Annotated in this window: 62 protein-coding genes and 1 riboswitch (1 of these 63 running past the window's edge); of the genes, 43 read left to right on the top strand and 19 right to left on the bottom strand. The window is 35.5% G+C overall.

Translation table 11 applies throughout. The annotated features are described in order from the left end of the window. The 4 genes from GHT08_RS10330 to GHT08_RS10315 form a co-directional block, all read left to right on the top strand. Positions 1-2634, top strand: partial view of an SIR2 family NAD-dependent protein deacylase gene (locus GHT08_RS10330; RefSeq protein WP_163581327.1) — the 3' portion only. 999 nt of this gene lie to the left of the window's left edge; 2634 of the gene's 3633 nt are visible here — the last part of the coding sequence; the start codon falls outside the window, past its left edge; its stop codon occupies positions 2632-2634. Positions 2635-3068: 434 nt separating this feature from the next. Then, entirely contained in the window at positions 3069-6110 is a 3042-nt protein-coding gene (locus GHT08_RS10325; RefSeq protein WP_163581326.1) for a DEAD/DEAH box helicase, read from the top strand. 102 nt (positions 6111-6212) lie between these two features. Next, positions 6213-6602, top strand: coding sequence for a hypothetical protein (locus tag GHT08_RS10320; RefSeq protein WP_163581325.1), 390 nt, complete (start codon positions 6213-6215; stop codon positions 6600-6602). A 69-nt stretch (positions 6603-6671) separates the two neighbouring features. Continuing rightward, on the top strand, positions 6672-7478 hold the full coding sequence (locus tag GHT08_RS10315) for a DUF5677 domain-containing protein (RefSeq protein ID WP_163581324.1): 807 nt from the start codon (positions 6672-6674) through the stop codon (positions 7476-7478). Positions 7479-8162: 684 nt separating this feature from the next. On the opposite strand, the gene GHT08_RS10310 is transcribed toward GHT08_RS10315, so the two are convergent. Beyond that, the gene (locus GHT08_RS10310) at positions 8163-8537 is read right to left on the bottom strand and encodes a hypothetical protein (protein WP_163581323.1); all 375 of its coding nucleotides are present in this window, start codon (positions 8535-8537) and stop codon (positions 8163-8165) included. 751 nt (positions 8538-9288) lie between these two features. Between GHT08_RS10310 and GHT08_RS10305 the strand changes: the two genes are divergently transcribed. Beyond that, positions 9289-10170, top strand: a complete 882-nt coding sequence (locus tag GHT08_RS10305; RefSeq protein ID WP_163581322.1) for a M23 family metallopeptidase — start codon at positions 9289-9291, stop codon at positions 10168-10170. A gap of 243 nt (positions 10171-10413) precedes the next feature. Next, positions 10414-10635 carry a hypothetical protein gene (locus GHT08_RS22175; protein ID WP_238343544.1) on the top strand — a complete coding sequence of 74 codons (222 nt, stop codon included), beginning with the start codon at positions 10414-10416 and terminating at the stop codon, positions 10633-10635. Positions 10636-10791: 156 nt separating this feature from the next. Here the strand turns inward: GHT08_RS22175 and GHT08_RS10300 are convergent, their stop codons facing one another. Further along, positions 10792-11334, bottom strand: coding sequence for an NADPH-dependent FMN reductase (locus tag GHT08_RS10300; protein WP_163581321.1), 543 nt, complete (start codon positions 11332-11334; stop codon positions 10792-10794). A gap of 18 nt (positions 11335-11352) precedes the next feature. Then, on the bottom strand, positions 11353-12105 hold the full coding sequence (locus tag GHT08_RS10295) for an IclR family transcriptional regulator (RefSeq protein ID WP_163581320.1): 753 nt from the start codon (positions 12103-12105) through the stop codon (positions 11353-11355). A 152-nt stretch (positions 12106-12257) separates the two neighbouring features. Between GHT08_RS10295 and GHT08_RS10290 the strand changes: the two genes are divergently transcribed. The 4 genes from GHT08_RS10290 to GHT08_RS10275 all read left to right on the top strand — a co-directional run bounded on the left by GHT08_RS10290 (position 12258) and on the right by GHT08_RS10275 (position 15710). After that, positions 12258-13202 carry an aldo/keto reductase gene (locus tag GHT08_RS10290; protein WP_163581319.1) on the top strand — a complete coding sequence of 315 codons (945 nt, stop codon included), beginning with the start codon at positions 12258-12260 and terminating at the stop codon, positions 13200-13202. A 72-nt stretch (positions 13203-13274) separates the two neighbouring features. After that, on the top strand, positions 13275-13910 hold the full coding sequence (locus GHT08_RS10285) for an NAD(P)-dependent oxidoreductase (protein ID WP_163581318.1): 636 nt from the start codon (positions 13275-13277) through the stop codon (positions 13908-13910). 145 nt (positions 13911-14055) lie between these two features. Continuing rightward, positions 14056-14301 carry a hypothetical protein gene (locus GHT08_RS10280; protein WP_163581317.1) on the top strand — a complete coding sequence of 82 codons (246 nt, stop codon included), beginning with the start codon at positions 14056-14058 and terminating at the stop codon, positions 14299-14301. 194 nt (positions 14302-14495) lie between these two features. Continuing rightward, positions 14496-15710: an MFS transporter gene (locus GHT08_RS10275; RefSeq protein WP_163581316.1), complete on the top strand. Its 1215-nt coding sequence runs from the start codon at positions 14496-14498 to the stop codon at positions 15708-15710. Positions 15711-15830: 120 nt separating this feature from the next. Here the strand turns inward: GHT08_RS10275 and GHT08_RS10270 are convergent, their stop codons facing one another. Then, positions 15831-16376, bottom strand: a complete 546-nt coding sequence (locus GHT08_RS10270) for a helix-turn-helix domain-containing protein (RefSeq protein ID WP_163581353.1) — start codon at positions 16374-16376, stop codon at positions 15831-15833. Between the two features lie 313 nt (positions 16377-16689). On the opposite strand from GHT08_RS10270, the gene GHT08_RS10265 reads away from it, so the two are divergent. The 13 genes from GHT08_RS10265 to GHT08_RS10205 all read left to right on the top strand — a co-directional run bounded on the left by GHT08_RS10265 (position 16690) and on the right by GHT08_RS10205 (position 27984). Continuing rightward, positions 16690-17082: a DoxX family protein gene (locus tag GHT08_RS10265; protein ID WP_163581315.1), complete on the top strand. Its 393-nt coding sequence runs from the start codon at positions 16690-16692 to the stop codon at positions 17080-17082. Between the two features lie 39 nt (positions 17083-17121). Further along, positions 17122-18078: a VOC family protein gene (locus tag GHT08_RS10260; protein WP_238343543.1), complete on the top strand. Its 957-nt coding sequence runs from the start codon at positions 17122-17124 to the stop codon at positions 18076-18078. Between the two features lie 674 nt (positions 18079-18752). Next, on the top strand, positions 18753-18920 hold the full coding sequence (locus tag GHT08_RS10255; protein ID WP_163581314.1) for a hypothetical protein: 168 nt from the start codon (positions 18753-18755) through the stop codon (positions 18918-18920). Positions 18921-18972: 52 nt separating this feature from the next. Continuing rightward, positions 18973-20367: an NAD-dependent malic enzyme gene (locus tag GHT08_RS10250; protein ID WP_163581313.1), complete on the top strand. Its 1395-nt coding sequence runs from the start codon at positions 18973-18975 to the stop codon at positions 20365-20367. Between the two features lie 227 nt (positions 20368-20594). Beyond that, complete coding sequence (locus GHT08_RS10245) at positions 20595-21314, top strand: GntR family transcriptional regulator (RefSeq protein ID WP_163581312.1); 720 nt, start codon at positions 20595-20597, stop codon at positions 21312-21314. A gap of 74 nt (positions 21315-21388) precedes the next feature. Then, positions 21389-21811, top strand: coding sequence for a phosphonate C-P lyase system protein PhnG (phnG, locus tag GHT08_RS10240; protein ID WP_163581311.1), 423 nt, complete (start codon positions 21389-21391; stop codon positions 21809-21811). A 23-nt stretch (positions 21812-21834) separates the two neighbouring features. Next, the gene (gene phnH / locus GHT08_RS10235) at positions 21835-22437 is read left to right on the top strand and encodes a phosphonate C-P lyase system protein PhnH (protein WP_163581310.1); all 603 of its coding nucleotides are present in this window, start codon (positions 21835-21837) and stop codon (positions 22435-22437) included. Next, positions 22437-23546 carry a carbon-phosphorus lyase complex subunit PhnI gene (locus tag GHT08_RS10230; RefSeq protein WP_163581309.1) on the top strand — a complete coding sequence of 370 codons (1110 nt, stop codon included), beginning with the start codon at positions 22437-22439 and terminating at the stop codon, positions 23544-23546. Before phnH ends, GHT08_RS10230 begins: the two co-directional genes overlap by 1 nt. Continuing rightward, complete coding sequence (locus GHT08_RS10225) at positions 23543-24409, top strand: alpha-D-ribose 1-methylphosphonate 5-phosphate C-P-lyase PhnJ (protein WP_163581308.1); 867 nt, start codon at positions 23543-23545, stop codon at positions 24407-24409. Before GHT08_RS10230 ends, GHT08_RS10225 begins: the two co-directional genes overlap by 4 nt. Further along, a complete protein-coding gene (locus tag GHT08_RS10220) occupies positions 24402-25241 on the top strand; it encodes an ATP-binding cassette domain-containing protein (RefSeq protein WP_163581307.1) in 840 nt (279 codons plus the stop codon). The genes GHT08_RS10225 and GHT08_RS10220 overlap by 8 nt, the downstream gene beginning before the upstream one ends. Positions 25242-25254: 13 nt before the next feature. Next, positions 25255-26445 (top strand): phosphonate metabolism protein PhnM, encoded by a 1191-nt coding sequence (gene phnM, locus GHT08_RS10215; protein WP_163581306.1) that lies wholly within the window; start codon positions 25255-25257, stop codon positions 26443-26445. Between the two features lie 2 nt (positions 26446-26447). Continuing rightward, complete coding sequence (gene phnL / locus GHT08_RS10210; RefSeq protein ID WP_163581305.1) at positions 26448-27170, top strand: phosphonate C-P lyase system protein PhnL; 723 nt, start codon at positions 26448-26450, stop codon at positions 27168-27170. Continuing rightward, positions 27160-27984, top strand: a complete 825-nt coding sequence (locus tag GHT08_RS10205; protein ID WP_163581304.1) for a PHP domain-containing protein — start codon at positions 27160-27162, stop codon at positions 27982-27984. The genes phnL and GHT08_RS10205 overlap by 11 nt, the downstream gene beginning before the upstream one ends. A gap of 107 nt (positions 27985-28091) precedes the next feature. Here GHT08_RS10205 and GHT08_RS10200 read toward each other — a convergent pair whose 3' ends face one another. Further along, positions 28092-29258, bottom strand: coding sequence for a DUF4317 domain-containing protein (locus tag GHT08_RS10200; protein WP_163581303.1), 1167 nt, complete (start codon positions 29256-29258; stop codon positions 28092-28094). A gap of 532 nt (positions 29259-29790) precedes the next feature. On the opposite strand from GHT08_RS10200, the gene GHT08_RS10195 reads away from it, so the two are divergent. The 8 genes from GHT08_RS10195 to GHT08_RS10160 all read left to right on the top strand — a co-directional run bounded on the left by GHT08_RS10195 (position 29791) and on the right by GHT08_RS10160 (position 34822). Beyond that, entirely contained in the window at positions 29791-30138 is a 348-nt protein-coding gene (locus tag GHT08_RS10195) for a hypothetical protein (RefSeq protein WP_163581302.1), read from the top strand. A gap of 90 nt (positions 30139-30228) precedes the next feature. Next, complete coding sequence (locus tag GHT08_RS10190; protein ID WP_163581301.1) at positions 30229-30741, top strand: HAD-IIIA family hydrolase; 513 nt, start codon at positions 30229-30231, stop codon at positions 30739-30741. A gap of 53 nt (positions 30742-30794) precedes the next feature. Continuing rightward, positions 30795-31718 carry a hypothetical protein gene (locus tag GHT08_RS10185; protein WP_163581300.1) on the top strand — a complete coding sequence of 308 codons (924 nt, stop codon included), beginning with the start codon at positions 30795-30797 and terminating at the stop codon, positions 31716-31718. Positions 31719-31754: 36 nt separating this feature from the next. Continuing rightward, positions 31755-32345 carry a DJ-1/PfpI family protein gene (locus GHT08_RS10180; RefSeq protein ID WP_163581299.1) on the top strand — a complete coding sequence of 197 codons (591 nt, stop codon included), beginning with the start codon at positions 31755-31757 and terminating at the stop codon, positions 32343-32345. Positions 32346-32382: 37 nt separating this feature from the next. After that, positions 32383-33102, top strand: coding sequence for a class I SAM-dependent methyltransferase (locus GHT08_RS10175; protein ID WP_163581298.1), 720 nt, complete (start codon positions 32383-32385; stop codon positions 33100-33102). A 52-nt stretch (positions 33103-33154) separates the two neighbouring features. Further along, complete coding sequence (locus tag GHT08_RS10170) at positions 33155-33679, top strand: GrpB family protein (RefSeq protein ID WP_163581297.1); 525 nt, start codon at positions 33155-33157, stop codon at positions 33677-33679. 122 nt (positions 33680-33801) lie between these two features. Beyond that, the gene (locus tag GHT08_RS10165) at positions 33802-34299 is read left to right on the top strand and encodes a GNAT family N-acetyltransferase (RefSeq protein WP_163581296.1); all 498 of its coding nucleotides are present in this window, start codon (positions 33802-33804) and stop codon (positions 34297-34299) included. A gap of 37 nt (positions 34300-34336) precedes the next feature. Further along, entirely contained in the window at positions 34337-34822 is a 486-nt protein-coding gene (locus GHT08_RS10160; RefSeq protein WP_163581295.1) for a GNAT family N-acetyltransferase, read from the top strand. Positions 34823-35251: 429 nt separating this feature from the next. Here the strand turns inward: GHT08_RS10160 and GHT08_RS10155 are convergent, their stop codons facing one another. Together GHT08_RS10155 and GHT08_RS10150 are read right to left on the bottom strand one after the other, a co-directional pair. Next, complete coding sequence (locus GHT08_RS10155) at positions 35252-35470, bottom strand: hypothetical protein (protein ID WP_163581294.1); 219 nt, start codon at positions 35468-35470, stop codon at positions 35252-35254. Between the two features lie 195 nt (positions 35471-35665). Continuing rightward, positions 35666-36745, bottom strand: a complete 1080-nt coding sequence (locus GHT08_RS10150; protein WP_163581293.1) for a hypothetical protein — start codon at positions 36743-36745, stop codon at positions 35666-35668. Between the two features lie 353 nt (positions 36746-37098). On the opposite strand from GHT08_RS10150, the gene GHT08_RS10145 reads away from it, so the two are divergent. From GHT08_RS10145 to GHT08_RS10135, 3 genes are all read left to right on the top strand, one after another. Continuing rightward, complete coding sequence (locus GHT08_RS10145; RefSeq protein WP_163581292.1) at positions 37099-37200, top strand: YjcZ family sporulation protein; 102 nt, start codon at positions 37099-37101, stop codon at positions 37198-37200. Positions 37201-37311: 111 nt separating this feature from the next. Continuing rightward, positions 37312-37437, top strand: a complete 126-nt coding sequence (locus GHT08_RS10140) for a YjcZ family sporulation protein (RefSeq protein WP_163581291.1) — start codon at positions 37312-37314, stop codon at positions 37435-37437. A 63-nt stretch (positions 37438-37500) separates the two neighbouring features. Further along, the gene (locus GHT08_RS10135; RefSeq protein WP_163581351.1) at positions 37501-37581 is read left to right on the top strand and encodes a YjcZ family sporulation protein; all 81 of its coding nucleotides are present in this window, start codon (positions 37501-37503) and stop codon (positions 37579-37581) included. Between the two features lie 602 nt (positions 37582-38183). Here GHT08_RS10135 and GHT08_RS10130 read toward each other — a convergent pair. The 4 genes from GHT08_RS10130 to GHT08_RS10115 form a co-directional block, all read right to left on the bottom strand. Beyond that, positions 38184-38681, bottom strand: coding sequence for a hypothetical protein (locus tag GHT08_RS10130; protein ID WP_163581290.1), 498 nt, complete (start codon positions 38679-38681; stop codon positions 38184-38186). Positions 38682-39278: 597 nt separating this feature from the next. After that, a complete protein-coding gene (locus GHT08_RS10125) occupies positions 39279-39458 on the bottom strand; it encodes a hypothetical protein (RefSeq protein WP_163581289.1) in 180 nt (59 codons plus the stop codon). Positions 39459-39769: 311 nt separating this feature from the next. Beyond that, complete coding sequence (locus GHT08_RS10120; RefSeq protein ID WP_163581288.1) at positions 39770-40636, bottom strand: SDR family oxidoreductase; 867 nt, start codon at positions 40634-40636, stop codon at positions 39770-39772. Between the two features lie 13 nt (positions 40637-40649). Then, positions 40650-40829 carry an H-type small acid-soluble spore protein gene (locus tag GHT08_RS10115; RefSeq protein ID WP_163581287.1) on the bottom strand — a complete coding sequence of 60 codons (180 nt, stop codon included), beginning with the start codon at positions 40827-40829 and terminating at the stop codon, positions 40650-40652. 369 nt (positions 40830-41198) lie between these two features. Here GHT08_RS10115 and GHT08_RS10110 point away from each other — a divergent pair, with 369 nt between their 5' ends. Further along, on the top strand, positions 41199-42320 hold the full coding sequence (locus GHT08_RS10110; protein WP_163581286.1) for a GGDEF domain-containing protein: 1122 nt from the start codon (positions 41199-41201) through the stop codon (positions 42318-42320). 66 nt (positions 42321-42386) lie between these two features. Here the strand turns inward: GHT08_RS10110 and GHT08_RS10105 are convergent, their stop codons facing one another. Together GHT08_RS10105 and GHT08_RS10100 are read right to left on the bottom strand one after the other, a co-directional pair. Next, positions 42387-43100 carry a DUF421 domain-containing protein gene (locus GHT08_RS10105; RefSeq protein ID WP_163581285.1) on the bottom strand — a complete coding sequence of 238 codons (714 nt, stop codon included), beginning with the start codon at positions 43098-43100 and terminating at the stop codon, positions 42387-42389. A 139-nt stretch (positions 43101-43239) separates the two neighbouring features. Next, positions 43240-43968: a MerR family transcriptional regulator gene (locus tag GHT08_RS10100; RefSeq protein WP_193568288.1), complete on the bottom strand. Its 729-nt coding sequence runs from the start codon at positions 43966-43968 to the stop codon at positions 43240-43242. 120 nt (positions 43969-44088) lie between these two features. Between GHT08_RS10100 and GHT08_RS10095 the strand changes: the two genes are divergently transcribed. From GHT08_RS10095 to GHT08_RS10085, 3 genes are all read left to right on the top strand, one after another. Next, on the top strand, positions 44089-44799 hold the full coding sequence (locus GHT08_RS10095) for an EcsC family protein (protein WP_163581284.1): 711 nt from the start codon (positions 44089-44091) through the stop codon (positions 44797-44799). Positions 44800-44957: 158 nt separating this feature from the next. Continuing rightward, positions 44958-47027, top strand: a complete 2070-nt coding sequence (locus GHT08_RS10090; protein ID WP_163581283.1) for a cation:proton antiporter — start codon at positions 44958-44960, stop codon at positions 47025-47027. A gap of 181 nt (positions 47028-47208) precedes the next feature. Beyond that, on the top strand, positions 47209-47790 hold the full coding sequence (locus tag GHT08_RS10085; RefSeq protein ID WP_163581282.1) for a hypothetical protein: 582 nt from the start codon (positions 47209-47211) through the stop codon (positions 47788-47790). 193 nt (positions 47791-47983) lie between these two features. Here GHT08_RS10085 and GHT08_RS10080 read toward each other — a convergent pair whose 3' ends face one another. From GHT08_RS10080 to GHT08_RS10070, 3 genes are all read right to left on the bottom strand, one after another. Further along, positions 47984-48400, bottom strand: coding sequence for a DUF4395 domain-containing protein (locus tag GHT08_RS10080; RefSeq protein WP_163581281.1), 417 nt, complete (start codon positions 48398-48400; stop codon positions 47984-47986). A 99-nt stretch (positions 48401-48499) separates the two neighbouring features. Next, complete coding sequence (locus GHT08_RS10075) at positions 48500-49666, bottom strand: MFS transporter (RefSeq protein WP_163581280.1); 1167 nt, start codon at positions 49664-49666, stop codon at positions 48500-48502. A 157-nt stretch (positions 49667-49823) separates the two neighbouring features. Beyond that, positions 49824-50531, bottom strand: a complete 708-nt coding sequence (locus GHT08_RS10070; RefSeq protein WP_163581279.1) for an HAD family hydrolase — start codon at positions 50529-50531, stop codon at positions 49824-49826. Between the two features lie 178 nt (positions 50532-50709). Continuing rightward, a riboswitch (ZMP/ZTP riboswitch) is annotated at positions 50710-50791 on the top strand. Positions 50792-50845: 54 nt separating this feature from the next. On the opposite strand from GHT08_RS10070, the gene serC reads away from it, so the two are divergent. Together serC and queF are read left to right on the top strand one after the other, a co-directional pair. Continuing rightward, a complete protein-coding gene (serC, locus tag GHT08_RS10065) occupies positions 50846-51925 on the top strand; it encodes a 3-phosphoserine/phosphohydroxythreonine transaminase (RefSeq protein WP_163581278.1) in 1080 nt (359 codons plus the stop codon). 152 nt (positions 51926-52077) lie between these two features. Continuing rightward, positions 52078-52485: a preQ(1) synthase gene (gene queF / locus GHT08_RS10060; RefSeq protein ID WP_153833721.1), complete on the top strand. Its 408-nt coding sequence runs from the start codon at positions 52078-52080 to the stop codon at positions 52483-52485. Between the two features lie 43 nt (positions 52486-52528). On the opposite strand, the gene GHT08_RS10055 is transcribed toward queF, so the two are convergent. From GHT08_RS10055 to GHT08_RS10045, 3 genes are all read right to left on the bottom strand, one after another. Beyond that, positions 52529-53002: a DinB family protein gene (locus GHT08_RS10055; protein WP_163581277.1), complete on the bottom strand. Its 474-nt coding sequence runs from the start codon at positions 53000-53002 to the stop codon at positions 52529-52531. 77 nt (positions 53003-53079) lie between these two features. Beyond that, the gene (locus tag GHT08_RS10050) at positions 53080-54075 is read right to left on the bottom strand and encodes a FecCD family ABC transporter permease (protein ID WP_163581276.1); all 996 of its coding nucleotides are present in this window, start codon (positions 54073-54075) and stop codon (positions 53080-53082) included. Beyond that, on the bottom strand, positions 54075-55100 hold the full coding sequence (locus tag GHT08_RS10045; protein ID WP_163581275.1) for a FecCD family ABC transporter permease: 1026 nt from the start codon (positions 55098-55100) through the stop codon (positions 54075-54077). Before GHT08_RS10045 ends, GHT08_RS10050 begins: the two co-directional genes overlap by 1 nt. Before the next feature lie 176 nt (positions 55101-55276). Here GHT08_RS10045 and GHT08_RS10040 point away from each other — a divergent pair, with 176 nt between their 5' ends. The 3 genes from GHT08_RS10040 to GHT08_RS10030 all read left to right on the top strand — a co-directional run. After that, positions 55277-56269 carry an ABC transporter substrate-binding protein gene (locus GHT08_RS10040; protein WP_163581274.1) on the top strand — a complete coding sequence of 331 codons (993 nt, stop codon included), beginning with the start codon at positions 55277-55279 and terminating at the stop codon, positions 56267-56269. A 203-nt stretch (positions 56270-56472) separates the two neighbouring features. After that, complete coding sequence (locus GHT08_RS10035) at positions 56473-56910, top strand: transcriptional regulator (protein WP_163581273.1); 438 nt, start codon at positions 56473-56475, stop codon at positions 56908-56910. Positions 56911-57339: 429 nt separating this feature from the next. After that, positions 57340-57671 (top strand): helix-turn-helix domain-containing protein (locus tag GHT08_RS10030; protein ID WP_163581349.1); only part of this gene is annotated, 332 nt, incomplete at its 3' end.

Raw genomic sequence — 57671 nt, 5'->3', positions numbered from 1 at the left:
GAATTTTTATCTAGAATGAAGGATAAGACAAATGGCTACTTGGCTTTCCCAAATACCCATGAAACAGATAGATTCATCTACTCGTTAAAAGATCACTTCACTGGACTACTTAAGTTAGAACCGAGTATCCAGCAAATTAATACATTATCAAAGATTGTGTATTTATTGAGGCGAGGCTACTCAATTTTGGAGGATCCAGAAGCTAATAAAGTGAAATTCTTGATTGATGCATTTAATGAAGATAAATTGAAAACTGAAAAGTCTCTTCTTGCATCATGGGTTGACGTAGCTCTCTATTTATTGGAAATGTACCGGATAGATGGCAGGGATCAAGATTATATTCACTCGTTGTCAAAAATAGAGAAGGCATCATCGAATCTAGATGGCTATTCTAAAGAAGAACTGCTGATAGAGAAATGTAAGTTCCTTATTGCATCATTTGATTACACTCAAGCTGCTGAGGAAATTGAGAGAATCAATCATAGTATCGCCTTAGATATACAGTTGAAAAAGGTTTTTTTATATAAGCAAATTGGAGAAGATGAAAAGGGAAAAGAACTATTAAGAAAAGCTTCAGCGGCTCTGGCCCAGAAGAAGTATTCTGAGCATAAAACTGCTTCACTCAAAGGATATCTAAATTTATGTGCAAGATCTTTGATGTCTGGAAGGGAATCTTTTGATGATAGTTTCTCGGATAAAGAGTATTATTCAAATAGCTATAACGTAAGAAATATATACAATCAAATAAAAAATGATGTCAGTAATTCTCTTCTACTTGCTTACAATGAATCAAGGGGTGAAAAACCAGGTTTCAATCCGGGTACATACAAAGTAAGTTATGGAACAGCAACCAAAAAAGAACAGGATGCTGTATCTAAGCCTTTAAAATATGTAATGTTTCAGGATCTATTATGTTTACCGAATACTTTTAGTGATCATAAAGAAATCCTGGCATTGGCCTTAAAGGGGATAATTCCAACAAGCTCAATTCCAACTTGGAAATGGTCATCAATAATCCGTACCAATGATATGAAGATTATAAACGCATTCTTCACAAGGGAATTGATAGTATCATCGGATGTAAGATGGATTGAGACTATTTCCGAACAGCTATTTAAGCTTGTTGATAAATTTAATTCTGAAGAAAGTTTTAAAAGAAGGAACCGAATAATTACGCAAGAAACAATTTATGATATTCTATCAAGGTTCTCCATCGTAATGGAGGATGATAAAGTAATCAACTTGAGCGAGAAAATAATAGAACAAAGAGAACTGCTAGATGACCTTGATTCAAGAAGACTTACAGAATTCTTTAGTAGAATTCGATTTTCAATGAGTACAGATATTTTCTCACAATATCTTCCTGAATTATTGTCATCAGATAGTATTCCATTCCATTTTCTAACGGAATTTCTTAATATTGATGCTTTTATTGACCATCATATCGAATTATCAGATGGTATTTTCAACAAAGTTGTTGATGAAATTGAATCAAGTGATGGAGTAACTAGAGATAAGGGTATTGCCAAAATTATATTAATTAAATCAGTTGCTACACTTGATAAATATGAGAGTAAAATTACCGAAGCCCTTTGGGGACAAAGAAGTGATTTAGGATTCCCTAAAACTAGTAACTTCTATGCCTCGATATGGGACAATTTACCCTATCCCGATAATGTTGATCTCGAAAACCTTTATAAGAACTTTTTAGAAAATCCACGATTTATTAGATCGGTAAATGAGGGATTAATTTCGGGGATAGCGACAATTGATGACCCTATAAATGAATATATAGAATGCTTTAGAATTGTATCTGATTTTGGCAAAAAAGGAATGGTCTCATATGAGTTTACATGGACAAGTGATTTTTTTATAAAAATAATTAAGTACATCTATGAATATTTGGATAACGAAAAAAGAGTACTAACATTGAAGCTTGATATTTTCGGAACTGAAAAAGAAGGCAGAAAGAGATTTATTAAGTTAGGTGATTTTGTTGCAATGCTTGTAGCTCAAGCATATTTGTCAGAAGTATATACTAACGATGTAGTAGTTGAAGTAAAGAATGTTAGGAACCTCTTACAGGATAATAATGTTACAACTACCTCTATAGATATCATAGAAAAAGTAATTAAAGATGAAAGTGTTGAAGCAGATATTGATAACCTTATGAACAGAGCAATAATTGGCAAGAGGGATGAGTTAGGTCAGGCAATGAATGTAATTAATCTCTTATTGGTGTTTGAGAAAAAATCTGTGAATAATGTAAAAATTTCAAATCATCTTACTGAATTAATCAATTCATTGAAGTACTTCGATTTATCGAGAAGTAGCATGGTTATCTCCAAATTGATATCTGTAATTGATCATCCACTTCTTATCCAAGAGCACTATAGAAGTGGAATTATTAAAGCTTTTAGGCAAAGTATAGATAAATTGGACTTGTCTTTTAATGAATCCAACAGAGAGCTAATTGATACTATTTACAGTTTATCAATTTTAATAAGAAAATATTATTATAAATTAATTCAAAATGAGATTAGTATCTCAAGAGATTTAACTGCAATAGTTGAAGAGTTAAGCTATTCTAAATTAAAAGAAGTTAGGTATATGTGGGAAGAAGTTCAAGTATGAAAAGTGATTTTCTTAAGGATTTATAGGCTCGTTATTAAGATATTTAGGGGCTATATCGTGATCAAAAGTTGGTTTTTATCCCTTTATTGTAAGAAGTTAGATAATCAGATATTTTAGGTTAGAATATCGTCGGTAAATTGACTTTTTCAGTGGTCTCCATTTAAAATAAGATATTTTTTGGGAAAATGTAGTTGACGCAAAACAGATTGTTTATGATTGAATTAGAGGAAGTTGGAACGGGAATAATGCAATCTTTATTACGGAGTGCAACGATACTGTTTAAAAAATTACTTATCTTAAGAGGCGATTACGGTCAAAGTGATTGTCTCTTCATATTTGTTTCTTACTATTCACTAAAAAAGTTATTGAATAATCTAGCGACAATAAGCAGAATTCTTGAGTGAGATAAGAGTATTATAAGGAGATGGTTGACGTTGAGTTCAATTAAATGGAAAAAACGCTCTTTGTTAAGTTCACGATTGCGTAAGTATCAAATAGACGCTATAGAAACCTCATTAAAATATATAAAAAGTGATTCAACTGACCAGGCTTTAATAAAGATGCCGACAGGAACCGGAAAAACATTTGTAATAGGTGTCTTATCCTGCTTTATTAGTGGATGTAACAATGTGTTGGTCGTTTCACCTTCCTCTGCAATCCGAGATCATTTATATGATGAACTAAATGAAAAATTATGGAAAAAAATGAACATTGATGTTTACCACGGTAAGTCCATATATGAGCTATATCCAAATAATGTTGATGAAATCCTTAATCAGAGAGCTGAAAAAAGAGTATATGTCTCCACAATTCAAGGTTTAACAAAAATGAAAGCTGAAAAACCTGAATTGTTCAATTCACTAAAAGATTCCATTGATTTAATATTATTTGACGAGGGACACAAAGAGCCGGCAAACACGTGGAGTGATACAATTAGAAGTATAGGAACAAAAACAGTTTTATTTACTGCGACACCAATTAGAAATGATTATCAAATATTTACCATTGATGAAACTTATTATTATAACTATTCAATAAAAGAAGCCATTGACGAAGAAATGATAAGAGTTCCTTATTTTAAATTTATTGATCAAGAAAATTTCTCTTCAAATAAGGAGAAAATTCATGATTTTATTAATCAAGTCACTATACTAAGATGGAATTTTATTAATGAAAATAATTATGAGCCAAAAGTAATAATACGTTTTCAAACATTCGAGGACCTAAATATTGGAATTGAATATCTATTTGAAAAAGAAGAGAATGCCGTTGGAATACATGACCAATTTAAAGATACTAAAGATGATAAATATAGGTTCAAGACTGTCCCAAGGAATAATGATGCTATTTATTGGCTAGCTCAAGATAAATTAGTAGAAGGTATAGATGATAGCAAATTTGCAATTTTAGCAATCTATGGTTCTTTTAATAATACAAGGTCATTAATACAACAAATCGGTAGAGTGTTGCGAATAGATAATAATGCTACGTCCCTGAAAAATAGTTGGGTAGTGGCTAGGACAGAGGATTCTTCTCAAGAGGTTGAATGGAACTCTTACATTGATTTTGAAACGAATAATGCAGAAGAAAATAAGCTGCCTATAATAAATTTTAAAAATCACTTCAATGATTTCCTATCTAACCAACCTGATTACATATATGGCTCAAACAGATTTTTAAAGAAATTAAATCTCGATACTGAGTACGATTTTGATGAATCAAAATTGTACTATAAAATGCCGTTAAGAGTGAACATCTTCTCGTTAAAGGAAGGAACTACTTTTGACTATGATGTTTTATATCATCAGATAGTTAAACAAAAGGAACATTCAAATGAATTTGTTCTTAGAGAGCATAAAGATCCGAACGAGGATAAAGGAATTTATATTTACAGTAAGTATAGCAACTCATCAATATTGAGTACTGAGTCTTTTGTTGAGGTTCAACTCGGACTGTTTTTCTTATGGATTGATGAAAGTTTTTTATTTTTTTATGATACTAATAACTACATACCGAACTGCATTCTTGAAATAGCAGAGCCTGTAAGTAATAGTAAGCTACAATATTTATTTAATGACAGTACTGAATTTACTGAAGTAACCTTAAAAAATGGGCTAATAAGTCAAAATAACATCCACCGAAGAGTTATTAATGCTAGAAATATGAAAAATATGGCCCCTGATTTTACTGATAAATACAATTTTTGTACCACGATTACAGGGACTGTTGAAGAAGATAATTCTAAAAATCGAAGGTATATTGGCTTTTCAAATAGTAGGGTATCCGATAGTAGTAGTTATGTGCTACTGATAGATTATTTAGATTGGATAAAAGAGATAGCAGACAAAATTAAAATTGAAGATGGTCAGATAAATGACTTTTTTACGCGGTATGCACCCGTTGTTGATACTCCAGAAAGGACTCAGCCAATATTAATAACATTTAATCTGAGTGAGTTTGATGGATACATAGTTGACAGCAATGAGGAAAAGGTACAAGTGAAAGACGAGAATTATAGGATAGAAGATAATAAGTTTGTCTTAAAGATTGGACAGGGAGAAATCCAAACAAATCTTTTTTTTGACGGAAAAAAATATAAATTAGCTTTTGAAGACAATGCCAACGTTAACAATTATAAAATTACATATTTTGAAAATGAGGAATTTACCATAAGAAATGAAACTCTAATCAGTTTTTTAAACCGATTTCAGTATTTTCATATAGTTACAACCGATGGAGCACACATTTATTATAGGAATGAATTTTTTAAGTGTGAAATACCAACTGAAGCAAATTATTTAGATCCTATCTTTAATGAGTATCAACTAAAAGAAGATAAGATAATAAATAGTGAAAAGGGAACTTTAACAGAAGTTAGACAAGAATGGACCGAGGAATCCTTGTTTTATTTAGTTTCATCTTTAGGTGCTGAATTAGAAGATAGTGAATTGAAGAAGGCGCTAACAGATATGAAATATTTAATTTGTACTGATTTAAACACTGAAATAGCAGACTTTGTTGGTTTAGATACAGATAATAAAAGGATATATTTCATACATTGTAAGGCAAAAAAAGCAAAATATTCAGCTTCAGTCTTTCAGGATATTTGCTCTCAAATAATAAAGAATCTTGATTACGTACATCCGCAAAGTAATCGTGATCCAGATGACTTAGAAACTTGGAATAACGATTGGAAACGAGAAAAGGTAACAAGAAATCGTGTTATTAAAGGTACAGGAGATGCTACTGAAATTTGGAATTTAATAAAAGAATACCAACGAATTCCAGATTCAATCACTTATGTATGGGGACTTACTGCTAAGATGTTTTCTTTACAAGAATACAAGAGACAGAAAAACCTTGGGGTAGCACAAGCGCCTGAAATTATCCAAATAGATTATATTCTAATGAACACATGGGCAGCAGTTCAATCCGTAGGAGCAAGGTTTAAATTTTTCTTCGATAAAAAGGCATAAAAATTAGAATAAATTAAAATGAGGACCGCTGAAATAAAACAACAACAGTTTGCTAAATGTGCAAATTTAAAGTGCTAGTATTATGAAGGGGAATTTATAAATATGAAAGAATTAAATATACAAAGTCTAGAATTGACTGATAGTGTATTTAAAAACCTTGATCACTGTGTTGGAAAATTAATAATAGAGTCAAACGATAAGAACTTAATAAAAGGATATAGTCCTGATTTAAGTATAAAAAATGAAAAAGGTGATTTAGTTTATATTCTAGAGAATGAAAGAAAAATTTTTTTAGGGGATGTTGATAAGGCTGCTTATTATTGTGATATATATGGTAACACAACGGTGTTAATTATCATTATGAAGGAAACTTCAAATCAGACTACTGTTTTACAAATGTCTCAACTTCATTGTGATCTAGAAGTTTTAGAAATGGATTGGGATCAGTTGTTAAGTTCGATAAAGAGCAAAATGAGAAAAACATATAGTTAGAAATGAAGGCGAAGCTGAGTTTCATAATAAGAATTTATAATTTTAGAATTTGATGGGGGGATTATTATCATGGGTATAAATGAAGAAGGATATCTCTCAGAAGAGATGAATGATATAGAAAAGGAGATCTTACATAATCACAATAAATATTTTGATATTGCCAGAAGGCTAAATATATTAGGCCATTCAATGAAATTTAAGCTAAATATACATCATAAGGATGCTCAAGAAATTACAGCAGCCAGTTTGTATGTATCTTTGTTAGAGAGTTTTAATTCAATATACATACTGACATCTAAAGGTCTAATTGTGGACTCTAATATATTACTAAGAAGTTTGCTAGAAAAAACATTAAGGCTTAAATATATTTCAATGAGCTATGAAAATGCATTAGATTACCACAAGGCTTCTGAAAAAGAACGGTTAAAGTTATTAAATTCAATTCATAATGCTAATGAAGGTGTCTTTAGTGATGAGGTACATAGCACAATTAATAAAGAAGAGATAGATAACCTGAAAGAAATGATTGACCTCGAAGGGATAAAAGAACTTCCTTCAAATGAAGTACTGGCTAGAATGACAGGATTAGAGATGATTTACCAAAATGCTTATCGAGTTTTAAATAGTTATGTACATACTAATGCGACCTTAATAAATAAATTTGTAAAGACCAATGAAGAAGGAATGATTACAGATATAAACTGGTTTTCTCATTTTAAAAACATTTCTTCTGACGTTGAACAGGTAATGTTTTCTACCCTCTATTTAATCCTAACTGCAACGGAGACAATTATTGAGTTGTTTGAGTTAGAATATGATGAATTAATACAAAGTCTAACCGAGGAACTTGATCAGTTATTTCCGTTACGTACATAAGGAGTAGTAAATAAGAATAATAGACCACAAACACTTGAACCTTTCCATAAGTGTTATATGTTATAAAATTGAAGATTCATTTGTTATTAGGATACTTATAGAGTAAATATAATTATTCTACAATCAAGAACTAGTGTTGAAGAAGGTCAACTAAAAAAAGTCTTGCTTCGCAGTACAAATATACTAATCAATAGAAAAGGATATGGGTGGATCGTGTAATACCAAAGCCTATTCTTCGGTATAAAAAAGAGGAATAGGCTTTCTCACATCAAAATATCTGTTCTATCTCACGTGGTAAAGTTAGTGGCAATTTCTGGTAAAAAATTCTTTGTTGCTGTAATTAATAGGAAAGTATGTTTTTATGATCAGTTATTTAATTTCTCTTCTATACATGAATAAAAGAGTTATTGTAATCAAATTTTAGAAAATAGTAATACTGGACAAAGTTATAGAAAGCCATGTCATGATTATCACCCCCTTTATCATTTATTAGCTCTCATGAAATAGCTCTACGACCAATAGCTTTAATCACTTTTTCAACTTGAAACCTTCCCATATATCACGTTGTCATGTTGGTATGCTAGGTCTCGTTCTTCTGTATTATTAAAACCATAATCTCATCACCTATTTTAGAAATATCTTCATTTTTATTTGATTGCTTTACGGTAAAATATAAATACAAAATTATATTTGTTTCAAATTTTTTTTATATTCCTCCATCAACTCTCTTAACTTAATTATATTCTTTGAATAGCCAACTTCGATATATTTTAATCCTGAAAGGGCATCTAAGAAAAATCCATCTCTTATTAGATCACGAAGTGAATAAATTTCTGTAATCTTACATGGTGCTGTAAATTTTATTTTTATTATCATTCTTTTCTCATAGTAGTAAACGATCAATTTATCTTCTTTTTTATCATGTCCCAAAATGGGCCCAATTTCATTTTTTATACGCAGGTCTGGATGTTTAAAAACAACATTATTTTCTAAATACCATTTCATTACTGGTTTGTACTTTTCAATAATATTCTTTAAGATGTTTATTTGATCTTGCATGATTTTTTCATAATCCTCAGTTACTTTATGATATATATGCATTTCTTCTTCTAGTTTTTTTATGATCTTGTCGGCTTCAATGGTACTCAGTATTCTCACCTTCTTTACATTGACTTAAATTTTCGGTTTTTTAGTATCCGAAAAGTGACCGATAGTTTTTTTGATTGTATCTTCTCATGTTTCGAGTAACAATATAAATGTTGTTACAACAAGGTTTTTATTAAGTATTTTTAATTATTTTAAAGGTTAATATATGGGCGGCATGATGTAATAAGCTGTTCCAATCCTTGATACTAGGACACGGGGACAAGATCACTGTCCAAAGAGTGCAAAATAATAGAGGCTTCTCATAAGTTGATTTAACTTGTGAGAAGCCTCTTTTTCCATTTTTGTATAAGTCCTTTTCTCTTTGCTGTTCTGGTAAAATAGGGAAAGGAGGGGTTATTGGTTAAATGGATATGCAAACGAAAGATAATCTGAACTTTACGAGTCGCTGCCAAAGTAGACCAGTGGATACTATATCGGATCAATCTCTTTTTACTTGGTATGGTTGTTTTAACTACAAAAGAAGTCTCAGAGACTGAGCGGGAAATCTCAATTCTTTTATTTGGGATTGGTCTCATTTTTAGATTTTATTAGTTAGAATATTATATACGGTCTCTAGGTGTAGGAATAATGCAGAATGATTTATTAGTTTTGCTGAGCAAAGATAGGAAAGTTACTAAACAACCTTAAATTAAGGAGGAAGATTATGCTATTTAATAGAATCGTTATTTTAGTAATGACAGCCATTCTAGCATTTGTATGGATATGCCCTTTTTTCATTGGAGGTATAATGGGTGTAATAAGCTGGTGGGGGATAATGGCAGGGAGTATTTTAGGGATTATCATATCTTTTATTTTAGTGATTCTATTATTAGTGAAATTTATAAGACGTAAAAAGGTCACAAGACATTATTTCATGATGTTAGCCCTATTTTTCATAATGGCGTTACCTTTTAGTTGGTTTTTAAACATTGGACATATTGCATTCCCTGCTAAAATTGAAACTACAGAACCTGCAGTCTCCATAAATTTGCCTCTAAATGAAACGCTAGTAGTTGGATGGGGCGGAGATGATCTTGAATCAAATCAACCTCATGCTATCGTTCCAAACGAACGTTGGGCATATGACTTATTAATCGAACCATATTCAAACGGAAGTAAAAATCTTAATGACTATGGAATTTATAATAAGGAAATTGAATCTCCTGTGAAAGGAACTATTGTAGGGGTTTATGATAAAGAAAAGGATATTACTCCAGGTAGTGAAGAAAATGAAACAATGATAGGTAATTATATATACATCAAAATTGAGGAAACAGAGACATATTTAGTTCTTAGTCATATTAAGCAAAACTCGGCATTAGTAAAGAATGGTCAGAACGTTGATGAAGGTACTCCTCTTGCTAAAGTAGGGAACTCTGGCAGTTCAAGTGAACCACATTTGCATATACATCACCAAAGGCAAAATCCTGCCACCACTAATCTGTTCTTGAGTGAAGGATTACCTCTATATTTTAAAAATATAGACGGGAATAGTATGCCTAAAGGTGGTGAAAATCCTGAAATAATATCACCAAAGCGTAATTAACATTTAATCATTTCCATAAATAAAAATCATAGTTATCTTATTTTCTATATTGATAGATAAGGAGAAAAAAATACAATAGATAGTGTAAAATATATATATAGGTTGTGAATTCGGCTATCTTATAAAAGGTTTTTGTAACTTAGTGTCGAAGATTACCAATATAATCCTTATTTTAAAAAGTTTTCTCTTCCGGGGATAAACGATTATATCCAGGGAAGGGAAGGATATATCCCCGGAAGCGCGGTGAGAGAAGATTCCTCAGAAGAATGGTTGGAGGTATTATTAGTAGTTAGTTATGCTGGAATGTATGGGATTGAAATAGATGCTACTAAGCTGTATTACAGTATTCCAGTAAAAAATAAGAGGCGAATGGTATTCTTATTCGAGCAAGAGTACTTATTGAAAACTTCTACTGATAATAAAAAAATTAATAGTTTGCATGCTCTAAGAGCAAGAAAAAGGTAGATAGTAAGGAAGGAGATCTAATAAATTAAGATGTCTGAATTGGGAAATTTTTACGGCAATGTAACACCAGCATTAAGTGTTATTTCTGGAACCAACCTACTCATACTGAACTCCCCTTTTCTTAACACTTCGAATTGTGTGAAATTAATATTTATATTATACGTATTGTTTCATCCATTCCTGGAACTTTTCAATAACTCCATCTAAAAAGGCAATCGTTGATTCATCTTTTAAGTTCCCTTCAGTGTCAAATTTGTCGTGAACTGCTCCTACATATACTTCATTTCCACTAAAAACTGGAGAATTCAATCCCGTCGCAAATAAGATGTCTCGTAAATGCATCTGCGCTTTTACTGATCCTAAAATCCCCATAGAGGACCCCATAATAATAGATGGTTTACCATTCATAACTTTATCTACTCGACTTAACCAATCAATCGCATTCCCTAGAACACCCGGAATAGATGAATTGTATTCTGGTGTTACCCAAAGAACAGAATCAGCCTCTTTCACTTTTGCTTTGAAATCAAGAACTTCTTGTGGTGCATCTAATTCAATATCTTGGTTATACATTGGAAGGGGAGCCAAGTCTAAAATCTCTACTTCAAATTGTTCTGCATAATACTTTTGAATATGTTTTGCTAGTTGTAAATTATATGAATCTTTACGAATACTTCCTACAATAGCTGCTACTTTCATTTTGTTGACCTCCAAATATTATATGTTGACGAGGGTTTCAAATTCCTTTGTTATGGCTTTACTTCCTACATGTAGCTTTTTAGCAATATGCTTGATATTACTGCAAGAGATTTGATCGACAGGTGCTGCTACTGCTAAAGCAGCTATAACCTTTTGATTACGGAAAATAGGAACGGCAACACAACGAATTCCGGGAATACGCTCTTCATCATCAAATGCATAGCCTTCATCACGAATCGCCTTTAAATGATAACGAAATAGATGTGGATCTTGAAAAGTACTATGCGTTGCGGGTTCGAGTGACGGTTTACTAAGTAAAGACACTAAAGAATCTTCTTTTAAATGAGCTAAGATTACTTTCCCTATAGCAGATTGATGTAGTTTCGAACGATTTCCAATTTCATCATCAGCTGAATGTTGATATGGAGCGTGTATTGCTTGTGTCATCACAAGATCACTTCCGTCCATTTTTCCTACATAGGTACTCATCTTTAAATTTTTCGCTACTTGGTAAATAGAGTTAAAGGAAGCCCAATCCATTTCTGACCGCTTTTCAAAACTTTCGCAAAACATTTTATGATGAATAAAATATTGTGTTTGAAGTTTATATACATATTCCATTTCTTCTAGGGTTGATAAAATTCGAAAAGCCGTAGATTTACTAAGATTGATTTCATGCATTACTTCTTTTAAGGTAATGCCTTTACGCTGTTTTACCAAATCCAGAACAAGAAGTCCTTTTTTTAATGTCGATACTTCATTTTGTGCCATATGATCACCTCATCTGTTGGTAGTATAGTCGGTTACTATTTTTAAATCAAAGTATTCAGCGATAGTTTCATTATATGAAACTTTGTTTATGAATTTTGTCAACTTAAACTGAGGATACTATGATTAGGCTATTAACAAAAGGAGGTGATTTTGTGAAATTTAGCACACTAAAAAAAACAAATCTTGATGTATCCGTAATAGGACTAGGTACAAACGCTGTTGGGGGTCATAACTTATTTCAAAATTTAAATGAAGAAGAAGGTAGAGACTTCGTAAGAGAAGCCTTAAACAACGGTGTCAATTTCATTGATACAGCTGATATTTATGGGCTTGGTCGTTCAGAAGAATTAGTCGGTGAAGTAGTAAAAGAATATAAACGAGATGATATAGTAATTGCAACAAAAGGATCACAACATTGGTTTGAAGATGGCTCTGTCAAAACAGATAATCACCCTGACTATTTAAGGGAAGCGGTTGAAAAGAGCTTACAACGTTTGCAATTAGACTATGTTGACCTATATTATTTACACTTCCCAGATAATGAAACGCCTTTTGCTGATTCGATTGGAGAGTTAGTCCGATTAAAAAAGGAAGGGAAGATTCGTGAGATTGGGATTTCTAATGTGTCTCTGGAACAATTAAAAGAGGCAAATGCACATGGCGATATTTCCGTTCTGCAATCCCCATATAATATGATGGACCGTTCAGCGGAAGTGGAATTATTACCATATTGTGTAGAAAACAATATATCGTTTATTCCATACGGTCCTTTAGCTTTTGGTTTGTTAGGCGGGGAATTTAAAAAAGATTCCAAACTAGATGCTCAGGATTGGCGTAATTCGGTTCCTTTTTTCCAAGGGGAACAGTTTCCAAAAACGCTTAATACTGTTGACAAGTTAAAAGAATTTGCTGCTCAAAAAGAAACGATTCTTCCGAACCTAGCACTTGCTTGGTTATTAGCTCAGGAAGGTATTGATGCAGTTATTCCTGGGGGAAAACGTAAAGAACGCATCCGAGAAAATATACAAGCAAGTGAAATTAATTTGTCTAAGGAAGATTTAATTATTATTAACAATATTCTAAATAAAGAGGTTTAATACACGTAGAAGTTAGAGTTTTGTTGTGGATTATAAATGAGCGGTGACAATAAATCATGGGAGGCTTATAAAATGAAAATAGGAATCATTGGTGCAAATGGTAAAGCGGGAAGTCTTATTTTGAAAGAGGCAGTGAATCGAGGACATGAAGTGACAGCGATTGTAAGAGATGCGTCAAAACTTCTGGATAAAAATGTTGCGGTCATTGAAAAATCTATCTTTGACCTTAAATCAGATGATCTAAAGAAGTTTAACGTAGTGGTGAATGCGTTCGGTGCTCCTATAGGAGAAGAGCAAGCACACGTCGATGCAGGAGGTGCTTTAATTAAAGCACTAAAGGGAACGGATACTAGAGCAATTATTGTGGGCGGAGCTGGAAGTCTTTTTGTAGATGAGGACAAAACGGTCAAAGTAATCGATACACCTGACTTTCCAGATTTATTTAAGCCAACAGCTAAAGGGCAAGCCCGAAACTTACAAGAATTACAGGAATCATCCGATATTACATGGACATTTATTAGTCCTTCAGCGGAATTCGATGCAGACGGAAAAAGGACTGGATCCTATCAATCAGGAAAAGACCAACTTCTATTTAATTCAAAAGGTGAAAGCTATATAAGCTATCAAGACTACGCAATTGCTGTTTTAGATGAAATTGAGAATCCTAAGCACTTAAACGAAAGGTTTACGGTTGTTGGCGAAATGTAATTATCAATGTTACAGAACAAATTTCTAAATTAATTATAGAAAAGACATTAGCAAATGTGATTTTCAATATGAAGTTGTTAATGTCTTTTCTTTTGATTTATTACTAATTTTTAGCACAATGAGGCAATTAGAGATCTTAGCGAACATGAATTCCTCCATTTTTATTGGTGGTGTCGGGCTTACAGTAGACATAAATGATATTAATAATAAAAATTTTGATAAATATAACTCTATTTTCATCTTAACTGAGGAAGAAGGTATTCAAGGTCCATTAGTAACAATCTTTCAAAAAGGGATATATGCTAGCATTTATTACAGTGGGGTTCATAACTACTCATCGCAGTATTATAATATTTTACTAGATTATTTTAAGAAAACGATCTTCAAATAATTGGAGACTCAATTGAAAGAACCATTGTTGACCATTATATTTCAAATAACAACAAAGATCACCCTCACAGAAATACAAATTCAAGTTTCTTATTGACCTTCCCCTTACAGGAAGGCTTATTATTATTGCTGCTTGATATGGGACTTTTCATTTTTGAAGTTTCTACTAAATAATAAAAGAAAGGAAAGAATGAAATGACTAATATAAATAATAAGATTTGGTCAGTGTCGTTTATCTTTGTAACGGTCGCGAATGCATTAGTATTTATGATTTTCGAAATGTTATTACCGACCCTTCCCTTGTTTGTCACAGAACTAGGAGGAGGAGCAAGCCAGGTCGGTTTAGTAACAGGAGTGTTTATGTTATCAGCTATTTTAATCCGGCCATTTGCTGGACTTCTTGTAACGAAATTTGATAAAAAACTGCTTTTAATTTTTGGTATCTTAATCATTGCCCTATCTACTGGTGCTTATTATTTATCAAATACGATTTCTATGTTACTAGTCATACGCTTGATTCATGGGGCTGGCTTCGGATTAGCAACAACATACTTTGCAACACTTGCAGCTGAAATTGTTCCTAATGAACGTAGAGGCGAGGGAATTGGTTATTTCGGCGTTGGCGAAACGGTAGCCATCTCTGTAGGACCAATGATTGGAATTATGACATTAGAATTTTATGACTTTCAAAGATTATTCTTCGGAGGAATGGCAGTTCTATTTTTAGCTCTTATAATGGCAATTTTCATAAAGAGAGAACCTAAAGAAAAGAAATTAGATAAACAAGAGACTGTTGTTGTGAAATTCAAACTATTAGAGAAACGAGTTTTATTTCCTGCACTGCTAATCTTTCTAATTGGAATTGCGGCTGGAGGAATTATGTCTTTCTTTTCTTTATATGCGATTGAGAGAGGTTTTACTCAAGTAGGACTGTTTTTCTTATTAATTGCCGCAGCTAGCTTCATCATTCGTTTACTATCAGGAAAGTTGTTCGATGTGTACGGGCCATCGATTATTTTAATCCCAGGCTCCATTTTGTCGATTATCGGATTGATTATCTTGTACGTTGCAGGCAGTGATATTATGTTTTTCATCGCAGCAATATTTTATGGATTTGGATTTGGTGCGATCTTCCCAGCCATTCAAACATGGTGCATGAACTTAGTAGAGGAACATGAACATGAGGACGCGATGGCTTCATTCTTCAACTTTTTTGATTTAGGTATTGGAGGAGGATCCTTTATCCTTGGTTTAATCGCTACACTTGCATCCTATCAAGCAGTATATCTTGTCGCATCAATTGTGTATGGTGTGGTTCTAGGTATATATGTTGTTTACTTCGTTATAAAAAGACAACAACAAAATAAACCTATTAATGACCAAGTAGATCATCAAGGAATTTATTCATAGATTAATAGTTGGTTACAAGGGTTGAAAAGGCGATTTGGTAATGGGGATTAGCGTACAAAAATAGGTTAGTAAGAGTTATTTGCTAGCCTATTTTGTACTTATGTTTTACCTCGCTACACCTTATAGCAAATTATCTAAATTTGTATCTGTATAAATGCCGATTAGAATGACAGATTTTGTTTCACCAATATTTTTTACCATATGAGGAACACTTGCATTCCAGCTAAAAGAATCGCCTTGTTCTGCGATAATTGAGTCTTCTCCTTGTTCAGCAAGTACTCTTCCTTCTAGTACTAAATGGACCTCCTCTCCTTCGTGTACATGGGGCTCTTCTTCCCCAATAGCAAATCCGGGTGGAGATTCAACGATCATCATTCGTAATGGTCCTTTTGAGGTTATATGCTCAATGTTTAAATGGTTTAATGATGAGGTTCTTCTCTCATCTTTTCGAACGACACGCATGTGCTGTTTCTTTTCTAACAATAAGTAAGGTAAAGGCACCTTCAGAAACTCAGCTATGTTATTTAGTGTATTTATAGAAGGTGATGTATTGTTATTTTCAATGTTGCTAATAAATCCTTTTGAAAGCCCTGTGACTTCACACATTTGCGCAATCGTAATTTTTTTTCTTCTTCTAATAGCACGTATTTTAGTCCCTATATCGATCCTAATCACCTCCATAAGTTTTCCTTTATGAAACTAATAGTAGCAAAATCATTGACAGACTACAAGCCCTGTTGTTAACATATTGAAAACAAATATTCTTATAAGTAAACAAATTGGTATTTTTATTCTGTGTTTGTGTTTTCTAATACGAATATTTGTTTATTATTAGGTTGCTATTTAGTTTTTAAAGTTAAAGCTTACCGTATAGAACGTTTTAAGAAAAAGACGACATTAAGGAGGGACAACATTAAATTGTTAGGAAATATGGTATTGGTTTATGAAAAAACAAATTATTACTTTAGGAGGAATTATAATGAAAAATAAACAAGATATTGGTGCACTGTTACTTCGAGTGGTTCTAGGAGTTATTTTTATAGGACATGGTGCAGAAAAGTTTCAAGATGGAATCGAAAATATTGCTGGATGGTTCGATAGCATTGGATTGCCTGGATTCTTGGCTTATATAGTAGCAAGTATCGAGTTAATTGGTGGGATTGCAATGTTACTTGGTTTGGCCACACGTATCATAGGAGGGTTATTTGTCTTAGTGCTTTTAGTGGCGATTGTGAAAGTTCAATTCGCTACAGGTTTTATTGGCGGTTACGCATATGATCTTGCGTTAGTAGCAATGTCTGCCTATTTCTTACTAAATGGAAGTAAGCTTTATTCTTTAGATTATTATATTTCAAAAACAAGAAACAATTAATTTATTAAAAGGGGAGAGACAGCCTAAGGGTTGCAAATAATGAAAAATATGAGGATCATTGCGGTAACTATCATTTTGGTTATTGGAGTTGCACTATTTTTATTTCTGAATAAGGAAGGACATAAAGAAGATATGAGTATGAAAACTTATACTGGAGTAATGGAACCTAGAATTGGATATGTGGAACTCCAAGTCTCTGACTTAGATCAGTCTTTAACTTTCTATAAGGAATTGATAGGATTTCAAGTATTAGAAAGAGATGAAAAAACAGTAACATTGACAACAGATGGAACTGTCCCGCAACTTTTATTAAGAGAAGAGGAATCTTTTGTCGAGCGGCCGTTAAGATCAACCGGTCTTTACCACTTTGCGATCCTCGTTCCGACTAGACAAGATTTAGCTTTATCTTTAAAACATTTACTGGAAAGTGGTTATCCTGTACAAGGGGCTTCGGATCATCACTATAGTGAGGCGGTATATCTAGCAGATCCAGATAATAACGGGATTGAAATATATGTAGACAGAGATTCGAATCAGTGGACAAGAGACGAAAACGGAGGTTATGTCGGAGCAACTAACCCGTTAGATGCGGAGAGTTTATTCGCTGAAATAAAGGAAAATAATTGGAATGGTTTACGTAGCGGAACAAGAATAGGCCACATGCATTTACAGGTATCAGATATAGAGGAGTCAGAAAGATTTTATGTGGAAGCACTTGGACTTGATATTGTTGCCAAAGACACTCATATGCTATTTGTATCCAAAGACGCATACCACCACCACATTGGAATGAACATTTGGTCAGGAAAAGGGTTACCTGCCCCTCCGGAAAATGCTTTAGGATTAAAGTATTTTACCATTCATTTTACTGAAGAAGAGTATAATAGTAGTAAAGCAAATCTAGATCGGTTAGGATTTAATTATAGTGAGGACAATAAAGAAATGTCTGTCGAGGACCCTTCAGGAAACACCATTAAAATTATATTAAAAAACTGAAAGGCTGGTTTAGACTCTTTTTTAAGATCATAACAATAATTAATGTTTGAGATTTGGTAGAAGTAATTATTGCTTCAGATAATGCCCATTATAGGAATAAGCGGAAGTTATTGAATGGACTTCCATTTATTTTTTGTTCTGAGACAAGAAAGTATAAAATTTGCGCAGATGTCTAGCTCCGAACGCCCAGAAACTAGGCGACTTCACGAATCGCCCTACGATAAAGAAGACTTGCCGATTGGTGAAACCAGAGGCTTAGTCGCACTTATGCCTTTAGGTGAAAGTCATCATCGGTTCGTAAACTCACCGTGATTCCTTTATCTCAGTTGATGCTGAAGTCGCTACGTTTCTAAACGGGCGCTCTGCGCTTTTCTTAAACAAATACTACAAAGTAGACGTTTACTGCGCAATAAATTATTTCCATAACTGTGGGAAATAAGAACAATAATTCTTTATCTTCTGGTCTAAGTACATAGTGGTAGATGGAGCGCGAAAGAACTGTCATATTTCATGTGGAGCAGGGGAAAAGCTGGAGATAACTTCAAACGCGTAGCTATTGCTAACCATGATGTAATCTATTCTGCATATGAAGAAGCGTTTATTTGCTTATTTTGTCGAAAAGAATTGGTTTAAATCAAACTCAATAGGAAATACAATATACTTGAGGTGGTCAAATGGAAATAACTATCAATATATTTGTATTTGCTATTGTAATGTTTATTTTATCCTTTGTAATCGAAACAGCTGTTAGAAGAGGAATAAATTCATCGGTAATAGGTAAGTATGTAGAACAAAAGCACTCATTGGTTACGAAACCTGTTAAGAAAGATTTAGATGATTAATGGTAAGTTCTTTTTGTAATCCATACTTATAATCCTGAAGGAGGCTGTCCTTATGCGTTCTAACATGCATATCATTATCCGTTTGGAAATTGAAAAAGCAAAGGCAAATATCGGTCAAATCGCAACACTTATTCATGAAAATGATGCAGACTTGGTAGCAATTGATGTAAAAAAAGAAACACGCGAGAAAACAATCCGAGATATTACGATAAAGGTTAAGGATGAACCGGGGCAATTGAAAGTAATTAAAGCTTTAAACGATAGTGATGGAGTATATGTGAAGCACATTTCCGACCGAACGTTCCTTGTCCATTTAGGTGGGAAGATTGATATTAAACCTAAATTGGATTTGAAAAACAGAGAACAACTTTCCCATGTTTATACTCCTGAAGTAGCAAGGGTCTGTAATGCGATTAATACTAACCCTTTATTAGCCTATAACTTAACGATCAAGAGTAATTCTGTTGCGGTTGTTTCAGATGGCACAGCTGTCCTAGGATTAGGCCAAATAAGTCCAGAAGCAGCAATGCCTGTAATGGAAGGAAAAGCGATGCTGTTTAAACGATTTGCTGATATTAATGCCTATCCCCTTTGTCTTGATACGACGGATACGGATGAGATTATTCGAACCATTAAAGCGATCAGTCCAGGATTTGGTGGAATTAATTTGGAGGATATTGGATCTCCACAATGCTTTGAAATTGAAGAAACACTAAAACAGGAGTTAGATATCCCTGTTTTTCACGATGATCAGCATGGAACCGCTATTGTTGTATTAGCAGGTATTTTGAATGCCTTAAAGCTGACAAAGAAAAGCTTGAAAGAGTGTAAAATTGTCGTCTGTGGTATCGGAGCAGCAGGTATTGCCATTACCAAAATGCTCTTAGCGGCAGGTGCCGAAAATATTATTGGGGTAGATAAGGAAGGCAGTATCACCCGTGATCATCAGTATGACAATAAGGTGTGGGAATGGTATGCCAATCATACTAATCCTGAAAAAGTGGATGCATCCCTTTCTGAATCGATGACAAATGCAGATATTTTTATCGGTGTTTCTAGAGGGGATATTTTAAAAGAAGAGGATTTGAAGAATATGGCGAAAGATCCGATCGTTTTTGCGTTAGCCAATCCAATTCCAGAGATTTCACCTGACATTGCCCGTGATCATGTTAGAGTAATGGCAACAGGAAGGTCTGATTATCCGAATCAAGTCAACAACCTGCTTTGTTTCCCGGGTATTTTTAGAGGAGCATTGGATGCGAGAGCCTCTTCGATAAATGAACAGATGAAAGTGGCCGCAGCAGAAGCGATCGCAGCTACCATTGGATCAGATGAGTTAAGTGAGGATTACATTATCCCGGGTGTGTTTAATGATAAAGTCGTAGAACGTGTAAGAGAAGCAGTTGTTCAAGCAGCCATTGATAGTGGTGTGTCAAGAAAAATATAAATTCAGCCGGAAAAACTACTTATCAGCTATGAAGCGGTAAGTAGTTTTTTTGTAATTAAATAATTTTGTTGACGATATATATCAGTCCATTGATGAGATAGGTGATAATATCTCGCCATGATATCGTTGCAAACTACTTTTTAACAAAACTTAACATTTCTTTTATGGTACTAAGCTATCATTAAATGTAAGATAAAAATCACTTCTATAAGGGGAGGAATATACAATTGTCAGTAGATATCGAATCAAAAATATTGGATGATCTGATGAAAAAAATAATCGATGAAAAATTTCATGAGAACGAGAAACTTCCTTCAGAAAATGAACTAGCTGAACAATATCGAGTTCCAAGGGCTACCGTTCGCAAGTCATTGGCGAAGCTAGAAGAACGAGGGTTTATTTATTCCCAGCAAGGAGTTGGCAGATATGTGAAAAATGAGTCATTCCGAGTGGAGTTAAATTTAAATGGAAAGGCTAGTTTCACAGATAAAATGAAGCAATCAGGTCACCAACTGATTACAGAGAATCTTGGTTGTGAACAGATTCAATTTGATCAGAAAATTTATGACCGCTTATCAGCAGATCGAGAAGACAATATTTATAAAATTAAGAGATTACGAGTAATTAAAAATGAACCAATTGCAATTCATATTTCTTATATCAATCAAAAAGTGTTTCCAGATATTGAGCAAGATGGTTCATCTGTTCAATCAATATTTGCCTACTACAAAGAACGAGGGTATACCGAATTGATCAATGGATATAGCTTGCTAAGTGTTACTTTTCCCACACTTAAAGAACAACAATTACTGGCATGCAAAAGTATGGAACCATTGATTATGGTGGAGAGTAACTGTTTAGACGCCTCATCTGACAAAGTATTAGAACATACAAAGGTTTTATATCGAAGTAATAAATTTAAATATAACATTAGTTGGGATAACTGATCGATTTACAAAATCTTAACAAGACAGCAACTTGGCAACAAGATATGCTGAAGGTGTAAGGAGGTAGAAGACAAATGAAACGAAAACAGCGAACAGAAATATTAATCCAAGATGGAGGGGTTCTTGCAAAGGAATTAGCAGAGATGGTTACGCAAAACTATAAATTTCGTGAAATGGAGGAACCTCACTATGGCTTGACGATGATCAAAATGAGAGAAACGGCCAAGAAATCCTTGTTTTATCTTGGAGAGGCCTTAGTAACAGAAGCAAAGGTTGAGGTTCATCAATCGATCGGGATCGGAATAGTGATTGGAATGGAAGAGGAACTTGCTAAGCATTTAGCCATCATTGATGCAGCCTATCGTGCAGAATTACCAGAGACTATAGAATGGGAAGAGAAATTAGTAGTAGCGGCAGAAAAAATCTATCAGCAAAAAGTGAAACAACAAGCAGAAATCTTAAAGACGAAAGTAAATTTTGAAACGATGGAAGTTTAATATAAGTGCCTGAGGTGATAGGAATGGTAGTTGATCAAATTCATGATTTGCAACAAGTTTACCGAACAATTCTTCACAGTATGTCTAGACCAGGGAACATTTCAAAGTTAAATAGCATTACAGAAAAAATGAATGAAGAATTCCCGTGTAATCATGCTTTTCTTTTGTCTGCCTTAACGTTTATAGATGCCGAAGTAACCTTCCATGTTATCGCAAATCAAGAGAAAAAGGCAAGATTAACGGAGATTATTTCCTCTTATACCATGGCGAAAACAGAAGCGGTTGACAAAGCAGATTTTATTTTGATGCTACAGGATGTACCAGAATACCAAATAGAGCAAGCATTAATAGAATGTAAGACTGGTAATCTTCATGATCCACAATTATCGGCAACATGGATAGTTGAAAGTGGTCTGTTGTCTAATAGTGCTGGTCTGTCTTTGAACGGTCCAGGGATAAATGGTGTCCAACAACTACAGACCGGACTCCATCATTCATTTTGGCAAAATCGAAATCAGAAAGTAAACGAGTATCCGTTGGGTATAGATGTCATATTAGCAGACTTTTCAAGTCAGGTAGTCTGTATACCAAGAACAACATCTGTCACGATAACGGAGGTGAGCTAATGGGATATGTTGCAGTTAAAGGTGGCACAGAAGCAATCGAAGCGTCATTGGACAGGTTGAAATATGATCGATTAAAAGGCGAAGAAATAGTTGAAATCAAGACTATTTTAGGGACAATGCGACCATTAGTGGATCAGGTAATGTCTGAGGCAAGCTTGTATGCTCCTTTTTTGGCAGCTCTTGCCATCAAGCAAGCCGGCGGAAGCATGGAAGAGGCTGTATTCTTACTACGAGCTCATCGTTCCACTCTGCCACGTTATTACTATAGTGAAACAGTAGATACAGAGGATATGTTTGTTGAGAGAAGGATCTCCGCTAGTTTCAAGGATATTCCTGGAGGTCAGCTGTTAGGATCAACCAATGATTATACACATCGTTTGTTAGATTTTAATCTGGTAAACGAGAAGAAGGAAGAGAATCAAGCTTGGTTACAAGAATTTCAGGAGCAAATGCGTGATGATGTTGCAGATAAAGAGCTTCAGTTTTTTCCGAAAGTAGTTAATTATCTTCGTGAGGAAGGTTTATTTGAAAGATATCCATTAGATGATACGCCTCCGAAAGATATTACAAAGCAAAGTATTCAATTTCCAACTGGACGAAGTGAAAGATTGCAGGTTTTAACGAGAGGTCAAACTGGTGCTGTTATTTCATTAGGATATGCATCATTACGTGGCTATGGACAGGTACATCCAACGATTGGGGAAGTAAGAGTGGGTAATGTACCGATTCATGTTCAACATCCATATGAAGAAGAGAGTGATCCAGATGATTTATTTTATATCGGTGACGTGAAATTGACGGAAGTAGAATCATTTGTGCCAGTAAATGTGAAGAAACAAAATCAAAAGGAAGAGCTCGAATTTGAAATAGGTTATGGTATTAGCTTCGGGCAAAATGAAACAAAAGCAATCGCAATGAGTATATTGGATCAATGTTTAGAAAATCCTCACGGTGAATTTCCGACTCATGATGAAGAGTTTGTCTTGTTACATATTGATTCCGTTGAGTCGACTGGCTTTATTTCTCATTTGAAATTGCCACATTACGTTACATTCCAATCTAAATTGGATAGTGCGAGACAAGTGAAGAAAGGAGGAAACAACAAATGATCACTAAACCCCATTTTGCCTTCTTTGATGAAGGATCAAAGAAAGAGATTAGAAGAGCTACATTAAAAGCAGTTGCCATACCTGGTTATCAAGTTCCATTTGCATCAAGAGAGATGCCGATAGCGAGAGGCTGGGGGACGGGTGGTTTACAGTTAACCCTTTCTCTGATCGGGAAAGACGATGTGCTAAAAGTGATCGATCAAGGTGCTGATGAATCAGTCAATGCTGTTAGTATCAAAAAATTGGTCCGGCATACGACGGGTGTTTCAGTAACGGAAGACACAGCAGAAGCTAATATCATTCAATCAAGGCATCGAATCCCTGAAAAACAGTTAAGAGAAGATCAAATTCTCGTTTTACAAGTTCCGAATCCCGAACCACTCCGTAAAGTAGAGGCGAGAGAATATCTGACGAAAAGAATGCATGCGGAGGATGATTACAGCGGTGCCTGGTTGCTTCTGTTTGAGCAGATTATGAAATATGGACGGATGTCTACCGGTGCTGAACATCCTGTATATGTGAATGGAGGATACATGATGACGCCAAGTCCGATTCCGAGATTTGATAACCCTAAAATGCATCAATCCAAAGCACTTATTTTACTAGGTGCAGGAAGAGAGAAGAAAATTTTTGCTGTACCTCCTTATACGGATGTCAAATCATTGGCGTTTGATGACTATCCTTTTGCTGTTGAATCATTTGAAGGAAAGGCATGTAAGCTTTGCGGATCAACCGATGTATTTCTTGATGAAATCATTGATCCTGATACAGGAGAGAGAAGCTATCAATGCAACGATACTAGCTTTTGTATGGAGCATTTGAATGCGAGAGAGAAGGAAGAGGTGGAGAATAGTTATGTCTGAAACCCCAATATTGCAAGTGAAACATTTACAAAAGCAATTTGGAACAGGCTGTCCTCATTGTCTTGATAAAGAAAGTGTTTATGTAGAGAAGAATTATTGCACGTCTTGTGGTACCGTGCATGCTGTTCGAGATGTCTCCTTTGATTTGTATCCAGGAGAAGTACTCGGAATTGTTGGTGAGAGCGGTAGTGGCAAATCAACTATGCTTCAGGGTCTTTATTTTGATAGTGATATGACTGCTGGAGAAGTGTGTATTAATCAACCAGGACTAGCAGGTAACAATGTATTGACTCTTTCATCTCAACAAAAACGGTATATTCGTAATAATGTTTATGGAATGGTATATCAAAATCCTGTACACGGGTTAAAAATGAATTTCTCCTCAATTGGAAATATTGCTGAAAAAATGATTGCAGCGGGAAATCGTCATGTTGGTAGTATGGAAAAGCGAGGAGAAGAATTACTGAAAAATGTCCATATTCCGTTAAGAAGAAGGAAAGAAGAACCACAAAATTTTTCGGGTGGGATGCAACAGCGTGTGCAAATTGCAAAGGCACTTTCGAATAATCCACCTATTTTGTTTTTAGATGAAGTTACTACAGGCTTGGATTTATCTGTTCAAGCGAGTGTTTTAGATTTGATTAAGCAAATTCAACGTGAGCTACATATAAGTATGGTGGTTGTTTCCCATGATCTGGCTGTAATTCGCATGCTAGCTGATCGTTCCATTGTTATGTTGAATGGAGAAATTATTGAAGAAGGTTTAACAGATCAAATTCTGGAGGATCCACAACACGAGTATACGCAACAGCTTGTTTATTCATTATTATAGGAGGTCGATAAGGTTGTACATTATTCATAATGGAAAGGTCATTACAGAGGATTCTATATTAGAAAATCATGCCGTGGTAGTGATAGATGATGTTATTGATGCAATCATTCCTGAAGCAGAAGTGAGTAATTATAAGAATGCACATTTCATTAACGCGAATGGTGGTTATATTTCACCAGGATTTATTGATATTCATTCTGATTATATCGAGACAGTAGTGGCTCCGAGACCTTCTAGTATGATGGATTTTCAACTTAGTTTACGAGAAACAGAGAAGATATTGCTTGGTCACGGTATCACCACGATGTTTCATTCGCTTTCTTTTTATCAAGAAGGGAAAATTACCCGTAAACATATTCGTCATCCGGAAAACATGCAACGAATGGTTGATACGATTCATCAGGCACACAATCAACAGCATATGATTCGTCATCGATTACATGCGCGGTTTGAATTGGATAATATTCAAGGAATTGATCAACTGGTAGACAACATCAAAGAAGGGAAGGTTCATTTATTATCCTTTATGGATCATACACCTGGTCAAGGCCAGTATCGCAATTTAGAAATATACCGGAATAATATTAAAGTCCACCGTAATCTTTCAGACGAAGAAGTAAGTGTTTTGATTGCGGAAAGAACAAGTACAGAATTATTAACGATGGAAAAAATAACAGAAGTAGCAGCATTAGCACAGTCTAAAGGTATTGCCGTTGCTTCTCATGATGATGATAATGTCCAAAAGTTAGAGTTAGTTAAATCATACGGTACATCGATAAGTGAATTTCCAATTACACTTGATGTAGCACGAGAAGCTAAGCAGCATGGCCTTTATACGATTGTCGGGGCGCCAAATGTTTTAATGGGCGGTTCTCATTCTGGTAATTTATCTGCTGCAGAAGCGATAGAACATGGTTATGCGGATATTTTGTGTAGTGATTATTACCCTGCAGCATTACTGCATGCGATTTTTCAGTTGCATGACAAAGGTGAGAATTTACACCAGATGTTTAGGATGGTGACGTTGAATCCCGCTCGATCTGTTCATATGGATCACGAGATTGGCTCGATTAAGCCGGGTAAAAAAGCAGATTTGCTCGTAATAGATCGTTTGGCTGATGGCTATCCAACGCTTACTCATACAATGGTAAATGGTGAGTTAATCACAACAATGAACTATCGTATGAATGAGAAAGGGGTATAATAATGACTATGTTAGAAGTAAATGGGCTAGGTAAAGCTTTTACGATTCATCACTTAAATAAAACGATTCCTGCGGTTGACGAGATTCAATTTTCTGTTCATGCGGGTGAATTTCTTGGGATCATTGGGAAGAGTGGCAGTGGTAAATCTACTATTTTAAAAAGTATTTATCGTACTTATCTTTCCAATGCAGGTCAGATAATATATGATTCGAAACAATTTGGCAAAATCGATTTAATACAAGCATCAGAGCGTGAAATAATTTTTTTACGCAAAAATGAAATTGGTTATGTATCACAATTTTTAAATGTCATGCCTCGAACAACGTGTCGGGAGCTTGTCCAAAACGCATTATTGGAGATGGGGGAAACAAAAGAAACTGCTCGAATAGAAACAGAAAAAGCACTAAGCTATTTTGAAATGGATGAGGGATTGTGGGATAGTTATCCGAATACCTTTTCAGGTGGTGAGAAATTGCGATTGAATATTGCGATGGCCACTGTCAAAAAGCCAAGGTTACTACTACTAGATGAACCAACAGCAAGCTTGGATCCCCAATCAAAATGGAAGGTTCGTGAAATGATTGAAAAATTAAAACAACAAGGTACAACATTAGTTGGGATTTTCCATGACATTGAATTTATGGAAGGTTTGTGTGATAAGGTCTTCGACATGAAGAGTAATGAAATGTCAGTAGTGCTAGAAGGTGTACCACATGAAAGCTGATTTACATGTGCATAGTCATTATTCTGACGGTTCAGATTCTGTGGAAGAATTGATAAAGCAAGCGGTGAAGGGAAATGTCACACATATGAGTATTGTAGATCATGATACCGTTGCAGGATGGCCAGAAGTGAAGAAAATGGGAGAGCTATATGGTATAGAAGTGATTCCAGGGGTGGAAATTTCTGCTTATGATTATAAACGCAATAGGAAAGTACACGTGTTAGGCTATCATTATCGGAGAGATGCACCACATATTAAGGAGTTATGCACGCCGCTACTACAACGCAGGCAAAAAAACTCACTTTGGCAAATAGAGCAAATTCGTTCATTAGGTTATCCACTTGATCAAGGTGAAATCTTAGAGACAGCGAAACCATCACAAACAATCTATAAACAACATATTATGCGTTATATCACTAATAAACCATACAGTTCTGCTGATTATCGCCATGTATACCGATCGCTCTTTAAAGGAGATGGTGTTGCCAATAGGGACATAGCTTACGTCGATGTTTATGATGCGGTAGAAGCAATTATCTTAGATGGTGGTGTCGCAGTTGTTGCACATCCAGGTCAATTAAATTCTTATGAACTTATCCCAGAGCTAGTCGAAGTAGGATTAGGGGGGATCGAATTAGCACACCCTGATCATACAGAAGCAGACCATCAGCGAGTAAAAGAACTAGCTGATCAATATAAACTTTTTATGACAGGTGGAACAGATTATCACGGAAAGTTTGGTATAGAAATAGGATTAGGAGACTTAAAGAGTCCGGAGATACCGTTTGTTCATGATGGGCGCGTTCGGGGCTAGTAGTTTACTAGGTTATATTAGACAAATATCATTCAGAAAGAGATTTTTCATAAAAAAGAAAAACAACAAATCTAAGTTTCCTCACAGAGATTTGTTGTTTAAGCATCTTATTTAAAGGCTTCAGGGATCATCGTAAACCCATCAATTACGGTATCTTCCTCTACTTCAATCATCAGGTAACGTCTACCGTCTAATGTTACCTGTCTAACGTGACGTAATTCCTCGGGACTGACGGCAATATTAGCTACTTTAGTATTGATTTTAATCGATTTTGATGAATATTTTGGTACGATATTACGCGCTTTTAACTCATAGCTCGTATCATCGATGACGTTTTTAAAAGCAGCTTCCATTTTTTCTGTATCCACATCTTCTACGCCACTGGACTTTAACACTTGTTCGACATCTTTATAATCTAATGTTGGGGTTTCTTCTTCCTCATTATTTTCAGTCATTTGATGAATCTCTTCATATACATTTGCAAGCGTTGATGAACTGATTTGATGACCGACAGCATCGCGAACAACCTCTTCAAAAACAATTTTATCTTCCTTTGCTGTCATTGTTTCTTCTGCATTTAAGACGTCTTCAACAAATAACTCATCCGGTTCATTTGCTTTCCCTGCCGCATAAAGCACATGGTTCACATCTGCCGCATTATCGGTAAAGCAAGGGAATAAAAACCCGCCGATCGGTGCGTTTAAATTAATCACGGGATCTACCACTACATTGTATTTAAATTCCTTTTCGATATAATCAAAGTGCAATTCTTTCTTCGGATCTTGCGTTTTATTGATACTACAAAGAATAAAGGAATGAGAATATACCGAGTCCCGATCACTTTCTTCTGTTTCTTCATTGCTACGTTTCATCGGTTTCAAGTATTCACCACGGATAAAGGTAACGACAATATCCATTTCATATTGTCTATCCTGTAGCATTTTCTCAACGATTTGTAACATCTGGTCCTTCCAGTCTTCACTTTCAGCGGTTAGCAATCCTTTGTGTAGGATCAGTTGTGTTGGATTATCAACATCTGATTGAAATTTCAATTCAAAGAGCTTTTCATCCAATTGGCCAGTTAATACTTTTTTAAAGTTGGTCATAAATAACTCTTTTTCATCTTCGTCGAGCATATCGAAAATTTGACTTTGCGAATGATAGATATCACTCGATTCTTTCATAATATAAACATTAAAAATCTCATGAATTTTCATTAAGTCATTATCTATTTTAAACTGTTTACGAATATTAGCGATGTCTTTTTTGTTCATTTCTTTATCTCCCTTACATCAATTCTTCCCATACATCACTATATCACTTTTCCCTTTCTCTTGATACTCTAATAAATTTCATTTTCTGAAAGTTTATAAGGATAATTTAATATATGAAGTGACGGATCCATCTCCTGACCCGGAAGGAGAGAAATTCCCAGATACAACAACAAACCTACCTAACTTGTTGGTTAGGTATCAGTTTCTTTGATTTGGAAAGTTGCCAGTAAAATTAAAAAGTTGATAGTAAAAGAGCTAAAGTTGCCAGTAAAATCAAAAAGTTGATAGTAAAAGAGCCGAAGTTGCCAGTAAAATCGAAAAGTTGATAGTAAAAGAGCCGGAGTTGCCAGTAAAATCAAAAAAGTTGATAGTAAATATACGACAAATCTCACCGTCCCCTTCTATGAGTATAACTGGGAAAATTTTTTATCTGCCTTCAATTTTATTTTTAATAGTTTGCTCCTGCCTTTGGTTTTTTATGGTAAAATACAAATAAATTATTTTAAGCCGAAATGGAAAGGGAAGAGGCAAAATGAATTATTTCATTAGTTTTGTTTTATCGGTTGTTTTAACCGCTTTATCCTATTTTTTAGGCAGTCAGTTACTTAATAGCGATATAGCTATTTGGCAAGCCTTTATCATCGGGTTTTCAGTAGTTTCGCTAGGTGCACTTACCGAAGCTTTAGGCGCACCTATATGGTTAATTGTGCTAATACCATTTCCAGTAGGTATGCTGTTACTCTATCTATTCTTAAACCAACCATTTCTTACTTGGCTTCTTACATATGTAACGATATTAGCTCTCTATACCGTTATTCATCTCATCATGAGTTACTTTTTTCAATTTCATTCTTTAATTCCAGCCTGGAGATTATCATAAATAAAAACGAATCCTATTTTACTCTATAAACAGGTACTAGAGTTCTTAGTTCATCGATTAAAATTTTATTTGATCAGGGAGGAGACGGAGTTGAAAGTTGCATTTTTTGACAGAGACGGCACTATCATTGAAGATTATCCGGACCATGAATGGACTAAAATTAAGAATCCAGTTTTTATGGAGGGAGCGATCGATACTCTAAAAGAAGTTTCGGTAAAAGGTTACCAAATAATAATTATTACAAATCAATACATTATTCATGAAGGGCATATTACGATTGATCAGTATCACGATATAACCAATCAAATGATAAATGAATTAAAACATCAAAATATAGAGATACTTGATATTTTCTATTGCCCACATAGTAAAAGAGAGGGTTGCGATTGTATTAAACCGAATACTGGAATGATTGAGCAGGCAATTGAAAAATACCCGAACATTAATTTAGAGGACTCTTTTATGATCGGGGATTCAGCTGATGATGTCAATTTAGCTATTAATATCGGAATAAAAGGCTTTGGAATAGGTATTAGTTCTAATGATAACAAAGGAAATATATATCAATTAAATAATATAAAAGATTTAATATCTTATATCTAGTTAAAGTTCTTATTGTTAGCTTATCGAATCTGTAAAAATAGGAGGTTTTATAGATGGAAATATCAAAAGAATCATTCGACAAGTCGAGTGCCTGGATCAAACGAAATGCAAGACCGTTAGAGGCTGCCAGATGGAGCTATCTTTTTGAAGGTGCAACCAGAGACAATGTTATTTATTATTTATCTGCTTTTCAAAATAAAGACGGTGGATTTGGTCATGGCATTGAACCTGATTTTTGGACACCAGATTCATCTCCAATGGCTACATGGACAGCAGGTCAAATATTAATGGAAATAGAAGCAAGTGCAAATGAAAAAATTGTACAATCTATGCTTACGTATTTAGTAGACAGCTATAATGAAAATATAGGAATGTGGGCTTCCGTACTGCCTGAAAATAATCAATATCCACACGCACCATGGTGGCATTGGAAAGAGGGAGTTCAAGATAACTGGATGTTTAACCCTAGTGCTGAATTAGCAGGCTTCCTCATTCATTGGTCACTAGACAATAGTGAAGCATCACAGTTAGGGTGGAGGATGATGAAAAGGGCAATAGCCCATTTGATGAATAGTGATAAAATGGATAGCCATGAGATCAATAATTACCAGCGATTATTTCAAGTTCTCAAGGTGCATGCTGATGAGCCTTTATTAAACGATATTTCGAACAAAATAAATACACTAATTGAACAGACTGTCGATAAAAATGTGCCAGACTGGGCGACGGGATACAAACCTCTACCACTTGATTTTATTGATAGCCCTGCTCATCCACTTTATGAAAATATGAGCGATTTAGTAGAGCAAAACATAAGTTTTTATAGAGACCAATTATCTGAGGAAGGTACTTGGGATATTTCCTGGGAATGGGGGAGTTATCCAGAAGAATTTGCTGTTGCTAGAAGGTATTGGACAGGAGTTTTGCTAGTTGATAGGTATAAAATATTGAAGGGATTTGGGTTAATTAAATTTTAATAGAATAGCAATAAAATTTAAATCAGGTGGGATAAAATGAATGCTTGGAGAATAGGGATTTTTCTATTTAATGATGTAGAAGTGTTAGATTTTGCAGGTCCATTTGAAGTTTTCTCTGTTACAACATTTGAAAATGGTGATAAACCATTTAAAGTGGAGACAGTATCTGAGAATGGTGAGTTAGTTTGCGCCCGCAATGGCTTGAAGGTACATCCTGATTACAGTTTTGCAAACATGCCATCATTTGATATTTTGATTATTCCTGGTGGTTTTGGAGCGCGTGAACGGGAAATAAATAATGATACAGTAATTAATTGGATTGCAGATAAGATGCATACTGTTCAATTAATGACTTCGGTATGTACTGGAGCTCTACTGCTAGCCAAAGCGGGACTGTTAAAAGGGAAGAGAGCAACAACCCACTGGGCTAGTCTCGAACGTTTTCAATCAGAATTTCCCGAAACGGAAGTTATAGAGGGAGTTAAGTTTGTTGACGAAGGGAATATTGTGACATCTGGTGGAATATCAGCGGGAATCAATATGTCATTTCATATAATAAAGCGATTACTAGGTTCTGAGGTAGCTAAGCAAACGGCTAAAAGAATGGAATATGATCTAGTTATTTAGCAATTGGAATAATTCTGATATGTTTGGAGTAATGTAAATGAGTAGAACTGATCCGAATTTAAAGCTAGATTTAGAAAGAATAATTTTCATTGGAAGGACTTTTCAAGAGTATTTAGATATGTTCTCGTTGTCAATCGAAGAGTTACACGGAAAGAGAATATTAGATTGTCCAGCAGGAGCTTGTTCATTTACTGCCATCGGAAACCAATCAGGATTGGACGTAACAGCTTGTGATATTGCATATTATTATTCAGGTGAGGATTTGAAACATAAAGGTTTTCAAGATATCGAGTATGCAATGGAACATATGGAAAAAGCTAAAAGCAATTATAAGTGGAATTATTTTAATGATATAGAAGGTCTCAGAAAGAATCGATTAAGTGCGTTGCAAGATTGTACAAGGGATATGCAGATAGCAAATGAAAATTATATTGCTACTGAATTACCTACTCTACCTTTTGATGATGCAGAATTTGACGTTCTTCTTTCTGCACATTTTTTATTTACGTATGCAGACAAATTAGATTTCCAATTCCATATAGAAACATTAGATGAGCTATTAAGGGTAACGAAAGAGGAAATGCGTATCTTTCCTATAGTTGATTTAACAGGAAAACGTTATCAATACTTAGATAAAATAATAGATTACCTTACTGATCAGGATTGTAAAGTAGAAGAGATAACAGTTCCATATGAATTTCAGGCAAATGCTAACGCGATGTTACGAATTAAGAAAGAAAGCCCTAAAGAAAAGTAAGAAATCGGAATTGGGAGATTTCCAAAAACATTAGCGAAAGTGAGTGATTTAAATGTTAGGTGTCAATAAAGGAGAAGTAAAGCTAGTGAATCACTCGGCTGATTGGAAAAACTTATTTCTTGAAGAGAAGCAATTATTGCAATCTATTATTGGGGAAAACATAATAGATATTCAACATTTCGGAAGTACAGCTATCGAAGGTATTAGAGCAAAGCCTGTTATTGATATACTGGTTGGTGTGGAAACTTTAGGAGATGTTAGAAAATTTGATAGAAAAAGCTTAAAAGAAATAGGCTATTATCATTTATCGAAAGTGCAACTTGATGGAAAAGTAGTTTTTGCCAGATTTTCTGATCTAGAAAACCTAACTAAAACTCATAATATGCATATAGTTGAATACAATGGCAGTTGGTGGAAAGAACATATTTATTTTAGAGATTATCTGAATGGTAATCTGAAAAAGGCGAAAGAATACGATGTATTAAAACAGAACTTAGCAACGAGATACCCAAAAGATGAAAATTCTTATACACAGGAAAAGAAGAAATTTGTAGATGATATTTTAAAGAAGAGATAAGTTTAGTAATTTTCATAGAAATAAGTTTCATATTTTCTAAACAATGTTGCATGCTAGATTGATTGGATGCAACAATATATTAGCATCGCGACAGTTCATTGAAAAAAAGGGGGGATAAACTCTTGAATATCATCATTGAAAAATCAAGCGAAGAACATGCAGAAGCTATTGCTCATATCTGTTCCACAGGTTGGACACAAACGGTAGTGGGAAAGCTAAGCGAGGAATACCAAAAGAAAAATATCGCATTTTGGTATAATCATGAGCGTGTTAAAAAGGACATTACACAGGGAACTTATACTCATGTTGCATTAAATAATTCAAAAGTTATAGGTGTTATCGGTGGAGGTATGACAAAACCAGACACAGGAGAAGTATTTGTGCTTTATGTAGATGAAAGCTATCGGTATAAAGGCATCGGAAAACAACTACTTTCTGCGCTGACCAAGCAGCAAATAGAAAAAGGTGTATCGGAACAATGGGTATCAGTACAAGAAGATAATTATAGAGCTATTCCGTTTTATGAAGCGAGAGGATTTGTCGACAGGGAGAAAAGGACTACAACTACTGAAACCGGGGAAAACCAAGTATCAATTAGGTATTCAAGAAAAGTGAAGTAACAATCAGATTTCAAGGTGGAATTTATTGGGGGGTAATATGAAAATTATCGAGTTGAAAGAAAGGAATAATCTTTTTGAGAAAGCACTTCAAGTATTTTGGGAACAATGGGGAAACGAGCATAACTATACGTTCTATGAAGATGCGATGGTTCATTCTTGCACGACTAAATCAGCTATTCCAAGATTTTATGTGGCTGTGAAAGAAGGGAATATCATAGGAACTTATGCATTAATTAGAAATGATTTGAATAGTCGTCAAGATTTGTGTCCTTGGCTTGCTTGCTTATATGTTGATGAACAACATAGAGGCAACCGATTTGGATATAAGCTACTAGAACATGCCTTAGAAGAGGCTGCTAAAAAGGGTTATAAGAACCTTTATCTATCAACAGACCTTGAAGGCTATTACGAAAAATATGGTTGGATAAATAGTGGCATAGTATATGGAGTAAGCGGTGAACATATCAAGTTGTATGAAAAAGAGACAGGCCAACGAAGCAAAATAAGCTCCCCTTCCAAGTAGGTGTGAGCTTTTTAGCAAGAAGTTGTTCTAACTTTCGACTCATAAAAAACAACATTACCCCGATTATATGTCTTCAACACACTACAGGAATCAATGCCCCTCATATAAGTTGTGTTTATGTTTTGCATAATAATTATATGGTAAGACGATTGTCTCTTTATCGAAAGAAACAATCGCAAAATCAGCGTCATAACCAATGTCCATTTTCCTTTTCCATCTAATGAGAATCTTTTTGTTGGATTTAAAGCGGTTCAATCCGCGATTATTTCCAAGGAAATATTGTGTTTTTTGACAAGCTCCAACATGGAAAGGAAGGTGAATTGGCCATCGTTAATTCCTCCCCAAGCACTAAAAATATTGTGAGTGACAGGATCCTTCAGCGCAAAAGAGGCTGGGGAATGATGGGAAACAATGATGCCAAATTCGTTGTCACATAACAGTTGGATTAGCTGACTTTCGTTCTTTTTCCAAGCGTAACGGTGGTGAACATTTAGCAACAGCAGCTTTAATTTGTAAGGCCGAATGGGAATATAATAAATAATGAGGACAGGTAGCTTTAATCAGTGTTGAAAAATCAGCAGCATAAATTTCTTCGAATACCCATTCATAACCAGTTTGTGACCAATAAGGGAATTGATCAGGTAACACTTTTTCGATGTAGCTTCAACTTCTTTGAGTTTCTTTTTTAACTTTATGATAGCCTTGAGTAAAAAAATTTTGCTCTCGATATATACTATTCAATTAATTTGTTTACTTTGATAATAGAGAAATAGTTTTCGGTATCCAATATAAGTAATCCGATTACCTTTTCATTAGAATCTATCGTGGTTGGATACCACTTCATTAATCAGATACTTTGATTGTCTTTTTTGTGACATATGTTCCAAAAAGGATTAGCAGACTAGCACCTAATAAGAAAATCATATTTCCAATAAGTTTGTCAGATGACGATACATTTCCGAGAGGTTGGATAAGAAAAGCAATCCAAGTTCTCGTCAAAATTGCACCACCAGCCAAAGCAAGATGGTGCATAACATTCCACCCTTTTTGCTTTGACCAAACTAAAATCAAATAACCAAGCAGTGATAATGACATCAATCTTAAAATGACACCTGGCCACTCCATCATAAAATCCGAGGAAAATCCCAGTAAAACTGCTAATAATTCAATGATAGTGTGCATACTTAGCAGGAAGAGTGTCACCGTTCCAACAAATAAAGGTTTAGGGGCTGGTTTTTCATTACGTGTCATGTTGTGTTTTCCAATAGTAAATGAAGCAATGATCAAAACGATAACAATGATTCCAGTAACAATGAATTGCGTTACGGTAGGAAGAAAATGGTCCATTGTCACCTGATCTTGAAAAATAAATGCAGAAGCAAGTAAATATAAAATGGTGATAATAGTCAAACTTACATTACCTAACCATGGGTCTCTTTTTCGACTTGGAAAGAATATCTCCATGATCACTATGGGCACAGTAATACTCCAAATGACGTGTCCACTTATAAAATCAACAGCTTGGTATGCACTAATACCGAGAAAAGAAATATAAGTTGGATCACGCAAATCTTGCCAATAATCGATGTCCTGGAATGCAGGGTTGAATAACCCATGATCAATCATGCCTGCTTGAAATACACCAAATGCAAAAGCAAGAATAGTCATTGTTAGCCAGCCAAGACCAGCACGACGTGTAACTTCCCGTATAATTAATGCTGCTCCGCCGTACAATGGTCCAAAAAATAGTAAATATAAGAACATTAACCCGAAATTTCCTGTTACATCGAGATATCCTATAATGTACTCTGCAGTAAATGGGGCAAATAATAGTAATCCTAGTACTGGTAGGAACTGTGTCTTGTAATTACCACATCTAGGCTCCTTTTTTACTTGTGTGACCGTTTCAGCGTTTTTATTCATCATTGGTTCCTCCAAATGATTAAAAATATAATAGATGTTTGACTGACTAATCATTTTATTGATTGATCGACCAATCAATTATAATTATAAGAGAATTTTGCAGTTAATACAACAATTATTATTTAAGTAGTGAAATGGATCATTCATTTATTAGAAGTACAGGGCCAAGGACAAGCAGCCCAATCTGTGGCTATGTGTTCCATCTAAATAGGGGAATTTACATAAAGTTTTGACATCCCCGTTGCAAATTTCCACAAAATACATAATACGGTTGTCTCAATCATTTTTATTTAGCTAGAATAACGTAATAATAAGTAAGCTAAGCTTACTAATTTAGTTAAGGAGTGATTGGTATGAGTAACAATGTAGGAACTTGCGGATACGGGTATGGTGGAGGCTTTGTGTTAATCGTAGTGTTGTTTATTTTGTTAATTATTATTGGGGCAGCATGGTAGATCAATTTCCACAAAACACTTAATAAGGTTGTCTCAATCATTTTTATTTAGCTAGAATAACGTAATAATAAGTAAGCTAAGCTTACTAATTTAAGTTAAGGAGTGATTGGTATGAGTAACAATGTAGGAACTGGCGGATATGGATATGGTGGAGGCTTTGCACTAATCGTAGTTTTATTCATCTTATTAATAATTATAGGTCCTTTTTTTAGGGTAGGTTCATCCAAAAAATATTGATTTTAATAATTGAATGTTCAATGGTTGGGTGAACTGTACAACTTATTGAAAGGAGGAATTATAATGAGCTACGGACATGGTGGAGGCTTTGCGTTAATCGTAGTGTTGTTTATTTTGTTAATTATTATTGGTGCAGTGTGTTAGATTAGAAATACTAGTTCCTGTTTGTCGGAAGACAAGATAGGGAGGCGAATAGGTATTAGAAGTTGTTCTATATCTTCAATTGATGATCTTGAGCTGATGTCATCTGAAGTTAGACAGTAAAAATGGTAAAAACCTCATATTTTTTAATCTCAAAAAACTGTAGACAAATTCGACTTCTATCGACTTTGTCTACAGTCTAAGAAGCTGAGTTATATAATTCAGCTTCTTTTTTATAGGAAAAGAAAGTATAAAAAATGCGCAGATGTCTAGCTACGAGCGCTCAAAAACTAGGCGACTTCACGAATCGTCCTACGATAAGTCATCATCGGTTCGCTTTTTTCTCAATGATTCCTTTATCTCAGTTGAGTCTGAAGTCGCTACGTTTTTAATCGGCCGTTCTGCGCTTTTCTTATGTGCCGGGCATGCATCTAAACTATAGAGTTGAAGTCCCGAACTGGGAAGGCAGTAAAGTAACCGAAATTGGAGAAGCCAAGGGATAGAAAGGTAGTTTATTCGATATCAATTTTCACGTTTGACTTTCAAATATGGAATCGTAAGTTTGGTGATGTGAGAGGGGGTGGAGGTTAGTCACCACCACCTGTCTAAATTTGATCTTGATCTTCATTATTATTGGTATATAAACCTCCAATAAATGTAGCAATCTGTACAAGTTTCTCCGTATCTAGGTTAATTTTTTCTAATATACTATTAGGTGGTTGAGGTGGTACTAGACTAGTTCCCTGTAAAACCCTGTTTAATAATTCTTGTTGCTGTTGTACTTGATTGTGTAACTGTTCCAATGTTAATTCTTGTTTTTGATCTTGTTCTTCCTTACTATTCTTGGTATTTAAACTTACGATGAATGCAGCAATTTGTACAAGTTTCTCCGTATCTAGGTCAAGCTTTTCCAATATACTAAAAAGTGATTTAGATGGTTGAGGTGGTAGTGGCTCTTTTTTTATTTCCCTTAAAACCTCAATCAATAATTCTTGTTGCTGCTGTATTTGACTGTATAAATGTTCCAGTGTTAATTCTTGCTCTTGTCCCAACTGTTTAGAAGACATATTTTTTTGCGTTTCCTCCACTCTTTTAGGAGACAAATTCTTTTTCCTCCTTCTTGGATAGAATATTGTTAAAATACAACCTGAAATATGTTATGTATACTATCATTTTATGTATAGACAAACATTATGAATAGGGGATTTTTAATTAACTCATCCACAGAGTTATAGTTTCAGGATTTAAAGGAACCACTATCTTCATCAGCGCATAGTCAGAATCCATAAAAACAGTGATGACAAGAGAAGTAGCTTTGCTTATTGAAGATGGTTGTGATGGAGTAGAGCTAAAGGAAATATTTAATAAAATGAGAAAACAAGGGATTAAAATTGAGTATATAGTAATCATTTTTTAAATGTATCAGAAGGGATCGTTTTTCTTAAGAGACAAGAAAGTATAAAATTTGCGCAGATGTCTAGCTCCGAACGCCCAGAAACTAGGCGACTTCACGAATCGCCCTACGATAAGTCATCAACGGTTCGTAAACTCACCGTGATTCCTTTATCTCAGTTGATGCTGAAGTCGCTACGTTTCTAAACGGGCGCTCTGCGCTTTTCTTGTATAAAATAAAAGAGTGGAATCCATTTTTTTGATGATGGGTACCACTCTACATAAGGTTTATTTTCAGCTATTTTTTTTTATGCTTTTGATTTTAGTCTTTCAAATAAGCCTATTTTTCCATTTCCTTGACATGTTGAGCAAGCCATTTCTCCTTCACCAGCACAAGTTTCGCATTTGTGAATCCCATAATCAATTCCTTCACCTGAACATTGAGGACACCGGATTAACCCTTCACCATTGCAACTTTTACACCTCATACAGAATTCCTCCTTTTAATTTTTTGGAGCAATAACTATTTAGGCTAGTTGATACTGGTTGTGAAAAGCTTTCTTATTAAGCCCCACTCGTCTAAATAATAACATATCCAATAATACCTGTGTAAGATCTTGAGGATTCCCCCGATAGTTCATCTTACAAATTCATCTATATGAATATGTTAACTATCAAATACCACCAAATTAAAGTTTTAATCTTGAATAAGAGAAATTTAAACTATTGTAATGAAATTGTAATACAGAGTAAAGTTAGAAAGCTGAAACACCTTAATTAAGTGTTTCAGCTTTCTGATTTAAGAGGATGTCCATGAACCACCATTGATATGAATGGCTTGTCCTGTCATATAAGAGTTTTCGTCTGAAGCAAGCATGACATATGGCCAAGCATGTTCTGACGGTTGACCTGGTCGTCCCATTAACCCGTCCTGCCCGAAGTTTTCAACCTGCTCCTCATCAAAAGAAGAAGGAATTAGCGGTGTCCAAACCGGTCCTGGAGCTACTGAGTTAGCTCTTATACCTTTCTTGGCAAGGCTTTGGGCAATACTTCTTGTAAAAGCAGTAATGGCTCCTTTTGTAGCTGAGTAGTCCATTAATATGCCATTTCCTTTATAAGCATTAATAGAGGAAGTGTTTATAATACAATCTCCAGTGTTCATATGACGAACCGCTGCTTTTGTTAAATAAAATTGTGAAAAGAAGTTTGTTTTAAACACTTCTTCAAATTGTTCATTCGAAATATCTTCAACGTTTTCACTTACATATTGTATAGCAGCATTGTTTACCAGAATATTGAGTTGACCAAAGGCATCAATCGTTTCTTTTACTAATGTTTCACAATGGTCTGGCTCTTTTATATCACCAGGTAGTAGGATACATTGTACGCCTTCCTTTTCTACCAGCTTCTTTGTTTCTTGAGCATCATCATGTTCATCTAAATAGGAAATAGCTACATTTGCTCCTTCTTTTGCATAGGTGATCGAAACTGCTCTGCCAATTCCGCTGTCACCACCAGTAATCAAAGCTGATTTACCCGATAATTTACCAGATCCCGTGTAATTTACTGGCTGATGCGGTAATGGCTCCATTAAATATTCCAAACCCGGCTGCTTTGTTTGTTTTTGTCTCGGTGTGCCTTCTTTTTGCATATTACTTGGTAACATAATCTACCTCCATTTATTCTTCGGTTAAATTGGTAACATTGACTTCAAAATGTCCTTCTTCATGTTTGGTATATCTCACTAGAGCTTGCTGCGTTTCATCATTCACGTCCTCAATATAAACATATCTTCCGTTATAGACAACATTTTTCATAACTGGATCATCTTTAATTTCTTTTGCTCTCATTAAATTCATAATAAACAACCTCCTTTAATTAATATCCTCCCTATTTGGCAATAACCTGTAGAATAGTTAACTAAACATAAGTTATAAATTTGAAAAAAGATTGTAATACCAATAACAATAAATGGATAAATATGGGGATTGGTTAGGTCTTTAATCGGTGTTTTTGTTGGAAGTGTATTACGGTACTAACTGTCTGTATGCCTCTACTCCAAGCGGTCTTAAATAGTAAAGGGTGTTAAAATGAGGGGGAATCTCACTTTATGGTTAATGTTATACATTCTTCCAAAAAATCTTAACTATTTGAAAAAAAATGGGTGAATAGTCCTAAAAATCTGTGTATAATAGAATTAACTGGGGTATGACAAAGGTGGGTAAAGAATGGTAGGCACTAGACCGACACGCTTAAATAATAAGCTGTGGACAAAGAAAATCCTTTATATCTATTGGTTAATGGTGATAATCGCATTTTTAGGCCAAATAATGGGCTTATGTGTAACCATCTATTATCACCCTGATTATATCGGTTATTTTATTATATATAAAATGATCATCCCTTCCTTCATTCAAGTTGGGATTTTATGGACTACACATTATTTAATGAATCATAAACAAATATACAGTTCAAAACTATTAACTATTTCCGGAACAGTTGTAGCACTCGTAACCATTGTTAGCCATCCTGAAGTAAATGGATTACAAATTCTTTTTTTATTAACGATGGCAGTTGTGTTAATTTACTTTGACAAAAAGAAACTTCGCTTTAGTTTAATGGTTAATTTAGTCGCTTTAACCTCTCTAATTGCACTACCATCCATAAGAGAAGCAATTACGTTCTATGAGTATTTCTCCTATCATTTCGTACTATTGGCTGGCTACATGACCTATCTCATCATTATTGAAAGAGGAAATGAAGTGTTCCAATTCCTACAGCGAGCAGCAGAAAAAGAAAAAGAATTAATTGTAAAAAGTGCTATGATGGAGCGATTATCAAAGGTTGATGCACTAACAGGTCTTTATAATCATAAGACATTCCATGAATATTTAGATTTTTTGTATGAACAAAGTGTTTCCCAAGGAATGCCACTACAATTAGCTTTAATTGATATTGATAATTTCAAAATGATTAATGATTTTTATGGTCATAGTAATGGCGATTTAGTGTTGAAACGAGTGGCAGATGCAATATCAGAACAGGTGACGGAAGATGATATTGTGGCCCGTTATGGTGGGGAGGAGTTTGCCATTCTTCTTACAAATAAAGGCTTAGAACAAGCATATGAAACGGTTGAAAGTCTCCGCTTGTACATAGCTAATCAATACCATGAAGAATTAGATGAAAATATTACTGTAAGTATTGGGTTAAAAGCTTTAACAGCGGATATTTCAAAAGAGCTCTTTTTTCAACAAGCAGATGAATTACTGTACAAAGCAAAACGAAATGGCAAAAATCATGTCATGTATGAACAAGAGGAGCAGCAGTTAGTTGTACAAAAGAATTAAAATATGTCTATGTCGGTTTTGATGCCGGAACCATCAACAAAAGCCCACCAAATGTCATGTGGGCCATTAATGTTGAATGGGAGGTATCTCGTTAAATTGATCTTCATAAGTTGAAATTTCAATTTCATTTATGAGGTTAATGGTAGCAAAAAACACATCTTTTGGATTTGTTATACCTTTGTTTCGGAGTTCTGCCTGTAGCCACTCTTCATTAAGGTTTCTTGCTTCTAACATTTTACTATGAACGACTCCTTCAACGATAACGGGGTAGGAAATCTTAGAAGTTGGTTGGTTAATTTGTAAATCTTCAGCAGTTACAGGATTTTTCTCAGGTTTTTTTAATACACTTAAGGAACCATTTGCCTCGATAATCGCAATTTCAACCTCATTGACATCAAAAACCCCTTTATCTCTTAGCATTTGTAATATGTTATCTATGGAAAAGCCGGTATCCTTAAGGTTTCGGTGAAGAAATGTACCATCATATACCACAATGGTTGGGTCAAATGTTATTAATCTGCCAACCCGTCTGTTTGCAAGTTTGACATAGGATACGATTTTTTGTAAAAGGCCGATCAAAATAACAGCGATGATAGTAGGGAGATGATCAATATTTGGATCGGCAATGTCTGCTCCGACAACAGAGGCTAATGTAATGATTACAAGGAAATCAAATACGGGAAGCTCTCCAATTGCTCTTTTTCCCATGAAGAGAGTGACGATAAGCAGTAAAGGGAGAATGCTAAGCACTCTGCCAACGATAATCAGAAGATCAGACATGTACAAACACCTCAATTAAGTAAGATTTAAGGTTATCTTTTCCATGCTTTATCAATAAATACATGTGGTGGAATGTAAAAACAGAGTAAACACCAAATAAGTGTTTACTCTGTTAAAGCAGATTAGGTTGAATGTTAGCTTATTTTTGCTTTTCTGCGAATTCCTTCATTGCTTCACTCATAAATTGAGCTAGACCTTCACCAAATTGATCGATATTTTTGGTGAAACGTTCATCTTGAACATACATCTGGCCCAAACTTTCAAAAGCTTCAGGTGTATAGGTTGTGAAATGGTCATTTAAGAAATCATACCACTTCTTAATAGTTTGCTGTGCTTCTTTTGAAGTGGGGTCCTGATGACGAATGTCTGCTAAGTCTTTGTAGATCTGATTCATTTCATCTTGCAGTTCCTTCGTCATACTCTTTACTTGTTGATTTGCTTCATCTACCTTTTTATCTCCCCAGCGTTTTCTTGCCTCTTCTTCATAGGGATTATGGCCGAAATCAAAGCCTTGAAACTTTTCCTCTTGACTCATGTGATAAACTCCTTTCTCATTTTTAATCGTTTTTTCAATGGTTTCAAGCATAGTGGTAATATTTTTTTGTTTATCCAATAACATATCTCGTTGCATTTCTAGTGCTTCTAACCGGTTATAATGAGAACTAGACATGATCTCTTTGATTTTCTTCAATGGAAAATCTAATGCTCGAAAAAATAAAATTTGTTGAAGGGTTGCCAGATCTTCATCGGAATAGATTCGATAGCCATTTTCCGCGGATTTAGCAGGAGATAATAGTCCGATTTCATCATAGTGATGTAAGGTGCGCACACTTACACCAGTTAATGCAGCGACTTCTTTTACATGCATACTGATCACCCTTTCAAGTAAAGCTTAAGCTATAACGTAACGTGAGAGTCAAGAGGTTTTTGAAACTTTTTGATCATCTTTGCGTATGAATGACTAAGAATAAAAATGGAGAGATGCTACATGAATCAATATGAACAACAAGCATACCAAGAAATGCTTGATTGGGAATTAAAAATTTTAAAGAAAAAAAGTACCTTTCAACAATTATCGAAAAAAGCCCAAAATAAAATTAACAGTTATATACCGGAGAGAGCACATCAAATCATGACAGAAGCGATTAAACATATGGTTCAAACAACATTGGTTGGTTCTGATTTTACCACAAGAAAGAGCCAGGATATTGGGATTTTGTTAGAGGATAAGGAAAAATTAATTCAACAGAAATTAGAGAGCTACCGCAAGACCGCTATGATTGAAGGTGCCGGAACTGGAGCTGGTGGTATTTTTTTAGGTTTGGCTGATTTTCCACTACTACTATCCATTAAGATGAAATTTTTATTTGAAGTAGCAACTATTTATGGCTTTGATACATCGAATTATGAGGAAAGGCTGTTTATCTTACATGTCTTTCAACTCGCTTTTTCCAATGATGATAAAAGGAGAGAGGTATATCATTTGATTAAGCATTGGGAGGAAGAGAAAGGCCGCTTGGCAGATATGGATTGGCGTGTCTTTCAGCAGGAATACCGAGACTATATCGACCTTGTTAAATTGCTGCAAATGGTACCAGGTTTAGGAGCCATCGTCGGAGCTTACGCCAATTATAATCTTCTCGATCAACTTGGGCAAACCGCTAAAAATAGTTATCGATTGAGAGTGTTGGGATCATGAGGATGCTACCAATGGAATTCTCAATAGACCTTATCATTTCTTTTGCGGTTTAGTCCGCTTTATACGTTGATGCATGGGGCTCTGCATTTTCTTACGTGCATGAAATCTTGGCTTATGATATATTTTAAAAAATTATATTATTTGTGAGGTACTTTTTTATGTCTTTTCCAATTACAGATCCTGTGATTATTTTCGCCATTGCGATGGTGATTTTCTTTATATCCCCACTGTTAATGGAAAAAATTCGAATACCGGGAATTATTGGTCCAATATTAGCCGGTGTTTTGATTGGACCTAACGGGTTGCATTTGTTAGAACGAGATCAAACCATTGAATTACTCGGTACTGTCGGTTTGTTATTTATTATATTTATCGCTGGTTTAGAACTGGATATCGACGGATTTAAAAGATACCGTAATCGCAGTTTAGTATTTGGTTCGATGAGCTTTGGTATGCCACTAATATTAGGAACGCTTATCAGTATTATGTTAGGTTACTCGTTTGCTGCAGCTATTCTGATTGGTTCTATAATTGGTTCACATACGTTACTTGCATATCCAATTGCTAGCAGGTTAGGCATTGCAAAGAACAAGGCTGTGACAACAGCTGTTGGAGGAACGTTGCTTACAGATACTTTTGCCTTGTTAATCTTAGCTATTGTTACTGGTGTTACAGCAGGCCAATTAACGGTCCAATTTTGGCTTCAATTGCTCATATCTTTAGTTGTCTTTGTTTTATTAATGCTGAAAGTAGTACCGGTTGTTTCAAGATGGTTTTTTCGTAACTATGGTACAGAAGGGATTACCAACTTTACATTTGTAATGGTTATCCTATTTCTGGCGGGATTCCTGGCAATTGTTGCTGGAGTAGAGCCAATTATTGGTGCTTTCCTTGCAGGTTTAGCATTAAATCGTTATGTTTTAGAACACGGAACTTTAATGAATCGGATTCGCTTTCTAGGTAACGGATTATTTATTCCGTTTTTCTTATTATCAGTTGGTATGTTGATGGACTTAAGTATATTGATGAATAACCCGCAAGCATGGGTAGTAACTGGTGCGATCCTTGCAGCAGTTATTATTGGTAAAGCTGTTCCTCCTATTCTTGTTAGCAAGATTTATCACTATTCGAGAACAGAGCAGAGACTCGTGATTGGCTTAACAATCCCTCAAGCAGCCGCTACATTAGCCTCAACTTTGGTAGGTTACGATATAGGCCTGCTTGATCAGGTAACGGTTAATGCAGTTATTATTATGATCTTAATTACGTGTGTTACTGGACCATATTTAGTTGAGAAGTATGCAAGACGACAAGCATTAAAGGAGGAACAAATTCCACAAGCACATGCAAATATACCGGAAAGAATTCTGATTCCAATTGCAAATCCAAACACGATGGAAGCATTAATTGATTTAGCTAATTCCATTAAGCATGCGAACACAGACGATCAGCCAATCTATCCATTAAGTGTTGTAAAGCAGGATATGGTTGGTGCGAAGGAACAAGTAGCTCAAGCGGAGCGAATGTTAGGACATGCTCAATTATATGCTGCTGGAGCGGAGATACCAGTCCGGATCTTGACAAAGGTAGATAAAGATATTATACATGGTGTTTCCAGAGCAATTATCGAGGAACGTATTAACACGGTCGTTATTGGATGGAATGCTAACCAGGACAATCATCATTTTAAGTTAGGTTCGATGTTGGACCGGTTAATTGATGAGACAAATCAAGCTGTTTTGGTTACGAAACTGGGTCATCCTTTGGAAACAACTAAACGAATTGTGTTCATCCTTCCTTTTGGTGCCGACCATAAGCCAGGCTTTCAAGAAGCTGTAGAACGGATAAAGATCTTAACAAGCCGACTTAATGCTCAATTACAAGTTGTTGTGATAAAAGGTATGCAGGAGCATTATGTAAATCACTTTAAAAAGATCAAACCAAGTCCACCTACTAATTTTCACAGGGTAGAGGATTGGCAAGAATTAAGGCATCAGCATGTTGACAAACTGCTGGAAGATGATTTAGTTGTTCTACTAAGTGCTAGAAAAGGCACCATTGGTTGGCATCCTGAACTGGAAAAAGTGCCAAAATACCTGGCGGAAATTGTTCCAGATAATTTTATCATTTATTATCCAACTGAAGAAAAAGAAATCGATCTAAGGGGTTCGCGGGGATTCAATATTCCGAAAGAAGTGCTAAGATCAAAGGATTACGATAAAGAGTAATTAAAAGCAGGAGTTACCTTGTGATTCCTGCTTTTAGTATTTTCCAAAGGAACCATATGCACACAAAACTCTCTAACTATATTCTTTTCGACATTTGCTTTATATTTTTGCAGGAATTTGCAACATTACCTCGAATAATATATGTGTGCATAAAAAAATCTTAAAAGAGAGGATTGATGAAATGCCTGATAAAAATGAAAAAGATGGCATCCGGTTTTCACAATCACGAGCGAGGACTGTTAAGTTTCGGCATAACAAAGGAATGTCCGAGGAACTTCGGGGAGAATTACTAACTAATGTTTATCTGAAGTTTGTGAAATACGCGTATGAAAAATATTTGCCAGACCTTATCCCAGCTTTCGAAGAATTTGCTAATGATTATCAAGTCCCCTTCCATAAGCAAGATCCTATTGTAGAAAATTTATTATGGTGGCGCCTCGCCTATGAAGTAAAGTTAAATCCTTCCTTTAATTGTTTCCAAGACTTTGTCAATGAAAATAAGCGATACTTTCAAAAATGGCCCATTTTAAAGTCATGGTTTCAGGAATGGCGAACGGTGATGCCAAAATATTACTTTATCGGTAATCAATTTGGTGCAAATGCCTTTGTTGCCGTCGATATTGAGACAGAGAAAACATTAGAAATTTTCCTTCCTCTACCCACATTTCCAACTCCAAAGCCAGGTTCTATCGCTGTTAGTACGTTACTACCCTTTTGTGATTCTTTATATTTCCCGATGGATTGTTTTATCAATTCGATATGAGTGCTAGAGAAGATGTTGCTCGACATTTGAGACATTACCAGGAACAACTCTATGATGAAGAAGATCGTTATGAAGTCTTTATGCGGATATTCTCTTCGTTGCTTCAGGTAGAAGAAATATCTTTGTATAACAGGTAATGAAAAAAAGCATGCCATCTTATATCTCAAGCATGCTTGGATGACAAAACAGACAGTTAACCTTGTCTCTCTGATCTGTTTTTATGTTTCCACATCATGTAGCGGTAACGGATCGTACACCCAATGCAGTATCCGGCAAGGGCAAGCCCAGATGCTATAGCAACCATTATGCTGAAGGTGTAAGCTAGCCAGTTGATCTGCAAGATGAAGAATAATAGCGACAAGCCAATACAAACTGTAGCGATCCACTGATTGAAAATTTGTTGTGCTTTATCTTCAGGTGGATAAGAACTGGCTGGCTTCTTTAAAAAGTTTTTTCCTATTCGTATTACTGGATTGTTTTTCGTTATTAATGTAAGGAAACCGGTGATAAAGGGCAGTATGAGAATGACTGGGTGAACGAACAATCCTAACAAAACAGTGATCAGTATAAATGTTTGATTCATTTGGACAAGTGGTTTTGGGATAGACATTTGAATCCCTCCTTACGATAACTCTTATTATACATTTAATCGGGTTTGAATTGAATACACAAAAAGCATGCAATCCTTTCAGATAACATGCTTTCCGCATTATGCGTGTCCTTCTAGAGCATTTGTACGATGTGTATAAAGATAATAAATGCCTAAAGCAAGAACGGATAAAATGATTCCAGATACGTATGGCATAAAAATTGCAATGCCGTACAACATTCCGCCTAGTGGTGGTCCAACAATTCGACCTAGAGAATCGAAGGAAGATAATAGACCAGTAACTTGTCCATAGCCAGATGTTGCTTTTTTTGTTAATAAGGAAGATACACTTGGGCGAATCAATCCATTTCCTAAACCGAAAACTGTTAGGAATATTGCTGCGGTAAGGAAATCCTGTACAAATAGAATAAGGGTGAAACCGACAGCAGAACCTATGATACCGATTTGAATAACCTTTCCTTCGCCGAACCTTTTCGTCATTTGACCAACTAAACCGCCCTGAACAATTGCGCCTGCCAAACCCATAATCATAAAGATATAGCCAAGTTCCACAGTGCCAAGACCGGCGCGGTCATATGCGAAGTAGGCAAATGTCGCTTCAAGCCCTGCTAGCGATACGGATACAAACCACTGCAAAATAAAAAGATTCGCATTTGGTGATTTAAATGCTGCCAGTAAGGATGGACGCTTTTTCTCCTGAGAAGCGCCTTTTTCCGTTAACGACTCTTTTAACACAACTGCAACTAGTAAAAAGGTAATTAAGGAAGATATCCCTGATAAATAAAACGGAATAGCTAAGTTACCAGATGAAAAGACTCCTCCGATTGCAGGTCCGAAGATGAAACCAAGCCCTACAGCTGCACCGATAATTCCCATTCCTTTTCCACGATCTTCTTCACTCGTTATATCTGCCACATATGCTGTTACAGTCGGCATGTTGGCAGCGGATAATAAGCCACCAATAATACGGGCAGCAAATAACATCCATAATTGAGTTGCTAAAGCAAGTAAGAAAAAGGATAAGGCTAAACCGGCGATTCCAATCATTAATACCGGCTTGCGCCCAATTCTATCAGAAATTCTCCCCCACATCGGGGCAAACAAAAATTGCATGACAGAATAAGTTGCCATTAATAAACCTAACTCAAATGGTGATGCGCCAAGTTCCTCTGCATAGAAAGGCAAGACAGGAATAATAATTCCAAATCCAACCATCACAAAAAACATGACGGCAAATAATATACCTAATACTTTTTTTGAATTCAACAATCTCACTCCAAAAATGAAAGCCACCAATCATGATGTTTCACGATATTTTATCACGGTGCTAAACGTCTGTAATATTCCTACTGCAAGTAACACAAGGAAAAGTTTTGGAGTAACAGACGCTAACAACCTGATCATAGTCTCACTTTACCTGCTTTTAATCTTGCCACTCACTGGCAATTGCTAAAATGTCATCTGGCCGTTCCACGATATAATCAGGCTCTATATCTTGTTGTAGTATTTTTCGTTTTCGATGGTTCATCCAAACGGTTTTCCACCCTGCTCGTTTTGCGCCATAGATGTCATTTTCAAATGAATCGCCAATATACAGTGTTTTTTGTTTATTTAAATGTAGTTTTCTTTCAATATGTTCAAAGACTTCAATACTCGGTTTCGAGTGCCCAATATCTCCTGAGACAAAAATATGTTCAGCAGGAATCCAGTTGGTGAGTTGCAGTTGCCTGACTTTCATCATCTGGTGATTTAGCTCACCATTGGTTAAAACTGCTAACTGTTTATCTTGCTCGCACAATTGGTCCAACAGTTGTCTCATGGGCTTCAATAATTGTATGTTTCTCTGTTCCGCTAAATAAACTTCTTGAAACTTAACCGCTTGCTCATAACTAAGCTTTATTCCAAAATCTTCACATGCTTTCGTAATGCGGTAGGTTTGTAATTCAAGTACAGTGATTTCACCGTTCATATATGGTTCAAAGACCTCATCACTATACTTTCTACTGGCTTTATATAAAGGTCCGATTTCGGACTCTGTGAAAGATGTGCTTAATTGTTGATAAACAGCATTACGAAAAGACTGTAACTGGTCGTATAGTGTGTCATCAACATCAAAGATAATTGTCTGCATGTTATCATTCCTAGCGTTTTTTCTCCTTTAGCCATTTTATCACACTTTTTAAATGGAAACTGTTACGATTTTCTTACTTATTTTTTGTTAAGAGAATCAAGATCAGTATTATTTTGAAAATTTACGAAAAATTTAATTGAAAAAATGTGTGAATATTGTTATAATTTTCACAAAGTTAAAGGCTGCGTGTAACTGGCGAGGGTGCGGATCAACCGCAAGGGAGCACGTAGTATCGATAGCCGCTCGCCTGGGCAAAGGTAAGGAATTATTCCTTACCTCTTTCTATTTAATTTAAATTAGGAGTGTGGTTAAAGATGAAACGAGTACACAATTTCTCAGCAGGGCCTTCCATGTTACCATTAGAAGTTTTAGAAAAAGCACAAGCAGAATTACCAAATTACAAAGACTCTGGCATGTCTGTGATGGAATTAAGTCACCGATCAGGTCTTTTTACCGATATTATTACCGAAGCAGAGAAGCTTTTGCGTGAATTAATGAATATCCCTGACAATTACAAAGTACTGTTTGTTCAAGGTGGTGCTTCTCAGCAATTTGCTACGATTCCATTGAATTTAAAGAAAAATGGTAAGGCAGATTATGTGAATACTGGTTCTTGGTCTAAAAAAGCAATGAAAGAAGCGAAGAAATTTATTGAAGTAAACGAGATTGCCTCTTCTGAAGACGAGAACTTCACTTATATTCCTGAAGTTAGTACAAGTACCATAGATCCAGAAGCGGATTATGTGCATATTACAACCAATAACACGATTGAAGGTACAGCATACCGCGAGATTCCTGACACTGGTAATGTGCCATTAGTTGCGGATATGTCTTCTAATATTTTATCTGAAGAGATCGATGTTTCTAAATTTGGCGTAATCTATGCTGGTGCACAAAAAAATATCGGTCCTGCTGGTTTGACTGTCGTGATCATTCGTGATGATTTAATTGGCAACGCTTCTGAACAGTGTCCAACCATGCTGGATTATCAGACGCATAGTGAAAGTGGCTCACTTTATAATACACCACCTACATTTGGCGTTTATATAGCAAAGCTTGTTTTCGAATGGTTGAAAGAACTAGGTGGGTTAAAAGAAATGCAAACTCGTAATGAAAAAAAAGCGGGATTACTTTATGATTATATTGCCCAATCTGATTTTTACCGTTCACCAGTAAAAGAAGATAGTCGTTCACTTATGAACATTCCTTTTGTTATTCCGGATCATGACTTAGATGCTGCATTTATTAAAGCAGCACAAGCTGAGGGACTAGAAACGTTGAAAGGCCACCGTTCCGTAGGTGGAATGCGTGCTAGTATTTACAATGCGATGCCTGTACAAGGGGTAGAAGATTTGATTACTTTTATGCAAAAATTTGAAAAAGAACATCAGTAAGAGTAAATCGCTATAGCGTAGTAGAGCTTCCTCCAAGAATTAGATGGGAATGGTCAGATTGGCAATTGCCATAAGTTCTGCTATAATGCTTCTTTAGACTAATTTAAGCAGTTCGCAACCATCCTGCTTTAACAAAACTAGGAGGAATCTAAATGTCAGAGAATTATTACTTACCAAGGTCAGGTCCAATGCCTAGACCAAGTAGCGTCGAAGAAGGAAAAGAAGTTTTAAAACAAGAAGCATTTGATGCACCAAATGTTCAAAATATAACGTTTCGCGCCCTAGAGTTTACTGCCGTTTGTCCGAAGACAGGTCAGCCAGATTTCGGAAAAGTAGAAATTTCCTATACACCACGTCACAAGTGTATAGAGTCAAAATCGATGAAATTTTATTTGTGGTCTTTCCGTGATCACGGTGCTTTTTGTGAATCATTAGCAGCTCAAATAGCGGATGATATAGTGTGGGCGATCGAACCTGCCTCAGTAAAAGTTACCGTTTATCAGACAGCGCGCGGTGGAATTGAGTTAACAACAGAAGCACATAGAGAATATACAGAATAAATATAAAACAGGCACTTAAGATAGGTCTTAAGTGCTTGTTTTACTAGTTACTTTCTTCTTTGGTAGGCCCCATTACACCTGGCACCTTTAATCCTGCTTGACGAAGCAGTACCGTCATTTGCCCGCGATGGTGTGTTTGATGATCAATTAACGTACGCAGCATAGCGCCACGAGTCGTTTTATTGCCGAAGCTTTCGATTTCTTCGGCTAATTGCTCATCTGTTAAAAGTTCAGCTTCTTTTTGTATATCGTCTACAATTGTTTTATACGCTTGGACAATCGTTTCAGCTTTTGTTGGAACTTCACTCGGGTTCCCGGAAGCTTTCACGTTTAAACCGACAATTCCCGCGAAAAAGGCAGGTGCTGTTGCTAAATGCCAACCGATCCAACCAAGTGTACTGTGGCCCTCTACAATGGCTTGATCCAGTTTCTCATCTGTTAATGATTCAAGTACTAGGATAGTACCCTGTGCCCCGTTATTCCAATCGGTAATAAAATCATCTACTTTACGATACACCGTTCATCAACTCCTATTTAATAGTACGTACTACATTAAAAATAACAAATTATCTCTCATTTTTCATTTAATAACGATTAAGATTTCATTAAAAGATAGACGAAATAACTGCCACCTATAAGGGAAACGATTAACCCTACAGGTATTTCAGAAGGTGCAAGGATATTTCGACCTAATGTATCCGCTACGAGTAATAACAGTGCCCCTAATAATGCAGAAGTAATCAGCATATGTTTATGTCGTGCTCCGACTAATTTTCGTGCCAGATGTGGAATAACTAAACCGAGAAATGCGATTGCTCCTCCTACAGCAACACTTGCACCGGCAAGCGCTACGGCAATAAAAAGTAACAGTAACCTTTCTCTCTCCACATGTGTTCCAAGGCCTTGTGCGGTTTCATCACCAAGGTGTAACGTATCTAATGTTCCTGCCTTGTAAAAGGTAACAGGCAGAAGAATTAGAATCCATGGTAATAGAGCGAGGGTATACGTCCAATCCGTTCCTGCGATATTACCCGATAGCCAAATCTGTGCCTGCGTAAAATTATTCGGGTCCATTTTCAATTGAAAGACAATAATTAAAGCCGAAAAAGCAGCATTAATACCAATACCAACTAATATCAATCGAATCGGAGAGACACCATTTTTCCAGGAAATCAAATAAATTAATATCGCAGCTAGTACCGCCCCTGCAAGTGCAGCTAATGGAAGTATAAATACTTGGGAGGTTGTACTTCCTTGTGATAAATAGATAAATAATACAACAGCAAAACCTGCCCCGCTATTAATGCCTAAGATACCTGGATCGGCTAATTCATTATGGGTTACTCCTTGTAAAATCGCCCCGGATATTGCCATGCCAGCCCCAATTAGAAGGGCTATCACCATTCGTGGCAAACGAAAATCAAATAAGACAAGCTCATTCTGGTCACTACCTTGTCCTATTAATGTTTTCCATACATCTAAAGGACCGATTGTCATGGTTCCGGTTTTAAGTGAAATTAACAGGGTTACCATAATCGCAAGAAGAAGTCCGGTCACTAATAATGCTGTTTTTCTTTTTGGTGATACCATTACAATCCTCTCCCTTCACGTCTAGCAAGATAGAGGAAGAAGGGAACCCCTACTAATGCAGTCATTGTTCCTACTGGTGTTTCGAACGGAGGATTGACCATACGTGAAGCAGTGTCAGCAAGGACAAGTAATAGAGCTCCTAAGACAGCTGCTGCCGGAATAATCCAGCGATAATTCACTCCGACAAGAAAACGGGTAATGTGTGGAATGACAAGACCGATAAATCCAATCGTTCCTGCGACAGCGACAGCGGCTCCTGTTAATAACAGCACAACTATCATTGCTGTGATTTTTAAAATAGCCGTTCGTTGTCCAAGCCCTTTTGCAACATCTTCCCCTAAATTTAGTACAGTAATCGATTTGGCTAGTAAAAGAGCGATAATCAATCCGATCATAACAATTGGTGCCAGTAATTTAACATGAATCCATTGAACGCTAGCCACGCCTCCTGCATACCAGAAGCTCATATCTTTCGCAATATTAAAATGAATCGCAATTCCTGAAGAAAGTGCACTTAACATCGATGTCACAGCAGTCCCAGCCAATGCTAATTTTACAGGGGTAAGCCCACTTTTCGAAATAGAACCTACACCAAAGACAATACCAGCACCTAATCCAGCACCGGCGAATGCCCAGATCATCATAGCTAAAGAGGTAACTTGTGGTGTGATTGCCATGGCTACAGCGATCATAAAACTAGCACCAGCGGTAACTCCCATAATAGATGGGGATGCTAAGGCATTCCTAGTCATTCCTTGCATAATCGCACCTGAAACTGCAAGTGCTGCACCAATTAGGGCAGCAGCTAATCCGCGTGGGAGACGTAAATTACGAATAATTTGATGTGCCGTTTCATTTGGATCAAATTGTGTTAATGCTTCCCAAGTTGTTGGTAGATCGACTTCTGCCGCACCATATATAATGGAAAGCACTAATGAGAGTAGTAGTATAATGAAACCACCGATTATGACGAATGATGCCACCAGTGGTCGGGAAGTTTGTTTGTTTTTTCCTGAAAAAGACATGCTTGAGATACTCCTTAAAAATGAGAACTATTATCATTCTAGTATAAGGGAAAAAACAAGAGATTGGTAGTATCGTTATTTGTATTTGCCAACAAATAATTCTTGTAAGTGAAAATGAAAATTGTTATCATTTAAAAGAATAAATCGTGTTTCATAGCATAAGGAGGAAATGGTTTGTGAAAGCATATAGAAAAAGTTGGTTAATATGTTTAGCTGCTGCATTTTTGTTTTTGTTAGCGGCTTGTGGTAATAGTGAAGATACAGAATCTTCTTCTGAAGAAGGGGAAGCAACAGAAAATAAAATTACTGATGATACGCAATCAGCTGAGGAAGATACAAGAACTGTAACAGATGCAATGGGGCATGAAGTAGAGGTTCCAGCAAATCCTGAACGAGTGATCGGATCTTATTTAGAAGATTATTTAGTCGCTTTAGGTGTAGAGCCAGTTGCACAGTGGTCTGTTCGCGATGGTGAGGATATTCAAGACTATTTGCAGGATGATTTAGAGGGCATCCCTACCATTCCAAGTGAGTTACCATATGAAGCAGTTACTTCATTTGAACCAGACTTGTTATTAATGGATTCTGCCGGCATGGTGGAAGATAATAAATATGATCAATATAATAAAATAGCGCCAACTTTTGTTGTTGGAACAGAAGAAATCAACGACTGGCGAGAAAAATTTCAAATTATAGCTGAAGTTTTTGGCATGGAAGAGAAAGCAGATGAAGTATTAGCACAATATGATGCAAAAGCAGAGGATGCCAAAGAGCAAATTCAAGAAGCTATTGGTGATGAATCGGTTGCTGCTTTATGGCTATTTGCCGATACTTTTTATATTGTAAGTGAAAATTTGTCCAGTGGCGATTTATTATATAATGAGTTAGGATTAACAGCACCAAGTGTTGTATCGGAAATTTCAGAAACATCAGCACAAAACTGGACAGAAATCTCCATGGAGAAACTAGCCGAGTTAGAGGCGGATCATATCATCTTAGTCAATAGTGATGGTGAATCAAGTGCATTAGAAGATTCGATCTGGCAGAACATTCCGGCTGTCCAAAATGATAATATTTATGAATTCGGTCAGGATTCCAGCTGGTTGTACACAGGTCCGATTGCGAACAGTCAAATGATTGATGATGCGTTGGAGAGTTTTGTTGAATAAGAATGCGAAGAGACGTTGGGTATTTACTCAGCGTCTTTTTTAGCCGATAAGTATGTATTAAATAGCTGAATTAAGAGAATTTGCCTAAGTGACCTTCCTCCCCCTATACACTAATTTTTGTCATTAACATGTTGAAATAGTTGGACAAATAATATATTATATACATAACAGAACAAACGTTCCCTTATATAAGGAGGAATTTTATGTATACAGAACTTAGTAAAACAGAACGTAAAAAAGCTATTAAAGTTATTGAGAAACACCTTAAAAAGTATAATAGTTATAAAATAGCCATTATAAATATGAAAGAGCAGCTAGATCGTATTCAATCCCGTAATGCAACAAAAACAAATACTCTAACGCTATCTGAAAAGATAGAAGAGCAAGAGAGATTAGAGAGTTACTTGGAAGAATTAGAATTATTAGTAGAGTCTATTGATAGATCATTAGAGGATTTATCAGACTTGGAAGTAGAATTTATACAATATCGTTATTTTAATAAATGGTCCATTGAAAAAAGCGCACTAAATTTAGGTTATAGTGGCAAAGCCATTTTTTCGATAAGAAATCAAATTATGGATAAACTCATTATTAGTCTCAGTCCCATTATACAATTGGAAGTTAATCTAGAACATGAATAGGCTTTCGAAGGGATATCAAATCGTAAATACTAAATGGAAAGGGAGTTAACATTTCTTATTTTTTGAATTTATAAATGTCTATTGGCGACATATTCTTAGCAGATCCTCAAAGGGTCTGTTTTTTTGTTGTGAAAAAGTATTAAAAAGCTAAATATATATACAGAAACCGCCTAAGAAGTCAACTTTCTAGGAGGTTTCCTGTGATATAAGCAACAACTTTATTAGCAATAGGCGAGAAGACTCCCACCTCAAGGAATGAAAATGAGTAGGTGGGAGATGAATTGCCTTTGGACAAGAGATGGCTCACTTGCCATCTCGATTGTTCAACTATTCAAGTGCTTGCATGCTTTCTTTTTTCCTGAAATGACCGATCCACCATGCAAAATATGGTATAATAGATGTATCGTGATACAGAGAGAGGTGAAAGCATTGCTTGTTAACAAAGCCTACAAATTCCGCATCTACCCAATGAAAGAACAGGAAAGACAAATTGCGAAAACCATTGGCTGTTCTCGTTTTGTCTTCAATCATTTTCTAGCAAAATGGAACGATACATACCAAGAAACAGGGAAAGGACTGACGTATAACGCTTGTTCTGCTCAACTACCTCATTTAAAAGAAGAATGGAGCTGGTTAAAAGAAGTGGACAGCATTGCGATCCAATCCTCCCTAAAAAACCTCTCCGATGCCTTCTCCAGATTCTTTAAAAAGCAGAACAAAGCCCCGCGATTCAAGTCCAAAAAGCATCCTGTTCAATCCTA

It is taken from the genome of Gracilibacillus saliphilus, from assembly GCF_010994085.1.
GTDB classification, from domain to species: domain Bacteria; phylum Bacillota; class Bacilli; order Bacillales; family Amphibacillaceae; genus Gracilibacillus; species Gracilibacillus lacisalsi.
Note: the sequence above shows the minus strand (reverse complement) of the source record. Positions and strands in the feature narration are given on the sequence as shown.

Bases quoted from the DNA above. Each gene is read 5' to 3' on its own strand.
- GHT08_RS10185 (WP_163581300.1), top strand. From the start codon at position 30,795: ATGGAAATATCAAAAGAATCATTCGACAAGTCGAGTGCCTGGATCAAA.
- GHT08_RS10125 (WP_163581289.1), bottom strand. From the start codon at position 39,458: ATGAGGTGTAAAAGTTGCAATGGTGAAGGGTTAATCCGGTGTCCTCAA.
- GHT08_RS10200 (WP_163581303.1), bottom strand. From the start codon at position 29,258: ATGAACAAAAAAGACATCGCTAATATTCGTAAACAGTTTAAAATAGAT.
- GHT08_RS10090 (WP_163581283.1), top strand. From the start codon at position 44,958: ATGTCTTTTCCAATTACAGATCCTGTGATTATTTTCGCCATTGCGATG.
- GHT08_RS10295 (WP_163581320.1), bottom strand. From the start codon at position 12,105: ATGGCACAAAATGAAGTATCGACATTAAAAAAAGGACTTCTTGTTCTG.
- GHT08_RS10085 (WP_163581282.1), top strand. From the start codon at position 47,209: ATGCCTGATAAAAATGAAAAAGATGGCATCCGGTTTTCACAATCACGA.
- GHT08_RS10320 (WP_163581325.1), top strand. From the start codon at position 6,213: ATGAAAGAATTAAATATACAAAGTCTAGAATTGACTGATAGTGTATTT.
- GHT08_RS10080 (WP_163581281.1), bottom strand. From the start codon at position 48,400: ATGTCTATCCCAAAACCACTTGTCCAAATGAATCAAACATTTATACTG.
- GHT08_RS10175 (WP_163581298.1), top strand. From the start codon at position 32,383: ATGAGTAGAACTGATCCGAATTTAAAGCTAGATTTAGAAAGAATAATT.
- GHT08_RS10225 (WP_163581308.1), top strand. From the start codon at position 23,543: ATGATCACTAAACCCCATTTTGCCTTCTTTGATGAAGGATCAAAGAAA.
- phnG (WP_163581311.1), top strand. From the start codon at position 21,389: ATGAAACGAAAACAGCGAACAGAAATATTAATCCAAGATGGAGGGGTT.
- phnL (WP_163581305.1), top strand. From the start codon at position 26,448: ATGACTATGTTAGAAGTAAATGGGCTAGGTAAAGCTTTTACGATTCAT.
- GHT08_RS10145 (WP_163581292.1), top strand. From the start codon at position 37,099: ATGAGTAACAATGTAGGAACTTGCGGATACGGGTATGGTGGAGGCTTT.
- GHT08_RS10260 (WP_238343543.1), top strand. From the start codon at position 17,122: ATGAAAAATATGAGGATCATTGCGGTAACTATCATTTTGGTTATTGGA.
- GHT08_RS10255 (WP_163581314.1), top strand. From the start codon at position 18,753: ATGGAAATAACTATCAATATATTTGTATTTGCTATTGTAATGTTTATT.
- GHT08_RS10035 (WP_163581273.1), top strand. From the start codon at position 56,473: ATGTATACAGAACTTAGTAAAACAGAACGTAAAAAAGCTATTAAAGTT.
- GHT08_RS10265 (WP_163581315.1), top strand. From the start codon at position 16,690: ATGAAAAATAAACAAGATATTGGTGCACTGTTACTTCGAGTGGTTCTA.
- GHT08_RS10135 (WP_163581351.1), top strand. From the start codon at position 37,501: ATGAGCTACGGACATGGTGGAGGCTTTGCGTTAATCGTAGTGTTGTTT.
- GHT08_RS10045 (WP_163581275.1), bottom strand. From the start codon at position 55,100: ATGTCTTTTTCAGGAAAAAACAAACAAACTTCCCGACCACTGGTGGCA.
- GHT08_RS10050 (WP_163581276.1), bottom strand. From the start codon at position 54,075: ATGGTATCACCAAAAAGAAAAACAGCATTATTAGTGACCGGACTTCTT.
- GHT08_RS10250 (WP_163581313.1), top strand. From the start codon at position 18,973: ATGCGTTCTAACATGCATATCATTATCCGTTTGGAAATTGAAAAAGCA.
- GHT08_RS10105 (WP_163581285.1), bottom strand. From the start codon at position 43,100: ATGTCTGATCTTCTGATTATCGTTGGCAGAGTGCTTAGCATTCTCCCT.
- GHT08_RS10315 (WP_163581324.1), top strand. From the start codon at position 6,672: ATGGGTATAAATGAAGAAGGATATCTCTCAGAAGAGATGAATGATATA.
- GHT08_RS10195 (WP_163581302.1), top strand. From the start codon at position 29,791: ATGAATTATTTCATTAGTTTTGTTTTATCGGTTGTTTTAACCGCTTTA.
- GHT08_RS10310 (WP_163581323.1), bottom strand. From the start codon at position 8,537: ATGCAAGATCAAATAAACATCTTAAAGAATATTATTGAAAAGTACAAA.
- GHT08_RS10110 (WP_163581286.1), top strand. From the start codon at position 41,199: ATGGTAGGCACTAGACCGACACGCTTAAATAATAAGCTGTGGACAAAG.
- phnH (WP_163581310.1), top strand. From the start codon at position 21,835: ATGGTAGTTGATCAAATTCATGATTTGCAACAAGTTTACCGAACAATT.
- GHT08_RS10115 (WP_163581287.1), bottom strand. From the start codon at position 40,829: ATGAATTTAATGAGAGCAAAAGAAATTAAAGATGATCCAGTTATGAAA.
- serC (WP_163581278.1), top strand. From the start codon at position 50,846: ATGAAACGAGTACACAATTTCTCAGCAGGGCCTTCCATGTTACCATTA.
- GHT08_RS10230 (WP_163581309.1), top strand. From the start codon at position 22,437: ATGGGATATGTTGCAGTTAAAGGTGGCACAGAAGCAATCGAAGCGTCA.
- GHT08_RS10220 (WP_163581307.1), top strand. From the start codon at position 24,402: ATGTCTGAAACCCCAATATTGCAAGTGAAACATTTACAAAAGCAATTT.
- GHT08_RS10070 (WP_163581279.1), bottom strand. From the start codon at position 50,531: ATGCAGACAATTATCTTTGATGTTGATGACACACTATACGACCAGTTA.
- GHT08_RS10180 (WP_163581299.1), top strand. From the start codon at position 31,755: ATGAATGCTTGGAGAATAGGGATTTTTCTATTTAATGATGTAGAAGTG.
- GHT08_RS10300 (WP_163581321.1), bottom strand. From the start codon at position 11,334: ATGAAAGTAGCAGCTATTGTAGGAAGTATTCGTAAAGATTCATATAAT.
- GHT08_RS10150 (WP_163581293.1), bottom strand. From the start codon at position 36,745: ATGAATAAAAACGCTGAAACGGTCACACAAGTAAAAAAGGAGCCTAGA.
- GHT08_RS10205 (WP_163581304.1), top strand. From the start codon at position 27,160: ATGAAAGCTGATTTACATGTGCATAGTCATTATTCTGACGGTTCAGAT.
- GHT08_RS10305 (WP_163581322.1), top strand. From the start codon at position 9,289: ATGCTATTTAATAGAATCGTTATTTTAGTAATGACAGCCATTCTAGCA.
- GHT08_RS10100 (WP_193568288.1), bottom strand. From the start codon at position 43,968: ATGCATGTAAAAGAAGTCGCTGCATTAACTGGTGTAAGTGTGCGCACC.
- GHT08_RS10095 (WP_163581284.1), top strand. From the start codon at position 44,089: ATGAATCAATATGAACAACAAGCATACCAAGAAATGCTTGATTGGGAA.
- GHT08_RS10140 (WP_163581291.1), top strand. From the start codon at position 37,312: ATGAGTAACAATGTAGGAACTGGCGGATATGGATATGGTGGAGGCTTT.
- GHT08_RS10120 (WP_163581288.1), bottom strand. From the start codon at position 40,636: ATGTTACCAAGTAATATGCAAAAAGAAGGCACACCGAGACAAAAACAA.
- GHT08_RS10275 (WP_163581316.1), top strand. From the start codon at position 14,496: ATGACTAATATAAATAATAAGATTTGGTCAGTGTCGTTTATCTTTGTA.
- queF (WP_153833721.1), top strand. From the start codon at position 52,078: ATGTCAGAGAATTATTACTTACCAAGGTCAGGTCCAATGCCTAGACCA.
- GHT08_RS10285 (WP_163581318.1), top strand. From the start codon at position 13,275: ATGAAAATAGGAATCATTGGTGCAAATGGTAAAGCGGGAAGTCTTATT.
- GHT08_RS10160 (WP_163581295.1), top strand. From the start codon at position 34,337: ATGAAAATTATCGAGTTGAAAGAAAGGAATAATCTTTTTGAGAAAGCA.
- GHT08_RS10170 (WP_163581297.1), top strand. From the start codon at position 33,155: ATGTTAGGTGTCAATAAAGGAGAAGTAAAGCTAGTGAATCACTCGGCT.
- GHT08_RS10280 (WP_163581317.1), top strand. From the start codon at position 14,056: ATGAATTCCTCCATTTTTATTGGTGGTGTCGGGCTTACAGTAGACATA.